60 protein-coding genes, 1 pseudogene and 1 riboswitch (1 of these 62 running past the window's edge) are annotated in these 56585 nt (G+C 55.9%); of the genes and pseudogenes, 20 read left to right on the forward strand and 41 right to left on the reverse strand.

The features are described 5' to 3' along the window. The first annotated feature begins 338 nt into the window (after positions 1–338). The 3 genes and pseudogenes from QC823_RS11950 to QC823_RS16245 all read left to right on the forward strand — a co-directional run. Positions 339–587: a helix-turn-helix domain-containing protein gene (locus QC823_RS11950; protein WP_309656577.1), complete on the forward strand. Its 249-nt coding sequence runs from the start codon at positions 339–341 to the stop codon at positions 585–587. Then, positions 584–829, forward strand: a complete 246-nt coding sequence (locus QC823_RS11955; protein ID WP_309656578.1) for a HipA N-terminal domain-containing protein — start codon at positions 584–586, stop codon at positions 827–829. The genes QC823_RS11950 and QC823_RS11955 overlap by 4 nt, the downstream gene beginning before the upstream one ends. 20 nt (positions 830–849) lie before the next feature. Beyond that, positions 850–1305: pseudogene (locus QC823_RS16245) on the forward strand (HipA domain-containing protein); the annotation flags it as partial. On the opposite strand, the gene QC823_RS11960 reads toward QC823_RS16245, so the two are convergent. After that, positions 1257–1742: a YehS family protein gene (locus tag QC823_RS11960; protein WP_309656579.1), complete on the reverse strand. Its 486-nt coding sequence runs from the start codon at positions 1740–1742 to the stop codon at positions 1257–1259. The pseudogene QC823_RS16245 and the gene QC823_RS11960 overlap by 49 nt on opposite strands. A 10-nt stretch (positions 1743–1752) precedes the next feature. Further along, positions 1753–2175, reverse strand: coding sequence for a tetratricopeptide repeat protein (locus tag QC823_RS11965; RefSeq protein ID WP_309656580.1), 423 nt, complete (start codon positions 2173–2175; stop codon positions 1753–1755). 226 nt (positions 2176–2401) lie between these two features. Between QC823_RS11965 and QC823_RS11970 the strand changes: the two genes are divergently transcribed. Beyond that, positions 2402–3601 (forward strand): DEAD/DEAH box helicase, encoded by a 1200-nt coding sequence (locus QC823_RS11970; RefSeq protein ID WP_309656581.1) that lies wholly within the window; start codon positions 2402–2404, stop codon positions 3599–3601. 53 nt (positions 3602–3654) lie between these two features. On the opposite strand, the gene rho is transcribed toward QC823_RS11970, so the two are convergent. The 17 genes from rho to cobT form a co-directional block, all read right to left on the reverse strand. After that, positions 3655–4611, reverse strand: a complete 957-nt coding sequence (gene rho / locus QC823_RS11975; RefSeq protein ID WP_309656582.1) for a transcription termination factor Rho — start codon at positions 4609–4611, stop codon at positions 3655–3657. A 291-nt stretch (positions 4612–4902) separates the two neighbouring features. After that, positions 4903–5172, reverse strand: a complete 270-nt coding sequence (brnA, locus tag QC823_RS11980) for a type II toxin-antitoxin system BrnA family antitoxin (protein WP_309656583.1) — start codon at positions 5170–5172, stop codon at positions 4903–4905. Beyond that, a complete protein-coding gene (locus QC823_RS11985) occupies positions 5162–5425 on the reverse strand; it encodes a BrnT family toxin (protein ID WP_309656584.1) in 264 nt (87 codons plus the stop codon). Before QC823_RS11985 ends, brnA begins: the two co-directional genes overlap by 11 nt. Positions 5426–5582: 157 nt before the next feature. Continuing rightward, the gene (gene cobO / locus QC823_RS11990) at positions 5583–6194 is read right to left on the reverse strand and encodes a cob(I)yrinic acid a,c-diamide adenosyltransferase (protein ID WP_309656585.1); all 612 of its coding nucleotides are present in this window, start codon (positions 6192–6194) and stop codon (positions 5583–5585) included. Between the two features lie 19 nt (positions 6195–6213). Continuing rightward, entirely contained in the window at positions 6214–6654 is a 441-nt protein-coding gene (locus QC823_RS11995; protein WP_263069450.1) for a YtoQ family protein, read from the reverse strand. An 83-nt stretch (positions 6655–6737) separates the two neighbouring features. Continuing rightward, complete coding sequence (locus tag QC823_RS12000) at positions 6738–8051, reverse strand: cobyrinic acid a,c-diamide synthase CobB (RefSeq protein WP_309656586.1); 1314 nt, start codon at positions 8049–8051, stop codon at positions 6738–6740. Positions 8052–8098: 47 nt separating this feature from the next. Then, positions 8099–8878: an ABC transporter ATP-binding protein gene (locus QC823_RS12005; RefSeq protein ID WP_309656587.1), complete on the reverse strand. Its 780-nt coding sequence runs from the start codon at positions 8876–8878 to the stop codon at positions 8099–8101. Then, positions 8878–9849 carry a FecCD family ABC transporter permease gene (locus tag QC823_RS12010; RefSeq protein WP_309656588.1) on the reverse strand — a complete coding sequence of 324 codons (972 nt, stop codon included), beginning with the start codon at positions 9847–9849 and terminating at the stop codon, positions 8878–8880. Before QC823_RS12010 ends, QC823_RS12005 begins: the two co-directional genes overlap by 1 nt. Beyond that, positions 9849–10739, reverse strand: a complete 891-nt coding sequence (locus tag QC823_RS12015; RefSeq protein WP_309656589.1) for a cobalamin-binding protein — start codon at positions 10737–10739, stop codon at positions 9849–9851. The genes QC823_RS12010 and QC823_RS12015 overlap by 1 nt, the downstream gene beginning before the upstream one ends. A 28-nt stretch (positions 10740–10767) precedes the next feature. Continuing rightward, positions 10768–12597, reverse strand: a complete 1830-nt coding sequence (locus tag QC823_RS12020; RefSeq protein WP_309656590.1) for a TonB-dependent receptor domain-containing protein — start codon at positions 12595–12597, stop codon at positions 10768–10770. Between the two features lie 141 nt (positions 12598–12738). Beyond that, positions 12739–12971: riboswitch (cobalamin riboswitch) on the reverse strand. A gap of 50 nt (positions 12972–13021) precedes the next feature. Next, entirely contained in the window at positions 13022–13450 is a 429-nt protein-coding gene (locus tag QC823_RS12025; RefSeq protein WP_309656591.1) for a bifunctional adenosylcobinamide kinase/adenosylcobinamide-phosphate guanylyltransferase, read from the reverse strand. Further along, a complete protein-coding gene (locus tag QC823_RS12030; protein WP_309656592.1) occupies positions 13402–14055 on the reverse strand; it encodes a histidine phosphatase family protein in 654 nt (217 codons plus the stop codon). Before QC823_RS12030 ends, QC823_RS12025 begins: the two co-directional genes overlap by 49 nt. Continuing rightward, on the reverse strand, positions 13992–14762 hold the full coding sequence (gene cobS / locus QC823_RS12035) for an adenosylcobinamide-GDP ribazoletransferase (RefSeq protein ID WP_309656593.1): 771 nt from the start codon (positions 14760–14762) through the stop codon (positions 13992–13994). The genes QC823_RS12030 and cobS overlap by 64 nt, the downstream gene beginning before the upstream one ends. Next, positions 14759–15328, reverse strand: coding sequence for a bifunctional adenosylcobinamide kinase/adenosylcobinamide-phosphate guanylyltransferase (locus QC823_RS12040; protein ID WP_309656594.1), 570 nt, complete (start codon positions 15326–15328; stop codon positions 14759–14761). The genes cobS and QC823_RS12040 overlap by 4 nt, the downstream gene beginning before the upstream one ends. Then, positions 15312–16427 (reverse strand): threonine-phosphate decarboxylase CobD, encoded by a 1116-nt coding sequence (gene cobD / locus QC823_RS12045; RefSeq protein WP_309656595.1) that lies wholly within the window; start codon positions 16425–16427, stop codon positions 15312–15314. Before cobD ends, QC823_RS12040 begins: the two co-directional genes overlap by 17 nt. Further along, the gene (cbiB, locus tag QC823_RS12050; RefSeq protein ID WP_309656596.1) at positions 16424–17428 is read right to left on the reverse strand and encodes an adenosylcobinamide-phosphate synthase CbiB; all 1005 of its coding nucleotides are present in this window, start codon (positions 17426–17428) and stop codon (positions 16424–16426) included. The genes cobD and cbiB overlap by 4 nt, the downstream gene beginning before the upstream one ends. Then, entirely contained in the window at positions 17425–18474 is a 1050-nt protein-coding gene (gene cobT, locus QC823_RS12055) for a nicotinate-nucleotide--dimethylbenzimidazole phosphoribosyltransferase (RefSeq protein WP_309656597.1), read from the reverse strand. The genes cbiB and cobT overlap by 4 nt, the downstream gene beginning before the upstream one ends. Positions 18475–18671: 197 nt before the next feature. Here cobT and edd point away from each other — a divergent pair, with 197 nt between their 5' ends. Further along, complete coding sequence (gene edd, locus QC823_RS12060) at positions 18672–20561, forward strand: phosphogluconate dehydratase (RefSeq protein ID WP_309656598.1); 1890 nt, start codon at positions 18672–18674, stop codon at positions 20559–20561. 10 nt (positions 20562–20571) lie between these two features. Here edd and QC823_RS12065 read toward each other — a convergent pair whose 3' ends face one another. The 6 genes from QC823_RS12065 to QC823_RS12090 all read right to left on the reverse strand — a co-directional run bounded on the left by QC823_RS12065 (position 20572) and on the right by QC823_RS12090 (position 25613). Continuing rightward, positions 20572–21234, reverse strand: coding sequence for a bifunctional 4-hydroxy-2-oxoglutarate aldolase/2-dehydro-3-deoxy-phosphogluconate aldolase (locus QC823_RS12065; RefSeq protein WP_309656599.1), 663 nt, complete (start codon positions 21232–21234; stop codon positions 20572–20574). Between the two features lie 29 nt (positions 21235–21263). Then, the gene (gene pgl, locus QC823_RS12070) at positions 21264–21929 is read right to left on the reverse strand and encodes a 6-phosphogluconolactonase (RefSeq protein WP_309656600.1); all 666 of its coding nucleotides are present in this window, start codon (positions 21927–21929) and stop codon (positions 21264–21266) included. Positions 21930–21949: 20 nt separating this feature from the next. Beyond that, a complete protein-coding gene (gene zwf / locus QC823_RS12075; protein ID WP_309656601.1) occupies positions 21950–23455 on the reverse strand; it encodes a glucose-6-phosphate dehydrogenase in 1506 nt (501 codons plus the stop codon). Between the two features lie 81 nt (positions 23456–23536). After that, the gene (locus QC823_RS12080) at positions 23537–24376 is read right to left on the reverse strand and encodes a DUF2797 domain-containing protein (RefSeq protein ID WP_422823651.1); all 840 of its coding nucleotides are present in this window, start codon (positions 24374–24376) and stop codon (positions 23537–23539) included. Between the two features lie 68 nt (positions 24377–24444). Further along, positions 24445–24729, reverse strand: coding sequence for a YeaC family protein (locus tag QC823_RS12085; RefSeq protein ID WP_309656602.1), 285 nt, complete (start codon positions 24727–24729; stop codon positions 24445–24447). A gap of 32 nt (positions 24730–24761) precedes the next feature. Continuing rightward, positions 24762–25613: a rhomboid family intramembrane serine protease gene (locus tag QC823_RS12090; RefSeq protein WP_309656603.1), complete on the reverse strand. Its 852-nt coding sequence runs from the start codon at positions 25611–25613 to the stop codon at positions 24762–24764. Positions 25614–25847: 234 nt separating this feature from the next. On the opposite strand from QC823_RS12090, the gene QC823_RS12095 reads away from it, so the two are divergent. From QC823_RS12095 to QC823_RS12105, 3 genes are all read left to right on the forward strand, one after another. Then, positions 25848–26870: a patatin-like phospholipase family protein gene (locus tag QC823_RS12095; protein ID WP_309656604.1), complete on the forward strand. Its 1023-nt coding sequence runs from the start codon at positions 25848–25850 to the stop codon at positions 26868–26870. Positions 26871–27001: 131 nt separating this feature from the next. Continuing rightward, the gene (locus tag QC823_RS12100) at positions 27002–27688 is read left to right on the forward strand and encodes an SDR family oxidoreductase (protein ID WP_309656605.1); all 687 of its coding nucleotides are present in this window, start codon (positions 27002–27004) and stop codon (positions 27686–27688) included. A gap of 350 nt (positions 27689–28038) precedes the next feature. Next, positions 28039–28971: a cation diffusion facilitator family transporter gene (locus QC823_RS12105; RefSeq protein WP_309656606.1), complete on the forward strand. Its 933-nt coding sequence runs from the start codon at positions 28039–28041 to the stop codon at positions 28969–28971. Between the two features lie 292 nt (positions 28972–29263). Here the strand turns inward: QC823_RS12105 and QC823_RS12110 are convergent, their stop codons facing one another. From QC823_RS12110 to QC823_RS12125, 4 genes are all read right to left on the reverse strand, one after another. Continuing rightward, positions 29264–30265 (reverse strand): metallophosphoesterase, encoded by a 1002-nt coding sequence (locus tag QC823_RS12110; RefSeq protein WP_309656607.1) that lies wholly within the window; start codon positions 30263–30265, stop codon positions 29264–29266. Between the two features lie 2 nt (positions 30266–30267). After that, the gene (locus QC823_RS12115; RefSeq protein WP_309656608.1) at positions 30268–31203 is read right to left on the reverse strand and encodes an NAD(+) kinase; all 936 of its coding nucleotides are present in this window, start codon (positions 31201–31203) and stop codon (positions 30268–30270) included. Between the two features lie 61 nt (positions 31204–31264). After that, a complete protein-coding gene (locus tag QC823_RS12120) occupies positions 31265–32134 on the reverse strand; it encodes a carboxylate/amino acid/amine transporter (protein ID WP_309656609.1) in 870 nt (289 codons plus the stop codon). 86 nt (positions 32135–32220) lie between these two features. Then, the gene (locus tag QC823_RS12125) at positions 32221–32754 is read right to left on the reverse strand and encodes a YqaE/Pmp3 family membrane protein (RefSeq protein WP_309656610.1); all 534 of its coding nucleotides are present in this window, start codon (positions 32752–32754) and stop codon (positions 32221–32223) included. A gap of 216 nt (positions 32755–32970) precedes the next feature. Between QC823_RS12125 and QC823_RS12130 the strand changes: the two genes are divergently transcribed. From QC823_RS12130 to QC823_RS12155, 6 genes are all read left to right on the forward strand, one after another. Further along, positions 32971–33378 carry a CBS domain-containing protein gene (locus QC823_RS12130; RefSeq protein ID WP_309656611.1) on the forward strand — a complete coding sequence of 136 codons (408 nt, stop codon included), beginning with the start codon at positions 32971–32973 and terminating at the stop codon, positions 33376–33378. A 282-nt stretch (positions 33379–33660) separates the two neighbouring features. Next, positions 33661–34020, forward strand: a complete 360-nt coding sequence (locus QC823_RS12135; RefSeq protein ID WP_309656612.1) for a hypothetical protein — start codon at positions 33661–33663, stop codon at positions 34018–34020. Positions 34021–34043: 23 nt separating this feature from the next. Continuing rightward, a complete protein-coding gene (locus QC823_RS12140; RefSeq protein WP_309656613.1) occupies positions 34044–34904 on the forward strand; it encodes an AraC family transcriptional regulator in 861 nt (286 codons plus the stop codon). Positions 34905–35321: 417 nt separating this feature from the next. After that, positions 35322–36812 carry a sodium/proline symporter PutP gene (gene putP, locus QC823_RS12145; protein ID WP_309656614.1) on the forward strand — a complete coding sequence of 497 codons (1491 nt, stop codon included), beginning with the start codon at positions 35322–35324 and terminating at the stop codon, positions 36810–36812. 272 nt (positions 36813–37084) lie between these two features. Next, positions 37085–40750 (forward strand): bifunctional proline dehydrogenase/L-glutamate gamma-semialdehyde dehydrogenase PutA, encoded by a 3666-nt coding sequence (putA, locus tag QC823_RS12150; protein WP_309656615.1) that lies wholly within the window; start codon positions 37085–37087, stop codon positions 40748–40750. A 195-nt stretch (positions 40751–40945) separates the two neighbouring features. Next, positions 40946–41584 (forward strand): OmpW/AlkL family protein, encoded by a 639-nt coding sequence (locus tag QC823_RS12155; protein WP_309656616.1) that lies wholly within the window; start codon positions 40946–40948, stop codon positions 41582–41584. A gap of 64 nt (positions 41585–41648) precedes the next feature. Here QC823_RS12155 and QC823_RS12160 read toward each other — a convergent pair whose 3' ends face one another. Next, the gene (locus QC823_RS12160) at positions 41649–41981 is read right to left on the reverse strand and encodes a YqcC family protein (RefSeq protein ID WP_309656648.1); all 333 of its coding nucleotides are present in this window, start codon (positions 41979–41981) and stop codon (positions 41649–41651) included. A 287-nt stretch (positions 41982–42268) separates the two neighbouring features. On the opposite strand from QC823_RS12160, the gene QC823_RS12165 reads away from it, so the two are divergent. The 4 genes from QC823_RS12165 (at position 42269) to QC823_RS12180 (ending at position 45305) form a co-directional block, all read left to right on the forward strand. Continuing rightward, a complete protein-coding gene (locus QC823_RS12165) occupies positions 42269–43321 on the forward strand; it encodes a DUF3549 family protein (protein ID WP_309656617.1) in 1053 nt (350 codons plus the stop codon). A 26-nt stretch (positions 43322–43347) separates the two neighbouring features. Then, positions 43348–43788, forward strand: coding sequence for an ATP-dependent zinc protease family protein (locus tag QC823_RS12170; RefSeq protein ID WP_309656618.1), 441 nt, complete (start codon positions 43348–43350; stop codon positions 43786–43788). A gap of 73 nt (positions 43789–43861) precedes the next feature. Then, entirely contained in the window at positions 43862–44770 is a 909-nt protein-coding gene (gene rimK / locus QC823_RS12175; RefSeq protein ID WP_309656619.1) for a 30S ribosomal protein S6--L-glutamate ligase, read from the forward strand. An 88-nt stretch (positions 44771–44858) separates the two neighbouring features. Then, positions 44859–45305 (forward strand): hypothetical protein, encoded by a 447-nt coding sequence (locus tag QC823_RS12180; RefSeq protein WP_309656620.1) that lies wholly within the window; start codon positions 44859–44861, stop codon positions 45303–45305. On the opposite strand, the gene QC823_RS12185 is transcribed toward QC823_RS12180, so the two are convergent. The 9 genes from QC823_RS12185 to QC823_RS12225 form a co-directional block, all read right to left on the reverse strand. Beyond that, complete coding sequence (locus tag QC823_RS12185) at positions 45302–45952, reverse strand: SanA/YdcF family protein (protein ID WP_309656621.1); 651 nt, start codon at positions 45950–45952, stop codon at positions 45302–45304. The genes QC823_RS12180 and QC823_RS12185 overlap by 4 nt on opposite strands. A 96-nt stretch (positions 45953–46048) precedes the next feature. Continuing rightward, positions 46049–46618: a putative Fe-S cluster assembly protein SufT gene (gene sufT / locus QC823_RS12190; RefSeq protein ID WP_309656622.1), complete on the reverse strand. Its 570-nt coding sequence runs from the start codon at positions 46616–46618 to the stop codon at positions 46049–46051. A 20-nt stretch (positions 46619–46638) separates the two neighbouring features. Beyond that, the gene (locus QC823_RS12195; protein WP_309656623.1) at positions 46639–47910 is read right to left on the reverse strand and encodes a SufS family cysteine desulfurase; all 1272 of its coding nucleotides are present in this window, start codon (positions 47908–47910) and stop codon (positions 46639–46641) included. A gap of 29 nt (positions 47911–47939) precedes the next feature. Further along, positions 47940–49283 (reverse strand): Fe-S cluster assembly protein SufD, encoded by a 1344-nt coding sequence (sufD, locus tag QC823_RS12200; RefSeq protein WP_309656624.1) that lies wholly within the window; start codon positions 49281–49283, stop codon positions 47940–47942. After that, on the reverse strand, positions 49280–50029 hold the full coding sequence (sufC, locus tag QC823_RS12205; protein WP_309656625.1) for a Fe-S cluster assembly ATPase SufC: 750 nt from the start codon (positions 50027–50029) through the stop codon (positions 49280–49282). Before sufC ends, sufD begins: the two co-directional genes overlap by 4 nt. Positions 50030–50104: 75 nt before the next feature. Continuing rightward, a complete protein-coding gene (gene sufB, locus QC823_RS12210) occupies positions 50105–51547 on the reverse strand; it encodes a Fe-S cluster assembly protein SufB (RefSeq protein WP_179931696.1) in 1443 nt (480 codons plus the stop codon). Positions 51548–51640: 93 nt separating this feature from the next. Further along, positions 51641–52105, reverse strand: coding sequence for an SUF system Fe-S cluster assembly regulator (locus QC823_RS12215; protein WP_309656626.1), 465 nt, complete (start codon positions 52103–52105; stop codon positions 51641–51643). Between the two features lie 285 nt (positions 52106–52390). Further along, positions 52391–52678 (reverse strand): NnrU family protein, encoded by a 288-nt coding sequence (locus QC823_RS12220; protein ID WP_309656627.1) that lies wholly within the window; start codon positions 52676–52678, stop codon positions 52391–52393. A 118-nt stretch (positions 52679–52796) separates the two neighbouring features. Beyond that, on the reverse strand, positions 52797–53276 hold the full coding sequence (locus QC823_RS12225) for a YbhB/YbcL family Raf kinase inhibitor-like protein (RefSeq protein WP_309656628.1): 480 nt from the start codon (positions 53274–53276) through the stop codon (positions 52797–52799). A 108-nt stretch (positions 53277–53384) separates the two neighbouring features. Between QC823_RS12225 and QC823_RS12230 the strand changes: the two genes are divergently transcribed. Next, positions 53385–53846, forward strand: coding sequence for a flavodoxin family protein (locus QC823_RS12230; protein WP_309656629.1), 462 nt, complete (start codon positions 53385–53387; stop codon positions 53844–53846). A 124-nt stretch (positions 53847–53970) separates the two neighbouring features. Continuing rightward, positions 53971–55059 carry a histone deacetylase family protein gene (locus tag QC823_RS12235; protein ID WP_309656630.1) on the forward strand — a complete coding sequence of 363 codons (1089 nt, stop codon included), beginning with the start codon at positions 53971–53973 and terminating at the stop codon, positions 55057–55059. 137 nt (positions 55060–55196) lie between these two features. Here QC823_RS12235 and fadA read toward each other — a convergent pair whose 3' ends face one another. Both fadA and fadB read right to left on the reverse strand, forming a co-directional pair. Then, positions 55197–56375 (reverse strand): acetyl-CoA C-acyltransferase FadA, encoded by a 1179-nt coding sequence (fadA, locus tag QC823_RS12240; RefSeq protein ID WP_309656631.1) that lies wholly within the window; start codon positions 56373–56375, stop codon positions 55197–55199. A 24-nt stretch (positions 56376–56399) separates the two neighbouring features. Then, positions 56400–56585 carry the 3' end of a fatty acid oxidation complex subunit alpha FadB gene (fadB, locus tag QC823_RS12245; protein WP_309656632.1) on the reverse strand. It continues 1977 nt past the right edge of the window, so the window shows 186 of its 2163 coding nt (coding positions 1978–2163); its start codon lies beyond the right edge, outside the window — the gene reads right to left on this strand; its stop codon occupies positions 56400–56402.

Below are 56585 nucleotides of genomic sequence, written 5' to 3' on the forward strand. Positions count from 1 at the left end.
GAACCCGCAAAGCCAACGCGCATCTGCTGGAGCGCTTTTCTTCTTACTTAGGTCTGGACTTCAATCGCATAAAATCCCGACCCGACTTTGAGAGATGTGCCACTACGGCGCTATCGCGTCATGAAACTGTCCTAACCATTGTTTTTTAAATACTTCCTATTTAGATACTGAAATGTGCGCTTGGTCGTCAAGGATTGTCGGCAAGGACGTTTCCTTATCGGGAAAAATTACCTCAATTCGGCGCCAGTCTGGGATATTTATCCCTATCGGGAAATAAATCTTGACCCCATATCAGCAAGCGCATTATTTTCCTTATAGGGATAAAAAGGAATGCCAACATGAACAGCCACCATCCAATGCCGCAAACGCCTATTACAAGCGCCGAGACCCTTGGCACGCTGATTCGCCAAACGCGCAAACGCCAGCAGCTAACCCTTGAAACACTGGCCGGCCTTTGTGGCGTCAGCATGCGTTTTCTGAGTGAGTTGGAAAATGGCCGGGCCTCCTGCGGGCTGGGTCGCGTGCTGCTGGTGATGGAGACGCTTGGTATTGAGCTTTACGCCACGCCACCGGATACCGCGTCATGAGCCCTGACACACTCACGGTATGGTGGGACCAGCACCGCGTGGGTACGCTATGGCGGGGTACAGACAGCCGACTGATGGGGTTTGAATACGATGAAACGTGGCAAGCAAACGGCGTCGCCATTTCTAACAGCCTACCGTTACGTCAGCGAACCTGGCAGCCCGACACCCTGACCGCACATCACTGGTTAGGCAACTTGTTGCCTGAAGAGCAAGCCCGTACAGCGATGATGCTCATCACGTAAAGCCTCGGCTATCGCTTGCCGGCGCTCAAAATAAGCTCCCTGTATTCTGGCAACAGGAAACCCTCTATTTACCGCTGGGCACGACCCCCTCCTCCCACATCGTCAAGTTTGCCGTCGATGGTCGAGAACAGGTGATCCTTAACGAGCTCTACCTTAATACCCTAGCGGCCGTTATCGGGCTGGACTACCCAGCCACCTATATGCGTTTCGCGGGCCGATCGCCCTACTTGCTGGTTGAACGTTACGACCGCCAACGAAAATACGGAACCCTACAGCGGCTTCATCAAGAAGATATGTGCCAAGCCATGGGCCTTTATGCCCTTATCACTGACCACCAGCCCCAGGTGCGATGCGCTTTCCACCGTGGTGATGTCCGCATGCGGCACAAAGCCCGGTGCTTGGGCTGGCTCGCCACGCCGTCAGCCCTTCAGGGGTTTGAACCTGAGCCTTCTGCGGTTGGCCGTAACTGGCGCTGAACACCCATCAAGAAATTGCGCAGTATTTGGTCTTTGCACTCACGGTAATTCTTATGGCTTGGCTTGCGGAAAAACGCGCTGAGCTCGTGGGGGCTAAGCGGCAGTCCTACCTGCTCGAAGACTTCCAAAATATCCTCTGTCTTCATGTTCAGCGCGATGCGCAGCTTCTGGAACACCATGTTGTTGTTCAGCTGCGTTTCCGGCGCAGGCTGGGGGCCTTCGCGCTTGCCCCGCTTAAAGCTGATAAAGCCGTTCAAAAACGCGGCCAACTCTCTGTTTTTCATGGTTACGAAGGCGTCATCTTCGTCTTTTTTCAGCCAAGCCGTTACCTGCTCCTGGGTCACGCTCACATCAGCCAAGGCGAAAATATTAACGATGGTGTTATCTTTTAAATCAAAGGTGTAGCGGATACGGCGAAAAATATCGTTATTGGTCAAAATCAGGTTCCTAACGGGTAGTTAATGTTGCCAGCAGCTCGTTAATTTCTGCTTTAAGTTCGTTATCTTCAATAGTTTGAGCACTGGCCTGGGCCTGCTGCAAGCTTTCAATGGCCGCCTCGGTCTCGCCCAGCTCCTCTTGCAGCGTCGCCATGGAGAAACCAATCGAGGCAATATGGTCGTTCGTCTGCTTAGCCACCGCCTTATCCAGCGCTTTTTGGTAGATTGGCAGCGCGTCTTCTAGCTCTTCGGTGAAGTCGGCCAGGGTTTCCCACTGCTCGGGGTGGTCTTTCTCGGTGTTCTCGTGCTCAGTACAAATCGCCTGCAGCTCGGCATACAACGCTTCAAAGGTGGCGCGGTCATCTTTGGAAGCGGCCTTCATTAGCTTTTCGGCGAGCTCGTACACCGCCTTGTAAATTTTGGTATTAATCATTGACCACTACTCTTTTCCTTGGAGACGAATTCACAACAGACCCTGAAAGCGTGAGCTTCTGGGTGGATGAGAGGATTATACAATGAACGCGCCTTTACCGATGGGAGCTCATCCGGGGGGAAGGTCACGCCAACGTTAATATTCGAGCAACGAACGGCTGATTTTACGCTATGCTGCATCACTTTTTATTTTCGACACCCCTTACGACCATCTGTCAGAGCTTCTAATGCCCTTTTCAAAACTAGGCTTATCCCGTCCTCTTGTTCAAGCGATTACTGAACTCGGTTACAAAACGCCAACGCCCATTCAGGAACAAGCGATTCCTGCCATTCTTTCGGGTAACGACTTAATCGCCACCGCACAAACCGGCACAGGCAAAACCGCTGCCTTTGTGCTGCCGCTGCTGGAAAAATTCAGTAAAACAGCGGAAGCGCTGCGCGGCAAACGCATTCGTGCGCTGATCCTCGTGCCGACCCGTGAGCTCGCGGTTCAGGTCGAAGCCAGTGTGGCGCAATACGCTAAACACACGCCCTTAACCTCGATGGCCGTGTATGGCGGTGTGGATACCGCGCCGCAAAAAGAGCGCTTAATCGAAGGGGTAGACATCCTAGTCGCCACACCGGGTAGGCTGCTGGATTTGGCGCATCAGCGCGCGCTGCACTTTGATGCACTGCAAGTCATGGTGTTGGACGAAGCCGACAGAATGGTCGACATGGGCTTTGTCGATGATATCCACAAAATCATCATGCGCCTGCCTGAAAACCGTCAGAACCTGTTGTTCACGGCCACCATGACCAACGACGTTCGCGCTATTGCTCACGCGTTTTCAGACAGCAAGATGACCGACCTGGCGGCGGACATCTCCATTACGCCCAACGTCCGCGCCGCCGCCACGATCAAACAGTGGCTCATCACGGTAGACAAAGACGCCAAGTCCGCCTTGTTGAGCCACTTGATTAAAGAACAAGCGTGGGACCAGGCGCTTATTTTTGTCGAGAAAAAACACAGCGCGGCAAAGCTGGTGGCCCAGCTGGAAAAACGCGGCATCAAAGCGGATTCCATTCATGGCGGCAGAAGCCAGGCCATGCGTGAGACGGTGTTGGCGCAGTTCAAAACGGGCGAACTGAAGTACCTGGTGGCCACGGGAGTAGCCGCCCGGGGGTTGGATATTGGGGAACTCAGCCGTGTGGTGAATTACGATTTACCTTTTCAGCCAGAAGAGTACATCCACCGCATTGGCCGCACCGGCCGTGCAGGTGCCTCCGGTGAAGCCATCTCGCTTGTCGATATCAGCGACTTTAAAAATCTGTGTGCGATTGAAAAGCGTTTGAAAAATACGATTGAGCGCAAAGAAATTGCCGGCTTTCCAGTTAAAAAAGCCGTCCCCGCGTCTAACTTGAACCATGTTAAAAAAAACAACCGTTAAGCTATAACAAAAGAAGCTCACCTCTTGAACAACTACAAGGGTGAGCTTCTTCTCTATTCAGCGGGTGAAAACACATCCAACAGCTCGGCATTCGTGGGGTATTTTTCCAATAGCGCAAGCAGCTTCTGCGCGCCTTCTACTGGCTTAAGCGGCGTCAACGCTCTACGCAATGTGCGTACTTTTTCAATCTCTTTTGCATCAATCAACAGCTCTTCTCGGCGGGTACTGCTTTTGGCAATGTCGATCGCCGGGAAAATCCGCTGATTGGCCACGTCGCGTGATAACACGAGCTCCATATTACCGGTGCCCTTGAACTCCTCGAAAATCACCTGATCCATACGGCTTCCCGTATCTACCAGCACGGTGGCCAGAATAGTGAGCGATCCGCCGTTTTCAATCTTTCGCGCCGCGCCAAACAGTTTGCGCGGTATTTCCATCGCCCGGCTATCCATCCCACCGGACATCGTACGACCATTGCCCCGCTGCTCGGCATTATGAACGCGCGAGAGTCTGGTAAGGGAGTCGATCACAATCATTACATCATGCCCCTCGCCTGCCTGCTTACGCGCCGTCTCCAGAAGCTTATCCGCCATACGCACATGGTGTGTGTAGCTTTCGTCTGACGACGAAGCATGTACGTCTGCCGACACACTGCGCTTAAAATCGGTGACTTCTTCAGGGCGCTCATCAATCAGCAAGGCATACAGCTTGATGTCAGGGTAAGCCTCGGCCACGGCCTGGCAGATATGTTTTAACAACGTCGTTTTGCCAGAGCCTGGCGGCGCCACGATTAACCCCCGCTGCCCCATCCCAATGGGCGTTATCAAATCCATCGCCCGCACGGTACGCGGCTGAGCACCCGGCGCTAAATAAAGGCGTGGGGAAGGATGAATCGCGACGCCATTTAAAAAACGCTTTTCGGGATCATTAGGGAATGGATCTGCCACTTCGTCGGCGGGCTTGGCCTCTGTCTGCCTTTTCGTCTTCAGACTTAGTGTTTCTCTCGTCATGGTAGGGAAGGATCGCCTTGAATAACTTGAATTTATAGAATACTGAATTTATAAAGATAGCGGCATCATAGGCCAGCCGATCGGTCGCATCGTTGCGATACTTGGCATGGAAGACGGATAAGTCTAACTTTTGCTCAATCAGATAATACTCCGGGTGGGAGCTGATCTTAGTCGTTGATCGCCACCATAAGTTCCTTGCCAAATATCATGGGTTTGAAGCAACCTTTTTTACGCCACGAACTCAAATTATCCACTGTATACAGCTGGTGCGCATGCACGGCTAACGCTCCGCTAATGAGAGCCGCCTGCGGCGTCACCATTAAGCGGCTTGTTAGCAGATTCTGCCTGAAGCCGCTCCACCAGCCACACCTTGATAATCGATTGCCGGGTAACGCCAATACGTGCAGCCTCACGATCCAACGACTCCACCACCCAAGCCGGGAAATCGACGTTGATTCGCTTGTGTTCCTGATTAACGCGGCGAGCAGAAGACAGATCCAGGTCATCAACAATATCTTCCTGACCTTCCTCAAATTTTTTATCGAAGTCTTTAGCTTTCATAGAGCTCAACCTCCTTCTTGCGAGAACGCCTGACTGAAATCAGACGAATACGAGCATCCCTGTAGGTGACAACAGCCGACCAGTGCTTTTCACCAATCTTACCTACCAACAAAAACCTCTGCTCATCCTCTGATTTTGCGCGGATCTCCAGCAGGTGCGGATCTTTCCACAGCCCTTGGGCTGCAACGAAATCAATACCGTGCTTATCCAGATTGGCCTGGCTTTTGGCTTCGTCGAATTCAAATTCACCCATGAGTATAAATTATTCTTTTTTTACTCACTCCGCAAGATATAGAAGGGACTGTAGTTTCTAATAGTCATAGGGCTCTACCAAAGCGGTAGAGCTCTATGATGCGGTTCATTTCGGTAGGGGCTGCTTTCCTCTCACGCTTTACCTTTCCCTCATTACCTTAAAGCTCAATCCCCTTCTGGGCTTTGATGCCTTGGTCTTTGAAGGCGTGTTTGACCACTTTCATTTCGGTGACGGTGTCGGCGAGGTCGATGAGCTGTTGCGGGGCGTAGCGGCCGGTAACAATGGCGTGCTGCATTTCGGGGCGGGCTTGTAGGTCGTCGAGCACTTGGTCTAGGTCGAGGTACTCGTAACGCAAGGCGATGTTGAGTTCGTCGAGCAGTACCATGTGGTAGCTGTCGTCTTGGAGCATGCGCTTGGCTTGTTCCCAGGCGGCGTTGGCGGCGGCGACGTCGCGTTCGCGGTCTTGGGTATCCCAGGTGTAGCCTTCGCCCATCACGTGGTAGTCCACGTTGGGCAAGTTACGAAAGAAGGCTTCTTCGCCGGTGCTGAACGCGCCCTTAATAAACTGCACCACGCCGACTTTCATGCCGTGGCCTAGGCCGCGGGCGAGCATGCCAAAACCCGAGCTGCTTTTGCCTTTGCCGGGGCCGGTGAGCACCAGCAGAATGCCCTGCTCTTTATCGGCGCCAGCAATGCGCTCGTTCATGATTTTCTGCTTGGCCGCCATGCGCTGGGCATGGCGTTCCGGTGTTTTGGCATTGTCGCGCATGGGATCTCCTTGGGATTTTTTACGCTTTCAGCACGTAGCGCAGGGTTTCCACGACCTGATCGGTGGTGGTGCACCAGGCTTGCGCTTGGGCGTCGACTTCTTTCAGCGGGTGAACAATCTCTTCGCTGTGCAGCGTGATGTAAGGCTTGGCCAGTGCCGCGCAGTAGCCCGCGTCAAAGGCGGCGTTCCACTGCTTGTACTTGTCGCCAAAGCGCACTACCACTAAATCCGCCTGCTCGATCATGGTGCGGGTGCGGATGGCGTTCACTTTGGAGGATTGGTGGTCGCGCCAGAAGCCATTTTCCGGTTTTCCCAGGTGGTCGCCTGCGGCGTCAGAAGCGTCGTGGTCGGTCACGGGCGCGGTAAATACGATATCCAGCCCAGCGGCGTCTGCGCCACGTTGAATCTCTTCACGCCAGTCAGTGTGAATCTCGCCGGAAAGGTAAACGTAAAAGCTCATGGAGGCTCCTGTTGATCGTTGGTATGGGTGATTAAGCGCTCCATGATAGCTCACAAGATCTTAATGGAAAAACATTCCACAAATTACTTAGCTGCGATTTGCAGCGCCTGCCCGGTAAAAATATCCGCTACTAGCCTGGGTGCAGAAGGAAAATAACCGTGAAAGTAGCTTGCTACCAGCGCGCCTTCACGGTAAATCGGTTCGGCTTCGCTGCCTGCCAGTTTGCGGGTGCGGGCCAGCGGCTGCAGGGGCGTTTCCAGCAGCGAGTGATGGTAGGTGTGGCCGCGCAGTTCGCCGCTTTGGGTGTGCAGGCTTTGCAGCCCCAGCGCGGTGAGCTTACCGGCCATTTTGGCGGTGCCGGGCAGCAGCCCTAGCATGGCGTGGCTGATACCTTCGCCATCCACTAACTGCTCTACGCAGCTCATCAGCCCGCCGCACTCGGCGAGTATCGGTTTGCCTGCGCGGTGGTGGGCGCTTATCGCGTCGCGCATGGGCTGGTTGGCGCTGAAGCGGGCGGCGTGCAACTCTGGATAGCCGCCGGGCAGCCAGAGGGCGTCGCACTCGGGCAGCGCGGCGTCGTTAAGTGGTGAAAAGAAGTGCAGCGTCGCGCCCATCTCTTCTAACACATCAAGATTAGCGCGGTAGATAAACGCGAAGGCGTCGTCTTTGGCGATGGCAATGCGCACGCCGCGTAGGTACTGCGGTGCGGGAGTGGGCGCGTCGGCGCTCAACGTCACTTTTTTTGGAAGGTGGCCTAGCCCGGCGTCTTCCAGCACCTTGGCGGCAGCATCTAACTGCGCATCCAAGCCGCTGAGCTCGCTGGCTTGCACCAAGCCTAAGTGGCGGTCGGGGATTTTCATGGCGTCATGGCGAGGAATGGCCCCGAGCAGCGCAATGCCTTCCGGCATGCTGTCGGCAAGCAGTTTGCCGTGGCCGGGGCTGCCGATTCGGTTGGCAATCACTTCGTGAATGGCGAGATCCGAGTGGTAGTTGGCAAGGCCTTGGGCCACCGCGCCGAAGGTTTGCGCCATACCCCAGGCGTCAATCACCGGCAGCGCGGGGATGCCCGCTAACATGGCTAAGTCCGCGCTGGAGGGCGAGCCGTCGAACAACCCCATGGAACCTTCTACCAAAATCACGTCGGCTTCTTGGGCGGCTTTCGCCAAGCGCCAGCGGCACTCGTGCTCGCCGGTCATCCAGGGGTGAAGCTGGTACACCGGCTGGCCGGAGGCGATCTCTTGCACCATGGGGTCCAGGTAGTCGGGGCCATGCTTGAACACCCGTACGATGCGCCCGGCGTTGCGGTGCAGCCGCGCCAGCGCCGCCGTGACCATGGATTTGCCCTGGCCGGAGCCGGGGGCGCTGATTAACGCCGCGTGCGCTTCACCTTGTAACATGTCACTTCCTTGAACTCATCGAGTTATTCGCTACTTATTCACTGCTTTTAACGACGTCGCGCTTGAATGGGCACAAACACCGGCGCGCCATCCACCTCTACCGTGGCTAAGCGCTGTTGGTAGAGCCTTTCTAGGGCGCTGGGCACCAGCATATTATCGCGTGGGCCCCAGCAGGCTTCGCCGCTGGGGTAAAGCAGCAGAATGTGGTCGCACCAGCGGGCGGCGAGATTTAAATCATGCAGGCACATCATTACCGCACTACCCTCGGCGGCCTGCTCGGCCAAGAGCGCCATCACCTCGCTTTGGTGGTGTAAATCCAGATGGTTAGTGGGTTCGTCTGCCAGCCAGATGTTGGGGGCTTGGGTGAGCACCGTGGCCATCGCCACCCGCTGTCGCTCGCCGCCAGAAAGCGTACTCACCAAACGGTCGCGTAAATGCGCCACATCCAATTTTTCCAGTGCCGCTTCCGCCCGGGCGTAGTCGTCGGCTCCTTCCATCTGCCATAAAGAAAGATAGGGGTGGCGACCAATCAGTGCGGTTTCCAGCACCGTGGCGGGAAAACCATCCTGGCGATCTTGAAACACCAGCCCTAGCCTTTGGGCCACTTGCCGCCTGCGCAGTTGGCTAAGCGGTTTATCACCCAACTGCACCCTTCCTGAACGAGGGGCGTTTAACCCGGCGAGCGTGTGCAGCAGCGTGGTTTTGCCTGCCCCGTTGGGGCCGAGCACGCCCCACACCTGCCCCGGCTCAAGAGTAATATTCAGCGCCGTTCCACTTTCGCGTCCGGGCACGTCGATGATGAGATCGCGGGTAGCAAGTTCGCTCATCAGCGGCTCCGGTAGAGCAAAAAGAGGAACGTGGGCACGCCTAAAAGCGCGGTAATCACCCCCACCGGAAGCTGCTCTGGGGCAATCATGGTGCGCGCTAAGGTGTCGGCCAGCACCAGCAAGGTGCCGCCTGCCAGGGCGCAGGCAGGTAAGATTAAGCGTTGGTCGTTGCCCAGCAACAAGCGCAGCAAATGCGGCACCACCAGCCCGACAAAGCCGATACTGCCAGCGGTGGTCACGGCGGCGGCGGTTAAGAGGCTGGCGGTAATATAGATGCCCCATTCTAGCGGGCGCACGTCTACCCCCAGTGCGGCGGCCTGCTGCGGGCCACGGGCCAGCACGTTCAAGCTTCGCCCTAGCGGTATAAGCCCAATGCAAATCACCAATAAAAGCAGCAACGGCGGCCACGGGGTGCGTGCGTAGGAGAGATCGCCCATTAGCCAATACAACATGCCCGGCAGCCGCTCGGCAGGGCTAAGGGCCAGCATCAGGGTAATCACCGCGCCCCAGCCTGCCGCCACGACGACTCCCGTCAATAACAGCCGTGAAGGCGTCCAGCCGCCGCTGCCATGGGCCAGGCCAAACACTAAAAACGTCGAAAACAGCGCCCCGGCAAACGCCGAGCCGGAAATCAACACGCCGCCCACGCCTGCCAACATGGCTGCCAGCGCACCAATCGACGCCCCGCCAGAAAGCCCTAGCACGTAGGGGTCCGCAAGCGGGTTACGCAACAGCACCTGCATCAACGCCCCCGCCACTGCCAGAAGGCCGCCCACGGCAAAGGCGGATAGCGCACGGGGCAAACGCAAATCAACCACCATGGTGCGCGCCAGCGCATCACCCTGGCCCTGCACCACCGCCCATAGCTGGCCAATGGAAAGCTGCGCACTGCCCACCGCTAAGGAGAACAGCATAGCGGCCACGGCTATCAGCACCAGCAGGCCAAGAGGTTGCCATAGGCGCGCAGCCATCAAGAATCCCTGCGCTTTTGGCGGGTCTGTTCAAGCTTTTCGCAGAGAATCTGCGCGCCTTCCAGCAGGCGCGGAGTCGGCCGCTGAATTAAAGAAGGCGGTACAAAATAGAGGCTATCTTCCGCCACGGCCGTCAGGTTGGGGTATTGCTCCCAATGAGTGAGCCAGTCGCGGTTCTCTTCGCCCATGCCCCCGGCAATGATGGCGTCTGGGTTGGCGGCCAGCACGGCCTCGTCGTCCAGCCGTGGCACTAGCCGCCGCTGGTCGCCAAATACGTTCTCGCCGCCGCACAGCTGAAGCACTTGGCCAATCAGATGCTCGTCATTCACGCTCATCAAGGGTTCATCCCACACTTGGTAGAACGTGCGCACCGGCGCGCGCTCAGCGTAGCGAGTGGTTAATTCGGCCATTCCTGCTCTGAACGCATCGGCAACGGCCTGCCCGGCGGCTTCGGTACCCGCGAGCCGCGCTAAGCGCTCAATGGTATCGGCAACGTTTTCAACCGTGCGTGGCTCAATGTAAAACACCGGCATACCCAATGCTTCTAACGTTTCTAACTGCTCGGCGGGGTTTCCGGTCACCCAGCCGATGACTAAATCTGGCGCCAGCCCAACAAGGGCTTCTAAATCGAGGCGCGTGTGGCTCCCCACCGAGGCGACCTCCTCGGCTTCTGGGGGGTAGTCGCTGTAGCTCACCACGGCAACCACTTGGTCGCCTGCCCCTGCGGCATAAGTGAGTTCCGTCGCCCCAGGGGAAAGCGTGGCAATTCGCTGTGCAGCGTTGTGCAGGCATACTTCGCGGCCACGATCATCCACCACGCAGCGTGAAGGGTCTTGGCCCTGTGCTGGCAGGGTCAGGAGCGAAAACGCGAGACCCAAGGCCCCGCGCATTAACCCACGTTTGCTACTGACCAATTTGTTACTGACCAAAGTGAACACTTAGGAACCCTGCCCGACCGGCGTTCAGGTAATTATTTCCGTTAAAGAACTTGGCGGTCGCATAGTCTTTATCAAAGAAATTGTCGACGGTCAGGCGAGCCGACCATTGCGGCGCGAACTGCCAGCCAGCACGCAAGTTGACAAGACCGTAGCCTGCCAGACGCGCTTCATTGTCGGCATCATCATAACGGTGGTTCTGAGCGATCCAGGAACCGCCCAGGGAGACATCGCCCAGTTCACGGTCGATATCCAGACGCAGGCTTTCGCTGGCACGACGCTGAAGACGGTTGCCAGTGTCGCGATTTTCAGGATCGGTATAGGTCAGCGCCGCCTGAAGCGTCCAGTCATTCAACTCAGCTCCTGCAGAAAGCTCGGCGCCACGAATGCGTGCCGTATCGACGTTGAAGGCCGCATACACCCCCTGCTGGGAGGTGAAGGCGATCAAGTCTTCCACGTCGGTCTGATAGGCTGCCAAATCCCAGAAAAACTGCTCGTACTGGCCGCGCACCCCAAGCTCGAAGGTTTCGGACGTCTCGGCATTCAGGTCAGGATTACCGAAACCGGGAAAATAAAGATCATTGAATGTGGGCGCCTTGAAAGCGGTGCCGTAGCTTGTTCGCAGGGTATGGTGATCATCGAGGTCATAGCCCAACGCCAGGCTGCCGGTGACTTCATCGCCGTAGGCCTGGTTGTCGTCAAAACGCAGGCTAGCCTGCACGGCAAGTGGTGAAAAATCCAACAGGGCCTGGGTAAAAACAGCATTGTTGTCGCGGCTGTCTTCAGTGTAATCCGTGGTGCCGCTGACCTGATCTTCGCTATGTTCCGCCCCGACAATCCACTCATGGGCAGCAATGCTGAGCGTGTTTTCCCAGCGAGCGGTGCGCGTTTCGGTTTCAAAGGCTGAAACGCTGGTGGGAGTAAAATTCTCGCTATCGTCACGTGCCTCGCTCAAGGTAAAGCGGCTGCGCCAGGATTCGGTGACTGGAAACTCTGCATAGACGCCGGCTACCTGCTGAACGAAATCGATATTGCCGCCGTCGTATTCGGTATTCCCCCGAGCACGCAACGCCAACACACCCGCTTCCGCGCCGTTATCGAAGGTGTGCGCCACCCGCGCCAGGCCCGAGGTGTTGTCATAGCCCTTGTCTTCCCCTCCTTCGCGGATCGCCGTGCCATCGGTGTCGATGAGGCTGCCGGCGAAGCTGTAACGGGTGCCGCCTTCACTTCCCGACAGCGTGGCGCTGAGACGCTGGGTGTCGAACGAGCCACCTCCGGCGGAAATCGTCGGCTGCAGCCCTTCGCTTTCGGCTTGATGGGTAAACAACTGCACCACCCCACCCACGGCATCGGCGCCGTAGAGGCTGCCTCGGGGGCCACGGACAATCTCGGCACGCTCGAACATCCGCGGGTCGAGATGCTGCCAGGCAGCCCCGCCGGTAGTGGCCGAGCGCAGGCGAATGCCGTCAATCAAAAGAACCGCAGAATCGCTGCCCGTGCCTCTTATATAAACACTGCTGGCCTTGCCGAAGGAGCCATTGGTCTGAACATCCACCCCCGGCTGGCCGCGCAGGAGATCGGTCAGTTCCACCGGATCCTGGCGCCTAAAGGTGGCTTCATCCAGCACAGTGACGGAGGAGAGGGTTTCATCGGCGGTAAGCGGCGCTCGGTTGGCGGTGACCACTACCGGGTTGAGACGCTGGGCCTCGTCAGCCGCTGTATCACGAGTCTCGGCCTGAGCCTGAACGGCCAGGGGAAGGGCTACCAGGCTGAAAGCAGCCAAGCGACGAGGGGCAGTAATTCTGGTTTTCATGGGATTCCCTTGCTCACTGTACTCACCCGCACAGCGTGTTTTTTTGACCGAGCAGAGGAAAGCCAAGGGGAATATCGACCGTTTGAAAGCCAATGACATCACCCTGAGCCGCCCTCCGCGTCTCGGTATGGAGTGGTTCTTTTGAACCATCACTCTTAGGCCGGTCTCCGGGCTGACGAGCGAAAGGCCGCTTTTTTAAAAGCACAAACCCTTTCTGAACGACCACCTTCCCATGCGTTAGCACAGTGGCGCTTATAGCCGTTCTTATCTCGATCACCGTTGCGGGGGCAGCGTTGGATTTAAAAAAAGCTCACCAACTTCCCGTTTAACTGATGGCGGCAACCACCATCAGCACCTGAGAGTGCGCGTAAGCTAGCAACTTGCCAAAAGGAGGTCAATTGAAAGAGGCGGTCAATTTTACGGCCTAGCCCTTCAGCAGTTGCACTAGGCCGTGCCTCACATACCACGCCTGCTCGGCATGGGCCGCCGCATCCTGGTTAAACCAGCCATTTACATCGCGCAGGCGGCGCTGTTCGGGCTGCATAGGCACAATCCCACGCCCTACTTCCGTGGTAATGACAATCAGCGGCGCGTTTAACTTGTCGGCGCGCTGGCAGAGCTTGGCTAACTCGCCTTGCCACTGCTGGCGCAGGCCATCGTTTTCCGTGCCTTCTAAAGCGGCTTCGAGCCACTCAAGCACACCGGTAATAACGAGCGGCCGTTCACCCTTCAACGCCTGCTGGCAATCACTCAATGGTTGCGCAGCATCAAGCCGCCACCAGTGCGCTTTTGGAAAGCGGGCGGTTACGGCGTCACGCTTTCCAGCGCAGGCACCGCCGATGAAGAGCTGCATTGCCATTCTCCTTTTCCCTGTGCGTCTTGCTGATAAATAAGCTGCCAACGCCTGCCTTGGGCTTGAGCCACGACGCCATCCCAAAAATGGATCGTTTCAAAGCGGCGGCGCAGCTCGCGAATCACGCCGCCGTGGGTGACGGCGAGTACCTTTCGGTGATTTCCAGCGCGGGCATTGGCTGCAAGGTCGTCGAGCCAGGCATCCAGGCGCGCGCGTAGCTGGCCAGAGGACTCACCGCCGGGAATTTGCAGCTCGCCGACGCTATCGATCCAGGCGCGGTAGTGGGGCAACTCTTTGAGTTCGTCATAAACCTTGCCTTCGTACTCGCCAAAATCCAGCTCGCGCAGGCGCGGCTCTAAACTTACCGCCGTGCCGGGCTTTACCGCCTGAGCCCATTCAAGGGTTTGTTGGCAACGCTGTAAATCGCTTGAGTGAATCGCATCAAATTGCTCACCGGCCAGCGTATCGCGCAGTGCCAAGAGCCCCGCTTCGGCATCCGGAAACAGCAGCGGAATATCTTGCTGGCCTTGATAGCGGCGCTCTAAATTCCAGGCGGTGATACCGTGGCGAACTGCCACCAGCTCCACACTAAGATCAATAGCCAAAGCTCTCCTCCTTCAATGGTGGCGCCAACCATATCGCCGTTAATACCGTTAAACAGTCGCATCATGGCCCAGCGCACCAGTACCACAAACACGATGACCGTTAGCCACATTAATAGGGCGGCTGGCGCTAATAGCGCGATGAACGCCAAGGGCAATAGCGCAAGCGCCACATCTTGAGCGCTAAGCGACTGCTGCCAGCTCCACGCCAAGCCCTTCTGCTGAGCGCAGGGCGTTAGCACCAGTAACGCAACGCCCGCCCAGCGCCCTAGCCCCGGCACTATCAGCAGCCACCACAAGGGGGCTTGATACGCCAGTAACGCCCACAGCAGCACCGCCTTCCAGGCGAGTAGAAACACCAGCGCCAGCATTGCGAAGCTACCGATTTGCGGGTCTTTCATGATTTCCCAACGGCGCGCCAGCGGCTGATTGCTCCCTAGGGCATCGGCAATGTCCATGACACCGTCTAAATGCAGCCCACCCGTTAGCGCTACCCAAACACTGAGTACGGCTAGCGCGGTGATGGGCGCGGGCACGTTTTGCATAGCAAACGCTATTAGCGTGAGCACGCTGCCGATCATCAACCCCACTAACGGATAGACCCGCACTGCCCAACGCCGGGTGTCGGGGGTCCAGGGAACGGCTATTGGAATCGGAATGCGGGTAAGAAACTGCAGCGCCAGTAAGACACCGAATGAAGCATTTTTCACCGTGCCGGCTCCTTCTTTCGCTTCCACTGCTTATTCTTCCAAGGCAGTGCACAGCCCGCGACGACGTCGAGTACAGAATCCGCCTCTGCCGCCAGCCAACGGTGAACCCGCTGGAGAAAGGCCAGATAACGCCAGGTTTCGGCATCGATAGGCGGCAGCGTTTCGTTGATATCATTGGAAACAATCACCAAATGAACGTCACGCGCTCGGGCATCCGCAAGCGTGTTTACCAGCAGCGTTAAACCTTCCTGCTCGCTTAGCTCGCTGGCATACAAGACCTGGCTGGCCCACAGCGTAAGGCAGTCAAGTAGCACTGCGTGGCCAGCGGGTACTTGGGTAACGGCTTGATCAATACGTAGCGGCGCCTCTATGGTTTGCCAGTGTACGCCCTGCCACTGCTCTTTCCTGGTTTGACGGTGACGGGCCACCCGCTCGGCCATCTCGTCGTCGTACACGTCTGCGGTGGCTAAATAGTAACAAGGCGAGCTGCCCGCGGCGCTCACTACCTGCTGCTCAGCCATCTCGCTTTTGCCCGAACGGGCCCCGCCGCTAACAAAGACAATCATTGACCACCTTTTTCAATACATTCAAAAATCGCTGATTGTCAGGCTTGTCGCGCAGCGCTATACGGAGCCATTCACCCTCAAGCCCGGTAAAACTGTGGGTATGGCGCACCAGTATGCCGTAATGCAGCAACCGCTCAAATAACACATCGCTGGAGACGCCTGCGGCACGCTGCTCAATGCCGGGGCGAATCAGAAAAAAGCCGGCCCGGCTGGGCACAACGTCCAACCCCAACTCGCTAATCGCTTGGCTCATACGTGGCCGCTCGCTGGCTAACCAACGCTGGGTGCGCCGAGTAAAGGCATCATCCGCCAGCAGCGGCGCCACCAGTTCAGCCGCCAAGTGATTAACGCTCCAAGGCGGCTGGTGGGGCTGTGCCGCTTGAATCGTGGCCGACTCCGCCAACATGTAGCCTAACCGCAACCCTGGCAGGGTATAAAATTTGGTCATTGAACGCAGCAGAATCAGGTGCGGGTAGCGATCCAGCAGCGGCACCATCGACACCGCCTCATGCGTTTCGCCGACCATGTCGACAAACGCCTCATCCACCACTACCCGGCACCCCGCCCAAGCCGTGTAATCCAGCAATGTCTCCATCACCGAGGTATCGATAAGCGTCGCCGTGGGATTATTGGGCCGACACAAAAACAGCACATCGATATCAACAAGCCCTGCCAACAACGAATCAAGTTCCAGCGTGAAGTGCGGCGCGGGCAGTGCGATTTCACTGACGGTAAGCCGGTGGGCGCGGCAGGCGCGGGCATATTCGCCAAAGCTTGGGGTAACGATCGCCGCACGTTTACCTGCGTGCAGCGCGGCAGCCAAAAAAATCGCTTCCGCACCGCCGTTGGTCAGCAGCACCCGGTCAGCCTGAAGTTGATGATGGGCGGCAATGGCCTGCCGAGCAGCGGCATAGTCCGGCGCGGGGTAGCGCTCAAGACCTGCCAACTGCTGTGTTAAAAAGTCACGTACCCAGGCGGGTGGCCCCAAGGGATTCAGATTGGCACTAAAATCGTACAGCCGATGCCCTGATGGCAAGCCGAAGTGCGCTAAGAGCGCCTCGGACTGGCCACCGTGGCTGGGCCATTCAGGTGTACTCATAGAAGCCTCGGAAAAATCAAACTCAACCCAACAACCAAGACAACTGGCAGCAACATAAACAGCAGCCAGGCGCCGTGCATTAAACGCACGGCAGCAGTGATATGGACTAAACGCAGCGGCTCAAGCGGCTCGCCCAGCGTCGCACGGTGCGATGCCTCACCGAGATAAAAATTAGTGCCGCCCAGTTGCACGCCGAGTAAACGGGCCACCATGGCTTCCGGCCAACCGGCGTTGGGACTGGGGTGGCGCGGCGCATCGCGGCAGGTGCCTTGCAGCGCCCCCTTCCAGCGCAGGGGTAAAACACCCGACACGCTCAATAGCAGGCCAGCGAACCATAGGCACAGCGCGGTTAAACGCGCAGGAATCCAGTTGGCCACATCGTCCAGCTTGGCAGAGGCAAAACCAAAATCGGCATAGCGTTGATCTTTGTAGCCCACCATCGAATCCAGAGTATTCACCGCCTTGTACGCCAGCGCCAGCGGCGCCCCGCCGATAAGGGCAAAAAACAGCGGCACGGTGATGCCGTCTACGGTATTTTCCGCCACCGTTTCCACCGTGCCGCGAGTGATGTCTGCTTCATCTAAACCTTGCGTATCGCGCCCGACAATCATTCCCAGCGCTTGTCGTGCGGCGGGCAAGTCGCCTTTGCTAAGCGGTTCTGCCACCGCACGGGCCGCATCGCCCAAGCCTTTAATCGCCAACGTAGTGGAAAGTAGCCAAAGCTCGGCTATTAACGCCAACCCGGGGTGAAACCTGGCAAGCACTACGAGAAACAGCCAGCTAATCAACCACACCCCGCCGACCACCGTAACCGTTAAGAAAGCACCGCTTAGCTTGCGCTGCTGCGCCGTGCCGCGATTCCATAGCCGCTCGTAACTGCTAATCACCCGCCCCATTAGCACCACCGGGTGCGGCAGCGTGCGGGGATCGCCAATGACCAAGTCCATCATGATCGCCAGTGCGACAATAACTATCCCGCTATACATAACGCCAGAAATCATGGGGCGGCTTTATTGCTAACGCCCGCATCGGCAAAAGAGGCCATTTCGCTGAGCATGGCGGCCGCCGCCTGTAGTAGCGGAAAGGCCAGCGCCGCACCGCTCCCTTCGCCAAGGCGCATACCCAGTGAGAGCAGCGGCTTAGCGTCAAGCGCTTCTAGCGCCGTGGCATGGCCTGGCTCGTGTGAGCGATGGCCAAAAATTAGGTAGTCGCGCACTAATGGGCACAGGCGACAAGCCGTGAGCGCCGCCACGGTGGCGATAAAGCCATCCACAATAGCGGGCGTGCGATGCGCCGCTGCGGCTAAATAAGCCCCGGTCATCGCGGCAATTTCAAGGCCGCCCAGCTTAGCGAGTACGTCTAAGGGTTCGTCGGCGTTGGCTTGGCGGGCACGTAGCGCACGCTCAATCACCGCAACTTTATGGGCAAGCTGGGCGCTATTAATGCCAGTGCCCGCCCCAACTACCTGGGCAACCGGCACACCGGTAAATGCCGCTAGCATGGCACTGCTGGCAGTGGTATTGGCAATGCCCATTTCGCCCACAATAATGCAGTTGGCCCCTGCCTTTTTTGCGCGCTCAACCGCGGCCACGCCTTGTTCAATCGCCGCTAAGGCTTCCTCGGCGTGCATGGCATCTTCTACGACCATGTTGGCCGTGCTCGCACGCACTTTCGCCAGGGTAACGCCAGGCAGCGTTAACGTAGAGGCAACGCCCACATCGACGATTTCTACCTCAGCGCCAATTTGCCGCGCAAACACATTAATCGCCGCCCCGCCGCTGGCGAAGTTGGCCACCATCTGGGCGGTGACTTCCTGGGGAAACGCGGAAACACCTTCGCTGGCTACCCCATGGTCGGCGGCAAACACCACAATATGCGGCGGTGACACGTTAGGCTTAGCCATGCCGGTGATGGCGCTAAGCTGAATGGCCAGGGCTTCTAACTCGCCTAAGCTGCCGGGAGGTTTGGTCAGCGTATCTAAGTAGGCGCGCGTCTTTTCACCGACATTGAAATCAACTGACTGAATGTGGTCAACAATGGCGTGCATGCAGGCTCTGCTCAACATCAAAGCACAAAATAGTAGCAAAAACCCGGGTGCTATACTTGCTATTTCATTGGCCGATCTTTCACTTTGTGCTGATTTTTAAACCTACCTGCACTTTTTAGCGTGCTGCGATCAATGCAAAAGAATCAAGTAAGAAAACGACAAATCTCACTCACCGTTCCTATCACGCAGAGGCCCGTATGCCGAGCTCAACACATGCCACTTTAAACCCCATCGTTGCTGAGGTTACCCGTCGCATTCGCGAGCGTTCTGCTGAGCGGCGTGCGCTTTACGAAAGCCGCATGGCGGATCAGCACCGCCGCGGCGTGCATCGCGGCGAACTCTCCTGCGGTAACTTGGCCCACGGCTTTGCTGCTTGCGGCGCTGAGGATAAAGATGCGCTCAAGCTGATGAATAGCGCCAACTTGGGCATTATCTCGGCCTACAACGACATGCTGTCGGCACACCAGCCGTTTGAGCACTTCCCCGGCCTTATCAAGGAGGCTGCCCGGGCGATGAGGTCAACGGCGCAGTTCGCCGGGGGCGTACCCGCCATGTGCGATGGCGTGACCCAAGGCCAGCCAGGGATGGAGCTATCGCTGTTCTCCCGCGATGTGATCGCCATGGCCACGGCCGTGGGGCTTTCGCACAATATGTTTGACGCGGCTTTGTACCTAGGCGTGTGCGACAAGATCGTACCCGGGCTTTTTATTGCCGCGGCGCGGTTTGGCCATTTGCCGGCGATGTTTGTGCCCGCCGGGCCAATGGAAAGCGGCCTGCCCAACAAAGAGAAAGCGCGCATCCGCCAGCTATATGCCGAGGGCAAGGCGAGCCGCGAGGATCTGCTCGACGCCGAGTCTGCCTCCTATCACAGCCCTGGCACCTGTACGTTTTACGGCACCGCCAACTCCAACCAGCTGATGATGGAGATGATGGGCCTGCACCTGCCGGGGATGTCGTTTGTGAACCCGGGCACGCCGCTGCGGGAGGCGCTAACGCGCTACGCCACCGAACAGGCGATTCGCAACACTGAGCCTGGCGGTGACTATCGCCCGTTCTACAAGCAGATCGACGAGCGCGCGATTGTCAACGCAGTCGTTGGGCTGTTGGCTTCGGGCGGCTCCACCAACCACACGCTGCACTTAATTGCCATGGCGGCAGCGGCCGGCATCACGCTCACCTGGGATGACTTCACCGCGCTTTCCGCCGTCACGCCGAGCCTCATGCAGGTCTACCCCAACGGCCAGGCCGATATTAACCACTTTCAAGCCGCCGGCGGCATGAGCTATCTGTTCCGCGAGCTACTCGGTGCGGGGCTGCTTCACAGCGACATTCCCACCGTGTTCGGCACCGATTTAAGCGCTTACACGCAGGAGCCGTTTCTCGAAGATGGCAACGCAGTATGGCGTGAAGGCCCTAAGAAGAGTCTCGATGATGAGGTGTTGCGCGGTATCTCCAGTGCCTTCGCGCCCACCGGTGGGCTCACCGTGCTCGACGGCAACCTAGGGCGTGGCGTGATCAAAGTCTCGGCGGTGGCGGAAGCGCACCGAGTCGTTGAAGCCCCGGTAAAAATCTTCGACGACCAGAACGAGCTCAAAGGGGCGTTTGAAGCGGGCGACCTTGATCGCGACGTCATCGCGGTGTTGCGTTTTCAAGGCCCCAAAGCCAATGGTATGCCGGAACTTCACAAACTCACGCCTTACCTGGGCGTGCTCCAAGACCGTGGCTTTAAAGTCGCGCTCGTCACCGATGGGCGTATGTCCGGCGCCTCGGGCAAGGTGCCGGCAGCCATTCACTTAAGCCCTGAGGCATTAGATGGTGGCGGGCTTACCAAGCTGCGCGATGGCGACATTGTGCGCTTGGATGCTAACACCGGCACCCTTATCGCCAACGTGGATGCGGCTACCTGGGCCGAGCGCGAGCGTGTTGTGGCTAACCTAGACCACTACCACGTGGGCTTGGGCCGTGAACTGTTCGGCGGCTTTCGCCATTTGGCGATGCGCGGCGAGGAAGGCGCGGGGGTTTTTGGCGGTTTTGAAGCCGACGACCTCGCCCGCCAGGAGAGCCAAATTCACGACGAAGATGCGTAAAGCGCCGCCATTAATGATGGAAACGCTCGGCGGCTTGGCGTGCGAGTTCACGAATCGCGGCCCAATTTTCTTCATCGATGAGCGCTTTCGGCGTTAGCCAGGAACCCCCTACGCACATCACGTTTTCCAAAGCGAGGTACTCACCGGCATTCTCAAGCGTAATACCGCCGGTGGGACAAAAGCGCGCCCCTGATAGCGGCCCGGCGAAGGCCTTGAGCGCGCTGATACCGCCACTGGATACCGCGGGGAAGAACTTAAAACGGCGATAGCCATACTGCCAACCCGACATCACCTCAGACACTGTGGCCACACCAGGCAGCATCGGCACGGGGCTTTCGACACCGTAACGGTAAAGCGCCTCGGTGGCACCGGGGGTGACAACGAAATCCGCCCCCGCCTGCTCTGCCTGACGATACTGTGCCGGGGTTAGCACGGTGCCCGCGCCAATGCTGGCACTGGGCAGTGCTTCGCGCATGCGCTTTATCGCCTCCAAGGCACACTCGGTGCGTAGCGTCACTTCCAGTACGGTAAGCCCACCGTCCACCAGCGCTTGGCCTAGCGGTACCGCATCTTCCAAGCGCTCCAGGCTAATGACGGGAAGCACTTCGGCCTTAAGGCAGATGCTATCGAGCTCGGCGGTGCGGGTGGAAGGTAGCTGTTTATCGAGCGACATTTAAAATCTCCTAAAAAACGTGACAACGCCTAAGGCGCCCAGTACGTCGCAAGCGGGCAGGCAAAAAACGCCCGGATCGGGAACTGGCGTGCATCATCGCCTTGCAGGGCGTTCGCCAGCACCGCGCGCTTCTCCTCACCGGTAATATGCACGAAATGGCGCCGCGCTTGATGCAACCGGTCGGCTGAAAGTGTCATACGCGGCAGCGGCTGACTCGGCGAGCGCACTGCCACGACTGATTCGGCAGTGGTGAGTGCTAGGGCAAGCTCCCGGCTATCGGGAAATAGCGAGGCCGTATGACCGTCGTTGCCCATACCCAGCACCACGACACTGGCGGGCCAATTTAGCGTTTCAAGGCGCCTGCCCACCTCGGCGGCGCCCTCTTCCGGCGTCTCAGTCGCGGCAGTAAGCGGCACAAATTTAGCCCTCGCCGCCGCCCCTTGCAGCAAATGCTCGCGAACGCGTTGGGCGTTGCTCTCGGAATTTTGCTCCGCCACCCAGCGCTCGTCGGCAAGGGTGATATCAACGCGCTCCCACGCAAGCGGCATGGCGGCCAGCGCCTGAAAAAACGGGATGGGCGTGGCACCACCGGACACCACCAATAGGGCACGCTCTTGGTGCTTCAAATCCGCACGTAGGCCCTCGGCCACGGCTTCGGCGAGTTGTTCGGCAAGGTGTTGGCGTGCTTGGCTCATCTCAGTAATCCTCGTACCTCTCAATAATCCTCGTACCAGCTGCGGCCGTCCTGGGTAATCATGGCAATCGAGGCGACCGGCCCCCAAGAGCCTGCCGGATAGCGCCGTGGCGGCATTTCGCGGGTTTTCCAGCCGTCGATCAGCTGATCGCACCAGCGCCAGGCATGCTCGACTTCATCTCGGCGCACAAACAGATACTGTTGGCCTTTCATGACTTCCAGCAACAGGCGCTCGTAGGCATCGGGGATACGCGATTTGGGGAATGCGCTGTTGAAATCCAAGTGCAACGGGCCAGGGCGCAAGCGCATGCCTTTATCCAAGCCGCTATCTTTGGTGAGCACTTGCAGCGCCATCCCCTCTTCTGGCTGGAGGCGAATAATCAGTTTGTTGGCGGCTAAATCACGCTGATCGGGGTCGAAAATGTAGTGGGGCTGCTGGCGAAAGTGAATCACGATCTGCGAAAGCTTCTCTGGCATGCGCTTACCGGTGCGCAGATAAAACGGCACCCCGGCCCAGCGCCAGTTGGCGACTTGGGTTTTCATCGCCACGAAGGTTTCAGTTTGGCTTTGCGCGTTGGCGCCCTCTTCTTCTAAATAACCGGGCACCGGTTGGCCATCGGTGGTGCCGGCAATGTACTGACCGCGCACCACATCGCGCCCAATGGATTCACCGGTAAACGGCTTGAGCGCCTTGAGCACCTTCACTTTTTCATCGCGAATGGCGTCGGCATCAAGATTGGCCGGTGGGTCCATGGCGATCAGGCAGACTAACTGAAGCAGATGGTTTTGCACCATATCGCGAAGCTGGCCGGCTTCATCGAAGTAGCCCCAGCGCCCTTCGATACCGACTTTTTCGGCGACGGTGATTTCGACGTGGGAGATATGATTCTGATTCCACTGAGTCCCGAAAAGCGGGTTCGCAAAGCGCAGCGCGATCAAATTCTGCACCGTTTCTTTGCCCAGATAATGATCGATACGGTAAATACGCGACTCGGGAAACACGCGGCCGATGGCATCATTAATCGCCTCGGAAGAGGCCAGATCAAAGCCGATTGGTTTTTCCACCACGACGCGATCTTCCTCGCCGATACTGCCGCTCTCACTCAGATGGTGGCTTATATCGCCATAGAGTTTGGCCCCCACGGAGAGATACACCACCATTGGCCGCAGCGAGCCTTCGCGCCACTGGCGAATGGCGCTAAAGCCCTCAGGTTGGGAAAAATCGAGTGACCGATAGTCCAGGCGGCGGAAAAAACGCGTTAGGGTTTGTTCATCCTGTTCATCACTTTTTATCCGCGTGGATAGTGTTTTGCTTACCTGCTTTTGAAACGCGACCACGTCGTGGTTCTGCCGTGCTAGCCCCATGATGCGGGTATCGGCCGACAATAAACCTTCACGATCAAGATGGTAAAGCGCCGGCAGCAGTTTGCGCTGCGCCAAATCACCCAGCGCACCAAAAATCACGAGATCAATGGCGTGGTGTGAGTCGCCTAGCGCACCCGTTTGCGCGTCGTGAGATTGGCTCATCGCGTTGACTCCCTTTGCTTGCCCCGCATGGCTTAGCTCTTCTTACGTAGCCACCCCGACAATTTGATGCCGACGCCCGTACTAAAAGTTTAGCGTGATTTCATAGCCAGTAAACTTACGCAAATTAATAACACCGGTATCCAGCAGTAAGTATTGCCCCTTGAGGCCTTGCAGCACGCCTTCCACCCGAGGGTTTTTATCAAAGTTGTGCGAGACGACCTTGCGCGGAAACTCACTCACCGGATAAGTAAACGTATACGCGCTTCCCTCTAGCGGGCGAATCGCTTCATCGCCGTGTTCCGCTTTAAGCTGATTTAAACCGCTTTCCAGCTGAGTGAATAAGCGGTCGCGCTCGGCCTTCAAATCGAGCGGTTCTACCTCGCCTTTGAGCATTGCGCGCCAGTTAGTGCGATCACTTACCTCCTCTTTGAACAGCACCTCGACAAAGCCTGCCTGCTGACGGGTATCAACCTCCAGAATCGGCAGCGCCTGAATAGCCCCTTGATCCAGCCAACGAGTCGGCATCTGTGTTTTGCGGGTAATGCCAACTTTCACGCCCGAAGAGTTAGCCAGGTACACCACATGGGGTTGAAAACAGTGTTGCTTAGCCCACTCGGGTTCACGGCAAGTGCCTTGAAAAAAGTGACAGGTTTCGGGCTTCATAATGCAGGTATCGCACTGAGCTAACCGCTTGAAGCATGGGTAGCAATATCCTTGGGCAAAGCTCTTTTTCGTCGCGCGCCCGCAGTGGGTACAGGCAATCGCACCGCTCCACTCAAGTGTCAGCGGCTGGCCTAGCTTGTCATTCAAAGCAAACTGTTGCTCTCCTGCCCGCAGGGCATAGTTCACGGGTAGCTGAGCGTTCGCCGCAGGCTCGATCACCATCTTGCGCAGGCACCCACGCAGCTTGTTATCACTCATTCACTGACAGCCTTTTTGTCTAAATCAAGCTCATCCACGGCACTATTTAATTTAATCGCGCGAGGCATCTAGTCGCGTGTGGCATCTTTGGCAAGCCCAGCCATTTCTGGCGAAACACCCTGCCCTGTGGCGCCAGCGCCGCAGGTGCGCTGCTCTAAATACCCTACACGATTCTCTTCGGGTACATTGTTTTCGGCTTCATAGCGCATCACTGCTTCTAAGCAAAGCTCGGTTTGCTCGGGCGTTAAATAGCGCCCATCCGGCCATTTACGTAGCGACACCGCTTGCTTCAAGCTTTCATATATTGCCGGGGTCATCTGGTTAATCATTTTATCGAAGGTCATATCGCTCATCGCCAACTTCTCCTCATTAACTGCCGTAAACACTAGCGCCGTAAGTACCGTGAAGAATAATACCAACCGGTTGCCAATCCCACGAGCAACCCGCCTAGGTGCGCCTCATTGGCGACATTGCCAAAGCCAACGTTGCCCGCCATATCGGTCATGGTGAATACCATCCAACCGAGCATAAACACCACCAGCATGGTAGGAACAAAAAAGCCGCTTGCCGGCACACGGCGCGACATCAACCACACGTGACCTAAAAGCGCATACACCACGCCGGACATGCCACCAAAAAGCACTGTTCCAGTAGCGTACTGGGCAAGATTCGCGCCCACGCCAGCGAACACTAAAAGAAGTAGCATGGTGCGGCTACCTTGTAACATTTCAATTTGCCGGCCGAAGTACCACACCCACATCAAATTAAAAATCAGATGCATCCAGCCAAAGTGCAAAAAGGCCGGTGAAAGCAGACGCCAAATCTGACCGCTGCTTAACGTGGCCGATAGCGAGCCAAACACCAGCTCATCGTTGGCGATACCAATCGGCACAATGGTCAAGCTCACAATGAGTAAATCACCGAATAAGCCGATTAAGGCAAACACTAAAAGACTTAACACAATCATTGCCGCCGTCACCGGCACACGCTTTAACGCCGGCAACACGTCGGCGCTGCGTTGAGAACGCCCTTGAGAGCGACGCGGCAAAGTGAGCGCCTCACCTCGCTCCCAGCGCTGCACCAAGGCCTGTAACTCAACGTGCTGTTTGGGGTCAGCCACCCAGATCAACTGGCCGTCGGCCTCAGCCGTAATGCGATGCCCAATGCGGTTCTGCCAGAGAGCTTGGCGTAGTTCCCGCGTATCGGCATCCTGAGGCAATAGCATGACGGGGTGCATATTGGTATCTCCCAATTAACTTAAGCGGCTCGACCTTGAAACGTCACGCCAGAACATTTACCCCATCTTACCGTATCGCGTGCCGAGATCAGACCCTGGTCAACGCGCATTGGTTACTGCAAAGAGCGACGTAACGGATAAATCCCGTGTGTGGTAACCAATAAGGATTTTGTTGTGTCATGCTGATGATCATTACGCTATTTATTCAATGCCCAGTACCTAGGAGCAGAGCCGATGGGACAACCGAAATTGTTAGACTTAGCATTGCAAGGTGGCGGTTCGCACGGCGCTTTCACCTGGGGCGTCATCGACCGCTTATTGGCGGACTCACGGGTTGAAATTGAAGGAATCAGCGGCACCAGTGCCGGCGCGATGAATGGCGTGGTAATGGCCGATGCGCTAACCCGTGGCGATAAAGAGACCGCGCGACAGGCACTGCACGATTTCTGGCAAGCCGTTAGCCGTGCGGGCATGGCAAGCCCTATCCGTCGCTCACCGCTGGATAAGTTGACGGGCAATTGGAGTTTAGAGCACTCACCGGGCTATATCGCGATGGACATAATGAGCCGGTTGGTTTCGCCTTACCAGTTCAACCCGCTCAACGTAAACCCTCTGCGTGAGATTGTCGCCGAGCGTATCGACTTTGACCGTGTTCGCCGCTGCGAGCAGCTCAAGTTATTCGTGACGGCGACCAATGTTCGTACTGGCAAACAGCGGGTGTTTCGTCGCCAAGAAATGAGCATTGATGCGGTCATGGCCTCTGCCTGCCTACCGTTTGTGTTTCAAGCCGTTGAAATTGATGGAGAGGCTTATTGGGATGGCGGCTATATGGGTAACCCGGCGTTGTTTCCACTGATGGAAGAATGCAGCGCTCGGGATATTTTGCTCGTCCAGATCAATCCCATTCGTCGCGATGACCTTCCCACTACGGCGTCGGCCATTATGAATCGCCTCAACGAAATCACGTTTAATTCGGCGCTGATTAAAGAAGTGCGCATGATCGCCATGCTCAAGCAGGCACTTCACGACCAAGGCATCGAAAACTGCTACTCACAGGCGCTTTTTCATCGCATTAGCGGCGAAGAGCCGTTAAAAAAACTTTCGGTGTCCACCAAGCTTAACGCTGAGTGGGCTTTTCTGTGCCACCTGTTTGAACAAGGAAGCGCTGCCGCTGACCGCTGGCTGGAAGACAATGCCGAAGCACTAGGCGAACGCTCCACTCTGGATATTGACGATGTTTATTTGCACGACAGCTAATCTCGTAAAGTTGCTGAATGCCTATCGCTAACGCTCATACGCTATTCGTTTGCAGGCTTACGATTTGCATAACCACGCTCATTTCGCCATCCTAAATAATCACTTATGTTTAGCTATAAGGAGTATCAATCATGCATAAAGGCGTATTACTTATCACCGGAGCTTCAAGCGGAATCGGGGCCGCCACGGCGCGCGCTGCGGCTAAAGAAGGCTACAAGCTGGTTCTCGTCGCTCGCTCAACGGATAAGCTCACCGCGCTTGCGCAAGAACTAGGGCCAGAAAACGTGCTGACCTGCACGCTCGATGTCACTCACATGGACGACCAGCGTGCCATGGTCAATGAAGCTCTAGAAACGTTTGGTCAGATTGATGCGGTCTTCGCTAACGCCGGTTGCGGCGGCACGTCAGGTGGCTTTAGCGGCGCAGACCATGAGCGCTGGAAAGACATGATTCTGACCAACGTTTACGGCGTAGGACTTACTCTTCAAGCGTGTTTACCGGCACTCAAGCGTAGCAAAGGCCATGTACTCCTCACCGGTTCTGCGGCGGGACGTGCCACCATTCCAGGCTCTATGTACAGTGCCACTAAGTGGGCGGTGACCGGCATCGGCTACAACCTACGCGAGGAACTTCGCGGTACTGGCATCCGCGTTACGTTAATCGAACCTGGCATGGTCGACACGCCCTTTTTCGACGAACCGCCTGAGCATGCATTACAAGATCGCGACATTGCCAATGCCGTCGTTTACGCGCTGGCGCAACCGGCCCATGTTGACGTTAACGAACTATTGATTCGCCCCACCCCACCGCTTGAGTAGATGGACGCATCAGCATCGCGGAGGAAGGGGAGTCATGTGCGAAGCCCTGACATTCCAAAGGGATCTTGCCGATTCCCCGCTGACTCCCATGCCTGGTACTCATCCAGGCCCAGCGCCACGAGATTCCGTCGACGACCTGAAAGGCGCCCCAGTGGTTGCCTCACCCTATCTACAAGCAACACTTTCGTTAAGAAGACGTCCAGTGTTTGGAGGACAAGGAGGTCAAACTGCGCACTTGGAAGGTTGAGTTTAAGGGTGATGAAGTGTCGATGGAAGGGTGGCGCGCCCCCTTGTTAACATGCCCTCCTGTTATACTGTCGCTTTTATCAAGCCCAAAGGGCAGTGGCGTCATGAAAACCGAGTCTCATACCTTAGCCTTTTCTGCCTTCATGGCATTGCTGATTGGCTGTGCAGGCATTGCCGCGACACTGGCATCCAATTCCCAGGCGATTTTGCTGGATGGACTGTTTAACCTGATATATTTCGGAGTTGCGCTGGTCACCATCAAGGTCAGTCGCCTGGCTAGCCGTCCGGATAGCGAGTCCTACCCGTTTGGCTACAGCTACTTCGAGTCGCTGGTAAATCTGTGCAAGGGGCTACTGATTTTTGGCGTGTCGATATTCGCCTTGGTTGATGCGATTGCCGCGTTGCTCACCGGTGGACGCGCCATTGCGGCAGGCATCGCCATCGCATACGCCCTCTTTGCCACCGCTGCGTGCTCGCTGACCGCATGGGTCATGCACCGCAGCCTGCGCTCGGTCAGCAGCCCGCTGGTGGAAGCCGACAAAGCAAACTGGGTCGTCAACAGCGTGATTTCAGCGGCGGTCCTAGCGGCCTTTTGTTTGGTGCTGATCTTTGAAAAGCTCAACTGGCAAAGCATACTCCCTTATATCGACCCACTACTGGTCATTGCCGTTGTCGTGTTATGCATGGGTGTACCGGTACGCATGGCCTCCCAGGCATTAAAGGAACTGCTCAACAAAACGCCAGAAGAAGCCCTTGCAAAGCCCGTCCATCATGCCGTCGGGCGTGCACTGGCGGATATCGATACTCAAGAAGTGCGCGTGCGCATGGTACGCCCCGGCCGCCTGCTGTATGTCATCGTCCATGTGGTATTACCCGCCACTCCTGATATTACCATTGCGGCCCAGGACAAGCTGCGAGTGAAAGTCGATGACGAAGTGAGGCGTTACTACTCCCCCGTGGTTTGCGACGTGGTATTCACCGCCGACACCCGCTGGGCAGCCCCCTCTTGTGGACTGCTGGTTGAGACATCCCGTTAAACCACTCAACCTGCCGTGTGCCCTGGTTCACACGTAGCGCGCTGACGTCCCCTAGCCGGGCCGTGCAGGGGCCTTCCCCTCACGTTATCCTGAAGCACCACTCCTAGTAACAGCGCCAGTCAGGCATTGCGCGCAATGCCTGGTACGCACAGAAAAAGCCCGGCGGGGGGAACCGCCGGGTAAAAGCAAGGGATCATTCAAGGGAACACTTAATCTGATAACGAAAAGCGAACATAGTTCAGTCGTGACAAAATAAATATGTAACGTTATGTATCTTTAAAAAAGTATCGTTTTAAACGGCATCCGCTTCCCACTGCTGGGGCAAGACGTTTTCTTCTTTCGGCACTCGTACCCACACAAAGCGATCGGCACTCAGTTCGGCTTCACCACTCCATCGATACGCCACTAAACGCCCGTATTTGACCGCGCTATAGTCTAAACAAGCAATATTGGCGGTAGGCAAAGCGGGAATTCCTTCGCACCAGTAGTGGCCAATAAATAGTGGTGGCTCATCCGGTCCGTAGTAACTCAGTCGCGCACGTTCAGTGTCAGTCAACGGACGCGCTTCCAAATCTCCGGGTAAATTATCCGGTTGAAATACCACATCACCCCACACTTGCGGCGCTTGGCTCCAAAAATGGGTGCGAAAACTCTTACGCGTAAAACCATCGCCTGAGTGAATCTCAATACCGCTCGGTAACGGAATATGCGTGCCGCGGGTTAAGCGGTCAAGAATCCGAAACGCTTGCGTGGAAGAATCGGTTGACTCGACCAAAAAAGCCTCGTCCATACAAGCATTGGGTTTGCGCTGACGCAATTCAGCTATGAGTGCCTCATCCCAGCAAGCGTGCACCACGCGAATACCGTCAAGTTCCAGAAATAGGGGGATGGTCTTGAACCAGGCTAGGGTGTCTTCCCATTCATTGGTATGGTCACGATATTGTGCCAACGTGTCTTGAATGATGCGGTTGTGACGAGGCGTATGCTCACGCAACCAGCGCTTGCCACTCAGCGCCGGTGCGGGGTGACAGTAAGCCAAGGCGTTATATTCATGGTTCCCCATGACGATATGCGCCTCACCCGCTTGCACCATGCGCCGCGCAATCAAGACCGCCATGCGAATGCGGGGGCCACGATCAATCAAGTCACCAAGAAAGATCACTTTGCGCCGCGGGTGGCGATAAACCCCTCCACGCTGTGAATACCCAAGCTTTTCAAGCAGCGCTGCAAGTGTGGCACCACAACCATGAACATCACCAATAAGATCGTAGCCTTCTGTCTTACTTGCCAGCATGCTCAGTCTCCTAGCCGGTTGCTCCACCCCAGTTTACTGCGCAGCACCTCGTAGAAATTGTGACCTAGCGGGTGTACCAGCTGAACGCGCTGCGGCTTGCGGGTGATGATCAGCACGTCATCCGGTTTGGCCACAGAGCGAGTTTGCCCATCGCAACTGATGTGCGGATAGGTTTGATTGGTTTCACCAATATGGAGGCGGATTTCACTGGCGGCATCGACCACAATTGGACGACTTGATAGCGTGTGCGGAAACATCGGCACCAACGTCACGACATCGAGCTTGGGGTGCATAATAGGGCCGCCGCCAGAAAGCGCATAAGCTGTTGAACCGGTAGGAGTGGCCACAATTAAGCCGTCGCTGCGTTGGCTGTAAACAAACTGACCATCAATGAAGAGCTCAAACTCGATCATCCGTACCGCTTTACCTGGATGCACGACAACTTCATTAAGCGCTTCCCCTTTGCCCACAGCGACGCCATCACGGTAGAGCTCAGCGTCGAGCAAAAAACGCTCTTCGCGCTCAAAGCGCCCAGCAAGCACTTCGCCGACCCGCGTTTCCAGCTCATCTGGGGAGATGTCGGTCAAAAAACCGAGCCGCCCGCGATTGACACCTAAAATTAACGTACCGGTATGGCATAACGTGCGCGCCGCGCCCAATAGGCTCCCATCTCCACCAATCACGATAACCAAATCGCAAAGCTCGCCCAATACACGGCGGCTTTCCTCTGGTTGCCCGTGATCAGGGATGACCGTTGCCGTTCGGTCTTCCACTAGCACTTTATACTCGTGATTCACCAGATACGTGACGAGACGCCGAAGCGAATCGACAACTTTCTGACTGCCCAACCGACCGATCACACCAATCGTCTTGAACGGACGGTCAGCAATGGCGGTTTCCGTTGGCGAAAGCGATTGCGATGAAGACGTGTGCGTCATAAGGCCAACTCGTTAAGTTTAGGGCCATTATCACTATCCGTATCGCTGCGGGCAAATCGACTTATGCCGCTTTATAGCCGTGATGCTCCTGCCACCAGTTGTTAAGCCACAACGAAAACGCAATGATAAGCGCCCCAAGCGCCAGGCGGGTTAGGTCGGCTTCACGGTTCCAAATCACGAGGTTGACCAGCAGACCTGCGGGGATTAATGCGTTATTCATGATCGCAAGCGTTCCAGCATCCACTTTCGTCGCGCCACGGTTCCATAAGAAGTATCCACCTGCCGAAGCCGCTAACCCCAGCCACGCTAGCACGCCCCATTGCAAGCCGCTTGATGGAAGTGCCGCTGCGTTACCCAACACCAGGAAAACCGGTAGCGCCACGGCTAACGCGCCCAGAAAAAACCAGCCGAAAACATTATGCCAAGGCAGCGACGACGGCAGCTCTGCAGCAAAACGCCGGTAGCCAACCTGACCCAGCGCGAAGCAAATATTCGCGCCTTGTACCACTAAAAAACCGGCCCAAAAGCTACCATCAATGCCGTCGTAACGGATCACTGCCGCCCCCATCACCGCCAGCAGTGCCGTTAGCAGGTAAAATGGGGTAAAGCGACCGAACATAAGATCGTCCAGCAGCGCGATATAAATTGGCGTAAAGATGGTAAACAGCAACACTTCGGGGACGGAGAGCAGCAAAAAGGACTGATAAAAGAAGAGATACATCACCCCCAGCTGCACAGCGCCTATTGCCATGAGCGTCACCCGCTGCTTACCACTCAAAAGCCGGGGACGCAAAAAAGGTAAAAATACCAACGCAGCTAACCCCACACGCATCAGTACAGCAAAATAGCTATCCACCTGTCCCGCGAGATATACACCAATTAATGAAAATGAGAACGCCCAGAGCGCAGTCACGCCAACCAGATAGGTCATAGTAAACCCCAAACAAAAAAACAGTTGACGGGATTATACTAAGCTCTTCGTCGCTGCCAAGAGGTAAACGTAAAAAATAACGTAAGTTAACGGTTTTTTAGTCGGGCATTGGCATAGTTCACCGCGTAAAAAGCACCGGGCACCCAGGCTAATAGCGTCAATGCGAGCGCAAGGAAGACGTTGCGAGCACGTCCGCCAAGCAGCCCCACGGCAAGCGGAGGCAGCAGCACGGCAAGGGCGATATAAGCGGCTTTAAAACCAGAGGGAAGCGCTGCTGGCGATAGCTTAGGCGTTTCCTCTGCTTGCGATGAAGTGGATTTAGCCGATGATGGCGCGGGGGTAAAGTGCTGAACGCTAGCGGCCTGCTTCGAAGACGCTCCCGCCTGCTCCGCCTGACGGTGCGCTTCTTTATCAATTTTTTGTTCTATGGTCTCGGCATCTTCGGCAATATTTTCGTGGTAGCGCTCCCACTCTTCCCAATCATGAGGCGTGCCAGCTTTCGGGCGTTTTTGCCCTGCCCCACGCGCACGCTCCCAGGCCTTTTCTTCCAGCGTATTAGGACGTTCAGGATCTCGATCCAGCCCAACCCCTTTACGGCTTAAATACTCACGTGCATCCATGACAGACGCTCCTCTATGTTGTCAACTCACTAATAGACGCTGTTAACCCACTAGCGTTGAAAGCGATGCTCGAACCTTATCCACCTTCTGACTACAGTAAACGTGTACCCACATGCGTGGCGAGCCCGCTTGTTGTTACGCTGAGGGAGTAAAATCGGTAACCGCTTATTCATATCAGACTAGCGGTCAACCAGACAGTTCTTAAGGAGCATAGCCATGAGTCAAAAGCAGCCCGATACCGTTCGCGATATCATGTCACGCGACTGCTACCGCGTTTCTCCTGAGGCGTCCGTTACAACCCTTGCTCAGGGGCTTGCGCTTCACCGTTTGCCAGGGGCTCCGGTAGTAGATGGCGCCGACCGGCTTATCGGCTTTATTTCTGAACAAGATGTCCTCGGCCAAGTACTTGATAGCATTTACAATGATGGCGAGGCGCCTTTAGTGAAAGAAATGATGCGCCATGAAGTGCTAAGTGTTACGCCAAACAAGAGCATTACCGATCTTGCTCAAGAAATGTTAGGAGCAAAACCTAAAATCTACCCAGTGGTGGAGCAAAATCGCTTAGTCGGCACTGTCACGCGGCGCGACGTACTGATTGCACTGCTCAAAATTCGCCGCCACTGATCCTTGGCAACGGCCATCTCTTATTGCCTTTCTTAAACAAAAAAAAACCGCTGCTCATTGAGCAGCGGAAGCAAGGGATCGAAAACAATAAACCAGTGCAACAAACCTAGACATCTTTTAACTTCACCATTAGCGACTGCTATCGCTTGTTGCCTGTGCTTAATCTGACACCTATTCGGTAAAAAGTTCGTTAGCTTAGCGATTTTTTTTCTTGCTCCGCGAAAGCGTATACTGAATAGGAGTTTTTTCGCCCGTTTTATCACTCTTTTTCGGAGACGCTGCATGGCGCTCTATTTACTGGTATTTGGCGTTTGTTTGCTGGTAATCGGCAGTGTGGTGGCTATTTTGCTCACGGCACGTACACCGCGTTACCGCACGGAACCAGAAGACTTGCTAGCTTTATTTGATAAAGCGCTGGAAAGCAAAGTAAGTGAAAGCGAATGGAATGCGATCATTCACTATCCCGTTCGCCACAACGAATACCTTGACGGCGTCCGTCGCCGCGCAGCACGTTTGATGGAGGAGCATGGTCGTCGCTGGCAAATTTCCCAAGGCAAGCCGCTACTGGATAAAACAGGCCAAGTCGAACTAAAGGCTCTGCGTGACCACCTTGCCGCACACACGGCACTGCACCAACAATAAGCCGTGTTAACGAGGATATCGTTATGCTTAGCACCATTCGTCACCTTCCTCTCGATACCGCCACCCGACACCACGCCCACGATTTCCATCAAATCGTGATTACCGTCTGCGGTGAAGCTGAATTTGAAATCGAAGGGCTTGGCGGTCACGTGAACGCATTTTCCGGCTGCATCGTGCCGGCCAATCACGAGCACTATTATTCGGGCAATCCTCATAACCGCCAGTTGATTTTAGATCTACCTGAGCAGGCTCCTGCTCTTTCCGGCGAACATCGCGAACTGGTGGCGCTATTCGATGCGCCGCGTTTTTTCTCTCTCGATACCGCCTTGCGTCACTACTTAGCGTTTCTCGACAGCGAGATCGTGCCAAGCTCTCAGCGTATCGACGATTTTCAGCATGACCGCCTCGCCGTGACATTGCTCGGAGCACTAAAAGTACGCCTTGGGGAAACGCCTACAATGCCACTTAAACGGCTCAATTTGGCGCAGATTCACCGTTATATTCAGCATCACCTGAGTGAGGATCTTCGCGTCGCTGACCTTGCCCGCCTCGCCTGCCTCAGCGAAGCTCACTTTTCCGCACGTTTTCGCGCTCAAACCGGCCTTTCTCCCTGGCAGTACGTTCGTCGTGAACGCCTAAGTGCAGCACGTCAGCTTTTACTCCAAAGCCGCTTACCGTTGACCGACATCGCCTTACAAACGGGATTTGCCAACCAAAGCGCGCTATCCCATGCATTTCGACGCCGCTACGGTATTGCGCCTCGCCACTTTCGCGAGCATGCCCACCCCACCCCTTTGCATGATCCCACCTCGGCATTAAGCACCTCGCATTTAGTTAACTCGCCGTTGACAAGCTCACTGGCAAGCCCACTGAAGCTCAACTAGTGTGATTAAACCTCTCACACAAACGACTAATGTCTAAAAAATCACATGTTTGCCATGAAACTGACACGTTTTGCCATGCTTTAGACAAGCACTGTGCGCCTTCGCGCTCTACATTCGTTTTGTTATTGAAAAACCATTATCCATAACGCTGACGCTCGGCGATGAGTAAGTCACTCATCGCATCAATAACCTAAAAACCCTGAAAAGGAACCGTCTTATGGCTAAAAACAAGATAGCGCATGCCCTCATCTACGTAGCGCACCCTTTGGCGACATTTTGGCCGGCAGCACGCGGTGGCCAGTAACGTGAATATGAAAAGGAGTTAATAACAATAAAACCGCGTCATTACCGCATTCTTCTCGGTAAGCGCACTAACCTGTCGGAGCTCGCTCCGTCCTGACAAACTGGAGATATTTCATGGCTACTGGTGTTTGGATTAGTCTATTTGGCTACTTTGCGCTCATGATCGCCATTGGCGTTTATGCCATGCGTAAAGCAACGTCGTCATCCGAAGATTACATGTTGGGTGGCCGAAACCTAAGCCCTCAAGTGGCGGCCCTGTCGGCCGGTGCTTCGGACATGAGCGGCTGGTTGCTACTCGGTTTACCCGGGGCAATGTTCGTCTCTGGCCTGGGGTCAGCCTGGATCGGTATCGGCCTGCTCGTGGGGGCGTTCTTCAACTGGACGCTTGTCGCACCACGTCTTCGCGAACAGACGGTGCACTATGGTAATGCGATTACCATTCCGGAATTTCTGGCAAACCGCTTTCCGACTCGGGCGATGTCACTGAGAACGGTATCCGCTGTCGTCATTGTGATTTTCTTCGCGGTGTACACAGCCTCTGGCCTCGTGGCTGGTGGCAAGCTGTTCGAAAGCGCATTTTCCGGCGTTATCAACATTGCAGGCTTTAGCGACTACGCCATGGGGATCATCATTACACTAGGCGTAGTGCTTATTTACACCGTTGTCGGTGGCTTCCTGGCCGTGAGCATGACTGACTTCGTACAAGGCTGCATCATGATGCTGGCATTGATCATTATGCCGGCGGTTGTTCTCTTTGGCGAAGGTGGCGGCGGTTACTCCCAGGCATCGCAGACCCTGAATGAAGTTGATCCCACGCTGTTATCTTGGACGTCAGGACTCACCTTCATCGGCTGGCTCTCCGCAGTAACTTGGGGGCTGGGTTATTTCGGCCAGCCGCACATCATCGTGCGCTTCATGGCTATTCGGACGCTGAAGGATGTCCCCATTGCCCGCAACATTGGCATGGGCTGGATGCTTATTTCTCTGATCGGTGCCATTTCTCTGGGCATATTCGGTCGAGCCTTTGCGGTGCGCAACGGTTTGGATGTTCAAGACCCAGAAACGATCTTTATTATTCTGGCGGAACTGTTGTTCCATCCGCTGGTTACCGGCTTCCTCTATGCGGCACTGCTTGCGGCGATCATGAGTACCATTTCTAGTCAGCTCCTGGTGTCGTCTTCATCACTGACCGAGGACTTTTATCGTTTGTTCCTGCGCAAGGAAGCGTCAGAGAAAGAGTCTGTAACCGTTGGCCGTATCTGCGTGGTGATAGTGGGCATCGTTGCCGCCATCATTGCCTCTGATGAGAATTCTCAAGTTCTGGGGCTGGTCAGTAACGCTTGGGCAGGCTTCGGCGCGGCATTTGGACCGTTGATCATCCTATCGTTGATGTGGCCACGCACGAATGGTACTGGCGCCATCGCGGGCATGGTGGTGGGTGCTGCCACCGTCATGATTTGGATCTCACTGGGCTGGAACGGCTCCTTCATGGGTGGCCCTGGTGTGTACGAGATCATCCCTGGCTTCATCGCTTCCTTGATTGCCATCATGGTGGTCAGTAGCGTGACGGCCGATTCGGGTGAATACCAACACATCAATCGCTAATTACAGGCTCACAGGACACATTCAATGCAGCGAGAGGGCTCCCGCGGGAGTCCTCTGTGTATAGCATCCTAAAAAAGACCAGACAAATTGTTGATCGACTAAACAGACAATCGTTCAGCGTGTCACACATGGTGAATCTTTTAACGCCCCAGGACATCCAAAGAGATGACCTGTCAGTGTCATGAAACGAACGATAATGTGCTTTTAAAGAGAATGACTACACCCTATCCGACGCATCGACGTTAGGTGTCGGGTAGCAAGGAGAGACCCCTATGAACGAAGCCAACCTTCATCTACAGAGTGACGTGCGCGATTTGCGCTTTCGAATCCGCGATAACTATGACGCCAATGAGACAGATGTGCTGCACGGGCTTATCGAGCGGATCAAGTTGTCGGAGGATGACCGCAAGAAAGTTGCCGCCGTTGGCGCCAACTACGTGGAGCGCGTGCGCAAGGAAAGATCGCCCTCAATGATGGAGGCGTTCCTGGCCGAGTACGGGCTCTCAACCACTGAGGGCGTTGGCCTAATGTGTCTGGCAGAAGCGCTGCTGCGCGTGCCCGATGCCGAAACCATTGACGACCTGATCCATGACAAAATCGAGCCATCTGACTGGGGTGCTCATCTGGGCAAGTCAGCTTCGTCGATGGTCAATGCCTCGACTTGGGCCCTGTTGCTGACCGGCAAGGTATTGGACGACGACCCCAAGGGACCAACACGAGCGCTTCGCGGCCTGGTACGCCGTATGGGCGAGCCGGTGGTACGCAAAGCGGTTGGTCAGTCGATGAAGATTCTTGGCCGCCAGTTCGTGCTCGGTCAGACCATCAATGAAGGCATGAAAAATGCCCGCGAACTCGAAAAGCAGGGCTACACCTATTCCTACGACATGCTGGGTGAAGCAGCACGCACTGATGATGATGCGGTTCGCTATCACCAGGCCTATGCCGAAGCAATTACGGCGATTGCCAAGCAGGCTAAGGGCGACGTACGTGGTAGCCCCGGCATCTCGGTAAAGCTCTCAGCGCTGCACCCACGCTATGAATACACCCACCGCGACACGGTAATAGCAGAACTTCTGCCGCGTGCAAAAGAATTGGTCCAGCAAGCAGCCAAGGCCAACATCGGCTTCAATATCGACGCCGAGGAGCAGGATCGTCTGGATCTGTCCCTCGACGTGATCGAGGCCCTGATGGCCGACCCCAGCTTAGACGGATGGGATGGTTTTGGGGTGGTCGTGCAGGCTTACGGGCGCCGCGCCGCGCCGATGATCGAAACGCTCTACGAACTCGCCGAGCGATACAATCGCAAGATCATGGTGCGTCTGGTAAAAGGTGCCTACTGGGATACCGAAATTAAGCTATCTCAAGAGATGGGCGTCAAGACCTTCCCGGTCTTCACCCGTAAGGTCAACACCGATGTGAGCTACATGGCCTGCGCGCAGATGTTGCTCGACCGGCGCGACCGCATCTATCCGCAGTTCGCCACACACAACGCCCATACCTGCGCTGCCGTGGTGGAAATGGCGGGCAGCGATAAGGACAGCTACGAGTTTCAGCGCCTGCACGGCATGGGCGAATCGTTGCACCACATCGTCAAGGAGTCGGAAGGTGCCCACTGCCGCATTTACGCCCCGGTCGGCGCGCACCGCGATCTGCTGGCTTATCTGGTCCGCCGCCTGCTGGAAAACGGCGCCAACTCCTCGTTCGTCAACCAGGTGGTGGATAGCTCAATTCCGCCGAGTGAGGTCTCCAAGGATCCCATTGAAGGGTTTAACCAGCTCGGCAGCGACGTTTCAAGCCCGTTGATCCGCCAGCCCGGCGAGCTTTTCGCACCCAATCGCAAGAACTCCAAGGGCTACCGTATTAACGAGCCCGCCTCAATTCTACCGCTGCTCAACGCACGTGAAAGCTTTGCCGACAAGACTTGGACGGCAGGCCCCATGTTGGTGGGAAGCCCAGCACCCCAAGGGCCCGCTCGCGATGCTGTCTCCCCCGCCGATGGCTCGCGGGTGGTCGGCAAGGTGCACGAGGCCACCCCGGAAGAGGTCGCCGCCGCCCTCGACGCTGCCGAAAAAGGCTTCCAAGACTGGTCGGCGCGTCCAGCTTCCGAGCGTGCCGAGGTACTGCGCCGTACCGCCGACCTCTACGAGAAACACATTGCCGAGCTAACCGTGATTACCACCCGCGAAGCGGGCAAGATGATGTTCGATGGCATCGCTGAAGTGCGTGAAGCAGTGGATTTCCTGCGCTACTACGCCAACGAAGGCGAGCGATTGGAAGCGGAAGAACCCGGCAACGCCCGCGGCATCTTTGTCTGCATCAGCCCATGGAACTTCCCCCTGGCCATCACCACCGGTCAAATTGCTGCGGCCTTGGTGGCGGGCAACGCGGTACTCGCCAAACCTGCCGAGCAAACACCGCTGATTGCCGCCCGTGCCGTCGAACTGATGCGTGAAGCAGGCCTGCCGGAAGCGGCCTTGCAGTTGCTGCCGGGCGATGGGCCGACGGTGGGCGGCCCGCTGACCAGCGACCCGCGGATTGCCGGTGTCTGCTTTACCGGCTCGACCCCGGTGGCACAGATCATCCACAAGGCGCTGGCCGAGAACGCAGGGCCTGATGCCGTGCTAATCGCCGAGACCGGCGGGCTCAACTCCATGATTGTGGACTCCACGGCGCTGACCGAGCAGGCAGTGCGCGATATCCTGATCTCCTCCTTCCAGTCGGCCGGTCAGCGCTGTTCGGCGCTGCGCATGCTGTATGTCCAAGAAGAAGCGCGGGATAGATTGCTCAACATGCTCTACGGCGCCATGGACGCGCTCACCATTGGCGACCCCTGGAACACCGATACCGACGTATCACCGGTAATTGACGCCGACGCCCAACAGGAAATCAGCGACTATGTGGCGGCACACGAGAAGAACGGCAAGGTGCTGAAGAAATTAGCTGCACCGGACACCGGCACCTTCGTCACCCCAGCGATCGTTGAAGTCGGCGGCATTAAAGATCTCGAACGTGAAATCTTCGGCCCAGTGCTGCACGTCGCCACCTTTAAGGCACGCGACATCGACAAGGTGGTCGATGACATCAATGGCAAGGGTTACGGGCTGACCTTCGGTCTGCATACCCGTATTGATGATCGCGTGCAGCAGATCGTCGAGCGCATCCATGTCGGCAACGTCTACGTGAATCGCAACCAGATCGGTGCCATTGTCGGCTCTCAGCCGTTTGGCGGCGAGGGCCTCTCCGGCACCGGGCCTAAGGCCGGTGGCCCGCTCTACGTGACACGTTTCCGCCGCACCGCCGGTGTCGAGCACGTTGAGGCACCAGAAGGTAAAACCGTCTCACTCGGCGATCTCCAATCGGCTCTTGATGGGCTAGATGCGCGCAACTGGGCGGCGCGTCGTGATCGCGTCGAGGTGCTTCGCCGCGCGCTCTCCGGCAAGGCTGGTGTGATCCGCAAGGCGCTCGCCGAGACGGCCGCGCTGGACATGACGCCGCAAACCTTGCCGGGGCCAACCGGGGAAAGCAACCGCTTGGCGATGTATCCGAAAGGGGCGGCACTCTGCCTCGGGCCAACGCTGGACATCGCCGTTGCCCAGGCCGTACAGGCGCTCGGCGCGGGCTCTCCGGCGGTGCTCGTCACCCCGGGGGCTGTCCAGGCCGTGAAACCGCTTATTGACGCCGGCGCGCCGGTGATTGGACTAGACGGAAGCGTTTTGCCGGATACCCTGACGGCGGTCAAAGGTATCGACACCGTGGCCGCGGCGGGCGCCAGCGACTGGACCCATAAGTTGCGGGTTGCGCTTGCCAAACGTGATGGCGCCATCGTGCCGCTCGAAACCCAGACCATCTCACCAGCGCGCTATGTCGTGGAACGCCACCTGTGCATCGACACCACCGCTGCGGGAGGTAACGCTAGCCTGCTAGCAACGGCTGAATAAGGTCGTCAACGCTTTTTTAAGACCACCTTCGGGTGGTCTTTTTTTGTTTATATCCCCGGCAGATTCTCAACTCTTGCGCCAGGTCAATATCCGCTAGGTAAGTGGCCGTTACACTCTTATGCATTCACTACGTGGTTGTCTTCAACACGCGGTTGCCCAGGCGGTAACCCATGTTTCTTGCAAGGAGTTTTCCCCATGCGCAAAGTTGCTCTGCCTACTCTTCTCGCGGCCGGCATCGCCGCTGCCGCCATCACCACCTCAAGCCAAGCGTTTGCGTATGGCGCGGGTGATTTCTTTACGCGTATTGGCGTCGCCAAAGTTGAGCCTAAAAGCGATAACGGTACGCTAGATACCGCTCTTGGCGACCTGGAAGTAGACGTACAAGACGAGAGTCAATTCGCCTTTACCCTCGGTTATCGTTTCCACGACAAGATGGGGGTAGAGCTGTTAGCGGCTCTACCTTTCGAGCATGATATTCATCTCAATGGGGGCAATATTGCTTCAACGGACCACCTGCCGCCTACTGTAACAGCCCAGTACTATCCACTAGGTGGTACCGATGCACGTGTACAGCCTTACGCTGGCGTAGGCTTTAACTATACACGTTTCTCGAATGAATCCGTTGATATCGACGGTGTAAGTCTTGATCTTGATGATTCATGGGGCGCCGCAGGTCAGCTGGGCGTTGATTTACTCATCGACGATAACTGGGCGCTTAACGCCGCCGCTTGGTACATCGATATCGACACCGATGCTAAGGTCGCCGGTGCTGATGCAGGTACTGTTGAAATCGACCCGGTCGTGGTCATGGCAGGTATTAGCTACCGCTTCTAAACGAGTATGACGTTTCATGACAACAGCCCGCCTTTTGGCGGGCTGTTGCGTTTAGGCGAGCGCTTCAGTTTTGCGTCACGACGTGATCGACTCTCTCCACCGCCCGCACGACCAACACCTGATCGCTTGCGCGGACCTTCTCCTGCTGCAAGTAGGCGGCGATGGCAGGTGCTACCTCGCACTTTGCCGGCATGGGGGCTTTCGCCTCCACTAACATGTGCAAGCGTTGGATAAACACAAAGCGCAGCCACTGCGGTAGCGACATGGTGTCCACACAAAACGGCTGCTGGCTGGCGAAATCCGCCGTACTCGGCTCCTCCACTCGCCATAGATTTGACGCTTTTAGTGTTGCTTCCAACTCCTCTAGCGCCTGCGCTAGTTGCTGATGTGCTGTAATCATCATGATCCACTTATGAAATATATGCCTATTATCCCAGCCAGACGCCATTGCGGCTACCCGGCTGACGAGCACTTTTCCCCACACCGAAGAGATTCACAGAAATCTTGTAAGAGCCTGTGGATAAACTATGGAAAGATGTCGTTTAGGCTTTCCTCATGGGCTTTCGTCGAGACTGTTTATTATTTAACCACCGTGTAAAAACGCTAAGCCGTTTTTTCACCCTGACCGGCTGACACTCAGCAAACGGCAAGGTAAAGTGCTCGCTCAAAACGCGGAAGGAAGCCATGCAACCTATTCATACGCTTGACGACTTTTTTATGCGCAGCGGCGCTGATGTTTCGTTTTATCACATGGGCCGCAGGGTCACGCCCTGCCCACGTGACGTACTCAGCGCGCTTGAAACCGGTAATGAGCCGTGGCCTGAGCCATGGCAAGGGCACGCGCGTTTGGCCATTGTGTTTCGCTTAGGTGATATGCCCGAACCCGCCATTTGGTTTCTTAGCTTTCCGCTTGATGAACAGGGGTACTTATCTCCCGCTCAGCGCGACGCCTTCTTACAGCGTCTGCTTGAGACGCTGGGACGCAATGCGACGAAGAACGAAGCGAAGCCAAACAACGCCAAGCAGATCAGTGACGAAAGCACCCGTGAAATCGAGCACTTAATGAAGGATAATCCACTGGCTTTCACGCCGAGCCTGCCTTTTCAGGCCATGCTCAACGCGCGGGCAACCGATGATTTAGGCTTGCCCGCCAGTCAACACCTAGAGCCGGTTGAGGCGTATATCAGCCGTCAGCAATCGATTGATTGGCAAGCACTTGGGTTTCAGGGCGTCGCCGACTTTGTGGTGCGCATGGATGACACGCAGGCGCAACAACTTACCGGCGTTCTGGAGACACTGCCGACCGAGATGCTGCACTCGATTTGCTACTGCCTAGAGCACACTGCCCTACCCACCGCGCTGGTAACCGCGCTACGCGACCGAGGTGAACAGGCGGCAACGCAAGGTGATGTGGAAACCCTCTGCGCCTGTGTCCGCGCTGTGGGTAGCAGCCAAGAACCGCATGTCGGCGAATGGTATCAACAGCTGTTAGAAGACAGCCACGCTTGCGGGCCAGATTTACTCGCGGCGATGGCCGGGCGTGGCTGGATGCATCTGGAAGACAACGCACGCTTGCCGCTTTACCTCAATCGACTAGCGGAAGACGACCAAAATGACTTTGGCGCCGTGATTCGCGATCTGGCGTTGATTCCACGGCTACGTTTACCGGTCATTATGCTATTGCGCGATGCCCCTGAGGGCTCCACTATTCAACAGCGGCTTGCGTCTATCACTTAAGCGCAATGGACGACTAAGGAGGTACCGTGAAGGAGCTACCTTTTCAAGCAAAGGCAGTGATTGGTCGACGCGAAATGGTCACCCTACCTGAGCTCAATTTACACCTGTGCTGCAAAGCGGACACCGGTGCGCGGACATCTGCGCTACATGCAGAGGATATTCATACCTCTGAAGACGAATACGGCCAGCTATGGGTGAGCTTTGTCACTCACTCCGGCGGCCCCGACACACCCGCACACCGAGTGAAGCTACATCTACACGACCGGCGACGCATCACCAGTTCAAATGGCCATAGCGAATGGCGCTATATCATCCGCACGCCGATGCAAATGGGCGAGATGAACTTCCCGGTGGAGTTGTCGCTCACCGACAGAAGCGACATGCGCCACCCCATGCTCCTTGGACGCCGCGCGATGCGTCGCTTGCTAATCGCCCCTGGGACTGCTTTTTTACACGGTGAACCCTAAACGGGCGCGTCCACATCGAAAACATTCCACCCTTTGCCGCCAAGATCATTTTTAGTCTGGCATGGAGCTTCCTATGCATATCGCTCTGCTTTCACGAAATCGCAATTTGTACTCTACCCGGCGCTTGATCGAAGCGGCGGAAAACCGCGGCCATACGGCGCGCGTCGTCGACACGCTGCGCTGTTATATGAGTATTGCGTCGCACCATCCCTCAATTCACTACAAAGGCGAAGAGATTGAGCCTTTTGATGCCGTGATTCCTCGTATCGGCTCATCGGTCACCTTCTACGGCTGTGCGGTACTGCGCCAGTTCGAGATGATGAGCACTTACGTACTCAATGACTCCGTCTCGATTACTCGCTCTCGCGATAAACTACGCTCGCTGCAACTGCTTTCCCGTAAGGGTCTGGGCTTGCCGATTACCGGTTTCGCCCACTCGCCAGATGATATTCCCGACCTCATCACGATGGTCAAAGGCGCCCCGCTGGTCATCAAATTGCTCGAAGGGACACAAGGCATTGGCGTCGTGCTCGCCGAAACCAACCAGGCGGCAGAGTCGGTGATCCAGGCCTTTATGGGCATGAAAGCTAACATCATGGTGCAGGAGTACATCAAAGAGGCTAAAGGCGCGGATATCCGCTGCTTTGTGATTGGCGATAAGGTGGTTGCTTCGATGAAGCGCCAGGCGGCGGAAGGCGAATTTCGTTCTAACCTTCACCGTGGCGGTAGCGCCAGCGTGATTCGCATTACCCCCGAAGAACGCTCGACCGCCATTCGCGCAGCAAAAGCCATGGGGCTGAGAGTCGCCGGTGTCGATTTACTGCGCTCTAACCACGGTCCGGTGATTATGGAAGTCAACTCCTCTCCCGGCCTGCAAGGTATTGAAACGGCCACTGGCAAAGACATTGCCGGTCTGATTATCGACTATATCGAGAAAAATGCCATCACGCCGCGCAAAGCACCGCCCAAGCCAAAAGGCTAAGGGCAAAAAGAAAAAATAATCCATAGAAGGGGTGGCAAAAGCACGCCGGCACCGCCACAATCTGCGTCACCGAAGGAGGTAGACGCTCATGTTTCTCGACAATCGCCAAGTGGCGATGGACAGCGCGCTAGAAGCGCTGGCCGACAGCATTGATTATTTTCAGGATAATGTCGAACGCCTGCGACCCTCGCTGCGCGAGGCGCTGAAACCGCATTACGAACAGCGCCTAGAGCAGATGAGGAAGTTGCAGGAACTTGCCCGCACGCATTTAAAAATGCTGCCGCGAGATGCTGACGTCGAACGTGACGATTTTCTATGGCTGTGGAGTCGGCTCAAAAGCTTTGTTGGTAACGACAGCCAAGTGCTGATTAACGAGCTTTTGGAACAAGAACGCGTACTGATGCAGGCGCTGTCGACTCTCTTTACGCACCCACTACCCGATTCTATCGAACCGGTTATCGAAGCGTGCATGAAAAACTGCCGTCAGTTGATCCGAGAGCTTTATGGACTGCAAAAACGCAAACCACGGCGCTAATAAGTCACAGGCTCTATGATATTGATTGGGTTAATCGGCTCTGCGGGTCCTAAAAAATAGGGCTCGCGCTCCCAAATATACAAATCACCTAGCATAGCCACTCGGGCAAACCATTCGCGTACGATTAAACGCCACTCTCCTTTGACGGCTTGATCATTCGCGACACACCCCACTACGTCCATCCCCAGCGCTCTGCCAATAAACACCGCCCGCGGAAGATGCCAGCGCTGAGTAATCAGCACCGCTTTATCCAGTAGAAACACGTTTTGTGCCCGCACTAACGTATCGAAGGTACTAAAGCCGGCAAAATCGAGCGTGAGCCGCTCGCCATCGACATCACGACGTGCTAACTCCTGCCACATGGCACGCGGTTCATTATACGCTCGCGTGCGGTTGTCACCGGAAAGCAACAATTGCTCAACACGCCCCGAATGTATAAGAGCGGCGGCAGTACGCATACGGGAATGAAAATGCGGATTACGCAGCCCACTGCGAGTCCAATGCGAAGTACCAAAAACAACGCCAACCCGCTCAGGGCCACACTGGGTAACGGTGGATTCAATATACGGTGAAGAACGCGCAATAACCCACGCATTCCCCACCAAAAACATCAATACTGCCAGTAACAGCAATGTGCCTAGCGACATCAACGCCCATCTCAACCATGCCAGCCACTTTAAAAACATCGTAAAGAAACGCGATGACTTAATTGAAAGCGGTGGCAATCGCAAGCGTCAATAGATTTAGAACATGCCCAGTTCAAGCTTGGCCTCATCGCTCATCATGTCGCGGCTCCAAGGCGGGCTAAAGACGATTTCGGTATGCACCTTACTAATCTGCGGCGCACCCAAAATTTTATTGCGCGCATCAGCGGCAATCACATCGCCCATACCACAGCCCGGCGCGGTTAATGTCATACGAATAGTGACAATCCGTTCGCCGCTAATCAAGCGCTCAATACGACAGCCATAGACCAATCCTAAATCAACAATGTTGACCGGAATTTCTGGGTCAAAACAGGTCCGCAGCTGATCCCAGACAAACTGCTCAATCTCATCATCGGTGGCGTCTTCATGTAGCGTTGGACGCGGCAGCGACGCTAACCCAAGCGCATCAAGGTTACTGCCTTCCACCAGATAAAGTCGCCCCTCAAAGCCTACGCTCACCGAACTGCCCTTGGCCTGCATCACGCTGACCACGCTGTCTTCGGGCAGCGTTTCACTCTTTCCGAAAGGGATCGCAATCGCTTCCACATCGCGCTGAAGCGGCAGCGTTTGCCCCCTTTCTAACTGAGCAATTTGTTCAATATCCATAACGCTCCTTGCTGTTGCCTCTAGCGCACCATATCAATGACACGCTTAAGCGACGCGACAAAGATATCGATTTCTTCAACCGTATTATACGCGGCAAATGAAGCGCGGCACGTGGCATCTACGCCAAAATGATGCAAAAGCGGCTGAGCGCAGTGGTGCCCGGTGCGAATTGCCACACCTAACTGGTCAATAAGAAGACCAATATCTTGAGAGTGAGCGCCATCCACCACAAAAGAGAGCACCCCCGCTTTATGCGGTGCGGTGCCCAAAATACGCAGTCCATCGATTTCACGCACCTGCTGTGTGGCATAGACCAGAAGTGTTTGCTCCCAATCACCGATCGCCTCAAGGCCGACGCCCTGCATCCACTCAAGCGCGCGACCTAGTGCGATGACCTCGGCAATAGCTGGCGTGCCTGCTTCAAACTTATGCGGAATCGCGGCAAACGTGGTATCCACCTCAAATGACACGGTGCTAATCATCTCGCCCCCGCCCTGCCAGGGCGGCATCGTCTCTAGCAACTCGCGCTTACCATAAAGCACACCGACCCCCGTAGGGCCGTACACTTTATGGCCTGAGAAGGCATAAAAATCCGCATCGATTGCCTGAACATCGACGGTTTGGTGCGGCGTTGCTTGAGCGCCATCGACCAAAATCTTGGCCCCCACTTCATGCGCCAGTGTCGCCATTTCGGCAACCGGGTTGATGGTGCCCAGCGCATTCGACACATGGTTAACCGCAACAAGCTTGGTACGCTCGTTAAGTAAGGCGCGGTAAGCCTCTAGATTCAAAGCGCCATCAGGGTCAACGGGAATCACTTTAATGGCAAAACCAAGCTCACGCGCGAGCAGCTGCCAGGGCACGATATTGGAATGATGCTCCAGCATCGAAATCAACACTTCATCGCCAGGGGCCAGGTTAGTTCGCCCCCAACTGTTGGCCACCAGGTTGATCGCCTCTGTCGTGCCACGCGTAAAAATAATCTGGCGCGACTCTTCCGCGTTAAGAAATGCCCGCACCGTTTCACGTGTGCCTTCAAACGCTGCCGTGGCTTCATCGGCCAATGTATGCAATCCACGGTGAATATTGGCGTTATAACGGCTGTAGTAGTCGTTAAACACCTCAATCACTTGGCGGGGTGTTTGGCTCGTCGCGGCATTGTCAAAATACACCAGCGGCTTGCCATGAACCTCGCGACTTAGAATCGGGAACTCCTCACGCAGCGCATTGAGATCGAACGCTGGCGCGGCGGAGCTGGTTGCAGAAGGGGCGACTTCAACGGTGTGGGACATTCATCACTCCTTTAAATCGGTCAGCGAGATCACTCGTTAAGCGCCGAGGCGGTTTCAACAAGTCCAGTCAGGTTAAAGCGTTCAGGCAACTTGCCGGCCACGGCGAGCTCAACGCGCTCAGAGATGGCATCCAACGTGACCGCATCAAGGACTTCACCAGCAAAGGCAAGCGTCAGCAGCGCTCGCGCGGTGGCTTCATCAATGCCACGGGTGCGCATGGCATACACGGCCTCTTCATCAAGCTGACCGGTCGTCGTACCGTGTGAGCACTTCACGTCGTCGGCGTAAATCTCAAGCTCAGGCTTGGCATCGATGCGCGCGCGATCTGACAGCAGTAGGTTTTGATTGCTTTGAAAGCCTTCAATCTTCTGGCTGTCTCGTTTAACGAATACCTTACCGTTAAAGACGCCGTGGGCACGGTCGCCTAAAATACCCTTGTAGTTCTCGTTGGAGAAGGTCAGCGGCGCATTGTGGTTTACCTTGGTGTGGTTATCCACGTGCTGACGCCCTTGACCAAAGAACAGCCCCAGGAAGTTCGCTTCTGCGCCCTTACCGTTTAGATCGCTGATCAGGTCGTTGCGCACCAGCGCTCCACCCAAGTTTAAGTTGTAGGAGCTATAGCGGCTATCGCGACCTTGCTCCACGTGCATGCTCGCGACGTGATAGTCGCCCAGTGGCGCTTCCTGCAACTTGTAGTGGTTGACAATCGCGCCGCGGTCGAGCATGTACTCACCCACCACGTTAGTGAAGTTTTGCGCGTCAGCCTCACCCGTATAGTGCTCAATCAGCGTTGCCTCGCTGCGGCCTGCTGCTTCGACCAGCACCCGCGGGTGGCACATGGTCGGCTCGGCGTTAGCCCGCGATAAAAACTGCAGCACAATGGGTTTTTCCACCACGGTGCCGGGTGCTAAACGCACCACTGCGCCCTCTTCCATAAAGGCAGTATTAAGTGCGGCAAATGGGGAAAACTCAACACCGGTCAAACGCCCCAGCGGCCCACCCACGGCTTCATGGTTTTCGGTTAACGCTTGCGACAGCGGTAGAATTTGCAGCCCTTGCGGCAGGCTATCGAGATCCGACAGCGCTGCAGAGAAAAACCCATCCACAAACGTCAGCCGATAGGCATCAATGGGCAGCGTTAGTGCCGCGGCTCCTGCCTGAGAAAACTCAGCGTTTTCGGCGAGGGCGAAGTTCGTCTGAGAAATGGCTCGCACATCGGTGTACTTCCACTCTTCATCGCGGCGCGTAGGAAAGCCCATTGCCTCAAAGCGCGCGGCACCTGCCTGGCGACGTGCCGCGATCCAGGTTGGCTCTTCTGCCCGCTGCTGGCTGCGCGCTTTCAGCGTTTCCAAAAAGGTTAATACCTCGCTCATGCTGCAGACTCCTCGATACCTTCGTACCCATTCGCTTCCAGTTCTTTGGCCAATTCCGCATCGCCGCTTTTGACAATGCGGCCATCGACCAACACGTGCACTTTATCCGGCACGATATAATCGAGCAGGCGCTGATAGTGCGTCACCAGCAAAATGGCACGCTCTTGGTCGCGCAGGCTGTTGACGCCATCGGCAACGACTTTCATGGCGTCGATATCGAGACCGGAGTCAATCTCGTCGAGCATGGCAAGTTTGGGCTGCAGCACCAACATTTGCAGAATTTCGTTACGCTTTTTCTCACCACCGGAGAAGCCTTCGTTGACCGCACGCTGCAAGAAGCTGGGGTCCATTTTCATGAAGTTAAGCTGCTCTTTGATGAGCTTCATAAATTCCGGTGCCGGGATTTCGCTTTCACCGCGCGCCACGCGCTGCGCATTAAGCGCGGCTTTCAATAGGTAGATGTTTTTCACCCCGGGGATTTCCACCGGGTACTGGAAACCCAGTAGCAGCCCGGCCTGGGCGCGCTCTTCGATCTCCATTTCGAGCACGTTTTTGCCTTCAAACGTAATCGAGCCTTGTGTGACTTCGTAGCCGTCTTTACCTGCAATCACCGCTGAGAGAGTCGATTTACCGGCGCCATTAGGCCCCATCAGGGCATGCACTTCCCCTGCCTTAATGCTAAGGGATAGACCTTTAAGAATTTCGCTACCTTCAACGGTGACGTGCAAATCTTTTACTTCAAGCATGATAAAACCCTTTCACAAATACATATTAGTGGCGCGTCGCTTAACGCGGCGCGCGTTTATCTGGTAGCGGTCGGCTTAACCCACAGCACCTTCGAGCGTAACGTTTAAGAGCGCTTCTGCCTCGACGGCAAACTCCATCGGCAGCTCTTGGAAAACATCTTTACAGAAGCCGTTAACGATCATGCTCACCGCGTCTTCTTCGGTAATGCCACGGCTCTGGCAATAAAACAGCTGATCTTCACCAATTTTTGAGGTGGTCGCTTCGTGCTCCACGGTGGCGGTGCTGTTGTTAATCTCTTGATACGGGAAGGTATGCGCGCCGCACGTATCGCCAATCAAGAGCGAGTCGCACTGGGTAAAGTTGCGCGCCCCTTTCGCCCGCGGGCCGATTTTGACGAGGCCGCGGTAGGATTGGTCGCTCTTGCCGGCGGAAATGCCTTTGGCGACGATGTAAGAGCGTGTGCCCTCACCAATATGGATCATTTTGGTGCCGGTATCCGCTTGTTGACGACCATTGGTCACCGCCACGGAGTAAAACTCACCAATACTGTCTTTACCGCGCAGCATGCAGGAGGGGTATTTCCAGGTAATCGCTGAGCCGGTTTCGACTTGCGTCCAGCTGATGCGCGAACGGTCGCCACGGCAATCGCCGCGTTTGGTCACGAAGTTGTAGATGCCGCCTTTACCGTCTTCATCGCCTGGGTACCAGTTCTGCACGGTGGAGTACTTGATGTAGGCATCGTCTAGCGCCACTATCTCAACGACCGCCGCGTGAAGCTGGTTTTCATCGCGCATCGGTGCAGTACAACCTTCGAGATAAGACACCTCGGCGCCGCTTTCGCACACGATCAAGGTACGCTCAAATTGCCCGGTATTGGCTGCGTTGATACGAAAATACGTGGAGAGCTCCATCGGGCACTTCACGCCTTTGGGCACGAAAACAAACGAGCCATCGGTGAACACGGCGGAGTTTAGCGCTGCGAAATAGTTATCGTTTTTGGGTACAACGGTGCCCAGATACTCTTTAATTAGCTCCGGGTAATCGCGCACGGCCTCAGAGATCGAACAGAAGATGACGCCAGCTTCGGAAAGCGTTTCTTTAAACGTGGTAGCAACGGACACCGAGTCGAACACGGCATCGACAGCAACACCGGCCAGTGCCGCGCGTTCATGCAGTGGAATGCCTAATTTTTCGTAGGTTTCCAACAGCTTGGGGTCAACTTCATCGAGGCTTTGCGGGCGGTCTTCCGGGCGCTTGGGCGCGCTGAAATACGAGATGGATTGGTAGTCAATGGGGGGATAATTCAAATGCGCCCAGGACGGCTCTTTCATCTTGAGCCACTGACGATACGCGTCCAGGCGCCACTCTAGCATCCATTCAGGCTCGCCCTTCTTCTGAGAAATAAAGGCAATGGTATTTTCATCCAAGCCGGGCGGCAGCGTGTCACTTTCGATATCGGTGACAAAACCTTCTTTATATTCGCGACGAACCAACTGTTCCATTTCTTCAGTTGCCATGGTCATATCCTCCGGGCAGTTGGGTGGCGAGGTCAGCTCGCCGTAATCAATAAAAAATCAATCCGTATGAAACCAGTGCCAATAATGCTCGCGCTAGGCGGTAGCCGCCGACACGCTCACGCTTTGAATTGGCATTTTTAAGGGGAGCTTGATCGGCGAGGTATCCGCCAGATGCGAAAGCGTCACGCTTTCAAGTAAGGTGCGCATTGCAAGTGATACACGTTGCCAGTTATCGGCCACCCCGCAAGTAGCGGCTAGCTCGCAGTCACCTTCGGCGTGGCTGCACTCGGTCATCGCCACCGGGCCTTCAATAGCAGCGATAATATCAGCGGCGGTAATCTGCGATGCTGGCCGAGCCAAGCGATAACCGCCCTGGGCCCCACGTTGTGAAACCAAAAGCCCAGCTTTCACTAGCATTTTGAGCGTCTTACTCACCGTGGGATGAGGAAGCTGAACCGCTTCTGCAAGCTCCGCGGCCGCATGCGGCGTCTCTGGATGCCGAGCAATTTGTGCCATCACCACTGCCGCGTAATCGGTTAACCGCGAAAGCTTGAGCATGTCATCTCCCTCTTTCAGCCAAGCTCAGCCACTAGAAATAGCTGGGCATTTAATTGGGTACCATTTTAGTCCTGTATAAGTTTGATGTGAAGACCCTGAGTAAAATACTCAACAATTATCCCGTATTTTCACAGCACGATCGACGCTTTTAACAACTAAAACAAAAATCATTATCATTCGTAAAAACTATGGTCTTCACTGGGGTTATTTATACAAACAACAATAAAAAACCCGCCCGGTCGACAGGCCAAGGCGGGCGAGAGACATCGTAAGCAGGGTCCTTCTTCACATCACCGGGACACCTGTGACCCAGACGTGCAGGTGAAAGGCAAAGAGGTAGTAAGCCACAAGGCCGATCACCACCGTTGCCAGAGTGCTTGTCATCCGCGGCGTCTGAGGCGTCTGTTGAGGACGACGACGGGCATCGCGGAAATCGAAGATAGCCCAAACAAGAAAGGCGCCGAAGAAGACGATATCGCCAAGCCGGCCGTTGATCAGCAGGTCTTCCTTTTCTTTATGGTGTGTCGTTATGGCGAATGCAGGATAAACGTAACTCCGAATTGAACCGCTCACCAGGTGTCGCGCCAGGACTAAAGGCCTTCTCGTATTGCAGATATAGAACGACAAAACCCGCCAGCATAAGCCAGCGGGTATCACGATGCCAATCGCTCAGAAAAAGCGTGAACGTGCTTTAACCGTCGCGCTTAAAGGTACCGATCAAACGGTTCATGCCCAGCAGATTGGGCTCAAGCTCTTTTAACAACTCAGGAAGGCTAAGCCCTTCAGGCAGCGACGTCTGGCGATCAAGCGCCAGCACCCAGAAGTAATAGTGGTGCTTGCCGTGACCTTCCGGCGGCATGGGTCCACCATAACCGACATTGCCAAAATCATTTTTGCCCGCAACGCCTTCTTGGGTATTCTCTTGAAGCTCGCTCAGCGTCCCCGGAAGATTGTAAAGCACCCAATGCACAAAACCGTAGGTACCGTCCTGTACCAATGGGGCATCGGGGTCGTGACACACCACGGCAAATCCCTGCGTGCCTTCGGGTGCGCCCTGCCACGCAAGCGCTGGAGAAATATCCTCTCCTTCGCCGGTGTATTGAGTGGGAATATCCCGATGATGACCAAATGCGTCACTGGTAACTTGCATATTGGAAAGGGCAAATGCCATAAGAAACCTCCTTGGTCGTTTAACTTGCTACATCAAAGGTTTCAGCGTTGTAGAAACGCGCCGCTGTGTCAACATGGTAAGCACCTAGGATCGCTAGCGGAGGCTTCGATGAAAACATTATTAGTCATTGCCCACGCTCCTTCGCCCAATACCGAGCGCCTACGCGATGCAGCGGTAAAAGGAGCCCAACACAAAGAAATTGATAATGTGCGCTGCGTGGTTAAAGCCCCGCGTGAGACCACACCGGAAGACATCCTCGCTTGCGACGCCCTTTTGTTGGGTACGACCGAAAATTTGGGCTATATGGCTGGCTTAGTAAAGGACGTATTTGACCGCTGTTACTACCCGGTGCTAGAGGAGAAACAGGGTCTACCGTTCGCGCTTTATATCCGCGCAGGCCATGACGGCACCGGCACCCAGCGTGCCATCGAAAGCATTGTGACGGGGCTGCGTTGGCGCTTTGTTCAACCGCCGCTTATTTTACGCGGCGAGTGGCAGGATGATTTTGAAAATCAGGTGGAAGAGCTCTCGATGTATTTAGCGGTAAGTGTCGAAAATGGCATTGTATAACTCGCCTAAGCCTGCTTTATTGCTTACTTTAAAAACGTATTCCGTGCCTGTTGCGCTAATGGCGGCCACTTTTATTACAGGCCGCTATTAACGTGACTTAACGCATGTACTTAAGGTAACCAGTATGCACAACGTCATCGCTTTTTATGATGATCGTGTCCTCGCTCACGAACCCAATATCGAGGCCGACTTTTTACCCGACCGTATCGACAAGCGCATTCGTCACCTGCTTGCTGGCCTACCGGTGCCATGGAAGTATCCTGAGCACCCCGGCCGTTTGAAAGCCATACAACACTTGCTAGCAAAAGCCTCCATTGAGGGCCTCACGTTTGAAGGGGGCAAAGCGGCCACCCGTGAGCAGTTGGCGCGGGTGCATACAACGTCTTATTTGACCGATATTTTTAGTTTACGCGGTAAAAATGCCTGGCTGGATGTGGATACCACGGCGGTCTCACCCGGCAGTATCGATGCCGCGGAAGTGGCAGCGGGGACCGCAATTGCCGCCGTGGAGGCGGTAGTGGAAAAACGCGCTAAAAGCACTTTTGCACTGGTTCGCCCTCCAGGACACCACGCAGAGCCTGTTCGCGCACGCGGATTCTGTCTGTTCAATAACGTCGCCGTCGCGGCTGCCCATGCCCGTAGCGCGCTGGGCATGGAGCGCGTGTTGATCGTTGATTGGGACGCCCATCACGGCAACGGCACCCAAGATATTTTTTGGGCAGATCCCGATGTCATGTTTTTCGACATACACCGCGCCGCCCCTTTCTACCCAGGCTCCGGTCATCTGGAAGAAATTGGGGCCGGACTAGGCGAAGGCACCACCATCAATGTTCCGCTGCCTGCTGGCGCCGGAGACGAGGCTTTTCTCAAGGCGTTTCACGATATACTGGCGCCAGCAGCCGAATGGTTTAAACCCGATATTATTTTAGTCTCCGCCGGGTTTGACCCGCACTGGCATGATTTGGCTCTCAATGTGTCCTACGACGGATTTGGCGCGTTAACTGGCTTCTTACAGCAGCTGGCTGAAAAGCACTGCGATGACCGCCTGGTCTTTATCTTGGAGGGCGGATATAACCTGGAGTCGCTAGCCAACGGTACACGTGCCGTACTCTCTGTGTTGGCAGGTAACACCGTGCCTGTTCCCGATATCTGCGGCATTGCAGAGGTTCAGGCCGCAGCGGATTTTCACCGCACGGCGTTTCAATCTGAATAGCGTCTTTCTGGCTATGACTTTGGTAAATAGCGCTGTGTAAGGTAAATAGCGCTGTGTAAATGACAACGGCACCTCTAGGGTGCCGTTGTTACTAACTTTCTTACGCTCTTGTTCGACCGAAGTTACTTAGACAGTAGTTACTTCAACCGCTCAAACACCGTGGCAACGCCCTGCCCCATGCCGATACACATCGTGGCAAGACCCAAGGTGGTGTCACGCTCACGCATCACGTTAAGCAGCGTGGTGCAGATACGCGAGCCCGAGCAGCCTAGCGGGTGCCCCAGGGCAATCGCGCCGCCGTGCAGGTTGACCTTCTCGTCCATGGCATCCAGGAAGCCCAGGTCTTTCAACACGGGAATCCCTTGAGCGGCAAACGCCTCGTTCAGCTCGACGGTTTGGATATCATCCGCTGTCAGGCCAGCCGCTTTCAGGGCTTTTTTGGATGCCGGCACCGGGCCATAACCCATAATGGAGGCATCGCAGCCTGCCACACCCGTGGAGAGCACTTTGGCAATCGGCTCAAGCCCGAGCGCTTGGGCACGCTCGTAGCTCATCACCGCCATCGCCGAGGCGCCTACGGAAAGCGCCGATGACGTTCCCGCCGTTACGGTGCCACCGCGTGGGTCAAACACCGGTTTTAAGCTTGCCATCGATTCCAAGCTCGCTTCAGGACGAATCACTTCATCGTTTTTCACCAAGACTTTAAAGCCGCGCGCATCATGACCTTCCACGCCAACAATTTCGTTATCGAAATAGCCTTTTTCCATCGCGGCCTGTGCGCGCTGGTGCGAACGCACCCCGAACTTATCCTGATCTTCACGCGAGACGCCGTGCATCTTGCCCAGAAGCTCCGCGGTTAACCCCATCATCATGGCCGCTTTCGCAGCATGCTTGCTCGCCGCCGGGTTAACGTCGACACCGTGGGCCATCGGCACGTGCTCCATGTGCTCAACACCGCCAATGACGTAGAAATCGCCCATTCCTGCCTTGATATTGGCAGACGCAATGTGAAGTGCCGTCATGGAAGAGCCACATAGGCGGTTAACCGTCTGCGCGGGCACAGTACGGGGGATACCCGTCATAATCGCCGCGTTACGCGCGATATTCATCGACTGCTCTAGCGTCTGGTTAACGCAGCCCCAGATGATGTCATCCACTTCGGTTGGATCTAAATTCGGGCTGCGATCAAACAGCGACTGCATCACCGCCGCTGATAAATTCTCAGCACGCACGTTGCGGAAAGCACCGTTTTTGGCTTTGGCCATGGCGGTACGCGTTGCATCGACCACCACGATATCTCTTGGGTTCAAGCTCATCTTCTTTCTCCTTAGCGCGGTGGCTTACTGGGCGTTGGCGGGGTAAAAACGTTCGCTGTTTTGCGCCATTTGACGCAGCTTATCGGTCGGCGCGTAGAGTGGCCCCAGCTCCTTGGCAAGCCCTTCCGCCAGCTCAACGAACTCGGCCACGCCCATCGCGTCAATGTAGCGCAACGCACCACCGCGGAACGGGGGGAAACCAATCCCGTA

It is taken from the genome of Vreelandella vilamensis, assembly GCF_031451755.1.
GTDB classification, from domain to species: domain Bacteria; phylum Pseudomonadota; class Gammaproteobacteria; order Pseudomonadales; family Halomonadaceae; genus Vreelandella; species Vreelandella vilamensis.

Coding starts and splice junctions, on each gene's coding strand:
- QC823_RS11950 (WP_309656577.1), top strand. CDS start 339: ATGAACAGCCACCATCCAATGCCGCAAACGCCTATTACAAGCGCCGAG.
- QC823_RS11955 (WP_309656578.1), top strand. CDS start 584: ATGAGCCCTGACACACTCACGGTATGGTGGGACCAGCACCGCGTGGGT.
- QC823_RS11965 (WP_309656580.1), bottom strand. CDS start 2,175: ATGATTAATACCAAAATTTACAAGGCGGTGTACGAGCTCGCCGAAAAG.
- QC823_RS11970 (WP_309656581.1), top strand. CDS start 2,402: ATGCCCTTTTCAAAACTAGGCTTATCCCGTCCTCTTGTTCAAGCGATT.
- rho (WP_309656582.1), bottom strand. CDS start 4,611: ATGACGAGAGAAACACTAAGTCTGAAGACGAAAAGGCAGACAGAGGCC.
- brnA (WP_309656583.1), bottom strand. CDS start 5,172: ATGAAAGCTAAAGACTTCGATAAAAAATTTGAGGAAGGTCAGGAAGAT.
- QC823_RS11985 (WP_309656584.1), bottom strand. CDS start 5,425: ATGGGTGAATTTGAATTCGACGAAGCCAAAAGCCAGGCCAATCTGGAT.
- cobO (WP_309656585.1), bottom strand. CDS start 6,194: ATGCGCGACAATGCCAAAACACCGGAACGCCATGCCCAGCGCATGGCG.
- QC823_RS11995 (WP_263069450.1), bottom strand. CDS start 6,654: ATGAGCTTTTACGTTTACCTTTCCGGCGAGATTCACACTGACTGGCGT.
- QC823_RS12000 (WP_309656586.1), bottom strand. CDS start 8,051: ATGTTACAAGGTGAAGCGCACGCGGCGTTAATCAGCGCCCCCGGCTCC.
- QC823_RS12005 (WP_309656587.1), bottom strand. CDS start 8,878: ATGAGCGAACTTGCTACCCGCGATCTCATCATCGACGTGCCCGGACGC.
- QC823_RS12010 (WP_309656588.1), bottom strand. CDS start 9,849: ATGGCTGCGCGCCTATGGCAACCTCTTGGCCTGCTGGTGCTGATAGCC.
- QC823_RS12015 (WP_309656589.1), bottom strand. CDS start 10,739: ATGCGCGGGGCCTTGGGTCTCGCGTTTTCGCTCCTGACCCTGCCAGCA.
- QC823_RS12020 (WP_309656590.1), bottom strand. CDS start 12,597: ATGAAAACCAGAATTACTGCCCCTCGTCGCTTGGCTGCTTTCAGCCTG.
- QC823_RS12025 (WP_309656591.1), bottom strand. CDS start 13,450: ATGCAGCTCTTCATCGGCGGTGCCTGCGCTGGAAAGCGTGACGCCGTA.
- QC823_RS12040 (WP_309656594.1), bottom strand. CDS start 15,328: ATGATTGTCTTTGTTAGCGGCGGGGCCCGTTCGGGCAAAAGCGAGATG.
- cobD (WP_309656595.1), bottom strand. CDS start 16,427: ATGAGTACACCTGAATGGCCCAGCCACGGTGGCCAGTCCGAGGCGCTC.
- cbiB (WP_309656596.1), bottom strand. CDS start 17,428: ATGATTTCTGGCGTTATGTATAGCGGGATAGTTATTGTCGCACTGGCG.
- cobT (WP_309656597.1), bottom strand. CDS start 18,474: ATGCACGCCATTGTTGACCACATTCAGTCAGTTGATTTCAATGTCGGT.
- edd (WP_309656598.1), top strand. CDS start 18,672: ATGCCGAGCTCAACACATGCCACTTTAAACCCCATCGTTGCTGAGGTT.
- QC823_RS12065 (WP_309656599.1), bottom strand. CDS start 21,234: ATGTCGCTCGATAAACAGCTACCTTCCACCCGCACCGCCGAGCTCGAT.
- pgl (WP_309656600.1), bottom strand. CDS start 21,929: ATGAGCCAAGCACGCCAACACCTTGCCGAACAACTCGCCGAAGCCGTG.
- zwf (WP_309656601.1), bottom strand. CDS start 23,455: ATGAGCCAATCTCACGACGCGCAAACGGGTGCGCTAGGCGACTCACAC.
- QC823_RS12080 (WP_422823651.1), bottom strand. CDS start 24,376: ATGAGTGATAACAAGCTGCGTGGGTGCCTGCGCAAGATGGTGATCGAG.
- QC823_RS12085 (WP_309656602.1), bottom strand. CDS start 24,729: ATGAGCGATATGACCTTCGATAAAATGATTAACCAGATGACCCCGGCA.
- QC823_RS12090 (WP_309656603.1), bottom strand. CDS start 25,613: ATGCACCCCGTCATGCTATTGCCTCAGGATGCCGATACGCGGGAACTA.
- QC823_RS12095 (WP_309656604.1), top strand. CDS start 25,848: ATGGGACAACCGAAATTGTTAGACTTAGCATTGCAAGGTGGCGGTTCG.
- QC823_RS12100 (WP_309656605.1), top strand. CDS start 27,002: ATGCATAAAGGCGTATTACTTATCACCGGAGCTTCAAGCGGAATCGGG.
- QC823_RS12105 (WP_309656606.1), top strand. CDS start 28,039: ATGAAAACCGAGTCTCATACCTTAGCCTTTTCTGCCTTCATGGCATTG.
- QC823_RS12110 (WP_309656607.1), bottom strand. CDS start 30,265: ATGCTGGCAAGTAAGACAGAAGGCTACGATCTTATTGGTGATGTTCAT.
- QC823_RS12115 (WP_309656608.1), bottom strand. CDS start 31,203: ATGACGCACACGTCTTCATCGCAATCGCTTTCGCCAACGGAAACCGCC.
- QC823_RS12120 (WP_309656609.1), bottom strand. CDS start 32,134: ATGACCTATCTGGTTGGCGTGACTGCGCTCTGGGCGTTCTCATTTTCA.
- QC823_RS12125 (WP_309656610.1), bottom strand. CDS start 32,754: ATGGATGCACGTGAGTATTTAAGCCGTAAAGGGGTTGGGCTGGATCGA.
- QC823_RS12130 (WP_309656611.1), top strand. CDS start 32,971: ATGAGTCAAAAGCAGCCCGATACCGTTCGCGATATCATGTCACGCGAC.
- QC823_RS12135 (WP_309656612.1), top strand. CDS start 33,661: ATGGCGCTCTATTTACTGGTATTTGGCGTTTGTTTGCTGGTAATCGGC.
- QC823_RS12140 (WP_309656613.1), top strand. CDS start 34,044: ATGCTTAGCACCATTCGTCACCTTCCTCTCGATACCGCCACCCGACAC.
- putP (WP_309656614.1), top strand. CDS start 35,322: ATGGCTACTGGTGTTTGGATTAGTCTATTTGGCTACTTTGCGCTCATG.
- putA (WP_309656615.1), top strand. CDS start 37,085: ATGAACGAAGCCAACCTTCATCTACAGAGTGACGTGCGCGATTTGCGC.
- QC823_RS12155 (WP_309656616.1), top strand. CDS start 40,946: ATGCGCAAAGTTGCTCTGCCTACTCTTCTCGCGGCCGGCATCGCCGCT.
- QC823_RS12165 (WP_309656617.1), top strand. CDS start 42,269: ATGCAACCTATTCATACGCTTGACGACTTTTTTATGCGCAGCGGCGCT.
- rimK (WP_309656619.1), top strand. CDS start 43,862: ATGCATATCGCTCTGCTTTCACGAAATCGCAATTTGTACTCTACCCGG.
- QC823_RS12180 (WP_309656620.1), top strand. CDS start 44,859: ATGTTTCTCGACAATCGCCAAGTGGCGATGGACAGCGCGCTAGAAGCG.
- QC823_RS12185 (WP_309656621.1), bottom strand. CDS start 45,952: ATGTCGCTAGGCACATTGCTGTTACTGGCAGTATTGATGTTTTTGGTG.
- sufT (WP_309656622.1), bottom strand. CDS start 46,618: ATGGATATTGAACAAATTGCTCAGTTAGAAAGGGGGCAAACGCTGCCG.
- QC823_RS12195 (WP_309656623.1), bottom strand. CDS start 47,910: ATGTCCCACACCGTTGAAGTCGCCCCTTCTGCAACCAGCTCCGCCGCG.
- sufD (WP_309656624.1), bottom strand. CDS start 49,283: ATGAGCGAGGTATTAACCTTTTTGGAAACGCTGAAAGCGCGCAGCCAG.
- sufC (WP_309656625.1), bottom strand. CDS start 50,029: ATGCTTGAAGTAAAAGATTTGCACGTCACCGTTGAAGGTAGCGAAATT.
- sufB (WP_179931696.1), bottom strand. CDS start 51,547: ATGGCAACTGAAGAAATGGAACAGTTGGTTCGTCGCGAATATAAAGAA.
- QC823_RS12215 (WP_309656626.1), bottom strand. CDS start 52,105: ATGCTCAAGCTTTCGCGGTTAACCGATTACGCGGCAGTGGTGATGGCA.
- QC823_RS12225 (WP_309656628.1), bottom strand. CDS start 53,276: ATGGCATTTGCCCTTTCCAATATGCAAGTTACCAGTGACGCATTTGGT.
- QC823_RS12230 (WP_309656629.1), top strand. CDS start 53,385: ATGAAAACATTATTAGTCATTGCCCACGCTCCTTCGCCCAATACCGAG.
- QC823_RS12235 (WP_309656630.1), top strand. CDS start 53,971: ATGCACAACGTCATCGCTTTTTATGATGATCGTGTCCTCGCTCACGAA.
- fadA (WP_309656631.1), bottom strand. CDS start 56,375: ATGAGCTTGAACCCAAGAGATATCGTGGTGGTCGATGCAACGCGTACC.